This window comes from Pedobacter aquatilis (assembly GCF_032678425.1).
Lineage (GTDB): Bacteria > Bacteroidota > Bacteroidia > Sphingobacteriales > Sphingobacteriaceae > Pedobacter > Pedobacter aquatilis_B.
Map to the genome: position 1 here is coordinate 576491 of NZ_JAVTSG010000002.1, position 57671 is coordinate 634161.

The window sequence follows — 57671 nt, forward strand, 5'->3', positions numbered from 1 at the left end:
GCGATGGGGGCTATGGGTAGTGATGCAGCCATAGAAACCGCCGATGTTGTGATTCAAACGGACAAACCATCAAAAATTGTGACGGCGATTAAAATTGGTAAGGCAACAAAGAGTGTAGTTATTCAGAATATAGTTTTGGCTTTTGCGGTTAAGGCTTTGGTTTTAATTTTGGGTGCAGGTGGCGTTGCTACCATGTGGGAAGCCGTATTTGCTGATGTTGGCGTAGCGTTTCTTGCAATTTTAAATGCGGTTAGAATTCAGAAAATGAAGTTTTAGACTGTAAATGCTGAACTTTTCACTTTAAACTTTACACTCTAAACTCCTATCAGCTTAAAAAGCCTATCTTTGTGCGCTATGGCGAAATCGTTCGAAGAATTTAAGTTAAACAGGCAAATTTTAAATGCAGTTGCCGATGCCGGTTACACCGTTGCTACACCGATACAGGAAAAAGCAATTGCTCCGGTATTATCCGGACAAGACATTTTCGGTATTGCTGAAACGGGAACAGGTAAAACTGCAGCTTTTGTTTTGCCAATTTTAATGCAATTAAAGTATGCTCAGGGCGAAAATCCAAGAGCTTTGATTTTATCGCCAACTCGAGAATTAGCGATGCAGATTGCAGAACAGGTTAAGTTATTTTCTACTTATACTGACTTACGCTCGCTTGTAATTTTTGGCGGTATCGGTCCGAAAACACAAAAAGAGCAGATTGCAAAAGGAATTGATATTTTAATTGCAACGCCAGGCAGGTTTTTAGATTTATATTTAACAGGCGATATTAATACCCAAAGTTTAAAGTTTTTAGTGCTTGATGAAGCCGATAAAATGATGGATATGGGTTTCATCGGTTCTATTCATCGTATTTTGGAAATCGTTCCTCGTAAACGTCAAAATTTACTTTTCTCGGCTACAATGAGCGATCTGGTACAAAAAATAGCAGGCGATTTCTTGAATAACCCACTTGTTATTGAGGCCGCTACACAGGCTACACCAGCCGCAAACGTAACACAGAGCCTATATTATGTGCCAAACTTTAAAACCAAAATTAATTTATTGCAGCATTTGCTGAAGAATGATGAGGCATTTACCCGTTTGATTATCTTCTGCAAAACAAAAACTGTTGCCGATAATATTTTTAGCTTTATTGAGCGTAGATATGGTGCAGAAAATGTGCGGGTTATCCATGCCAATAAAGGTCAAAACACCAGAATTAATTCGATTAATAGCTTTAAGGAAGGGAATATTCGCGTTTTGGTCGCTACCGATGTTGCCAGTCGTGGAATAGATGTAAGCGATGTAAGTCATGTTATTAACTTCGATGTTCCGATTATTATTGAAGATTATGTACATAGAATTGGGCGTACTGGTAGGGCTTTTGCCAAAGGCGATGCCATAACTTTTGCAACTGACGCAGAAAAATATTACATCCGTAAAATTGAGAAATTAATTCGTCAATATATTCCGGTTGCAGAAATCCCGGAAGGCGTTTATATTGATGAAACGCCTTACGAGGAACGCCAACATATTGCCCGCGAAATTGATATGCAAAAACGCAAGGAAGACCCTGATTTTAAAGGTGCCTTCCATGAAAAGAAAAATGCAAAAGTTATAGAACAAAGGGAAAGAGATAAAGCTAAAGCAAAGGCCGGAAAAACTGTTAAAAGTTTCAAAAAAGGTAAACGTTTCGATAAGAAAAAGTAAATAATGAAGCTTAGAATTACACCTTTAAATATCATTAGTGCCATTAGTTTGGGTTTGGTTGTAGCTAATATTTTAGGCACTAAAAACAACGCACCCCGACAAATTGATATGAGTGGTTTTTACCTTTTTATATTGGGATGCCTGATTTTGGTAACTTTTATAACAGATATCATTTTTCGTTTTACGCTAAAGGATTTAAAAAAGATTTGGATTGTGGAGTCGATTTTCGTGGTTTTTACGGTAATCCTTATCTTCATTATTCAAAAGCTAGCGTAATTTACAGGTCAAAAAACATTATCAAGATGTAATCAATTCATTTTTGTAATGAAATTAAATAGCATCTTTGCAACCTAAAAATAATCGATTATATGGGTATTCAATCAATCACTCATCCAATCATTAAGAAATATGAAGACAGCAGAAATAAAATTAACAGTTGAATTAGACGAGGCTAACAATCCGGATAACATTCTTTGGGAAAGCTCAGATTCTCAAAACTCAGATAAAGTGCCTGCAAAAGCAATGTTCCTTTCCGTTTGGGATCATAACTATAAAAACACTTTAAAAATAGACCTTTGGACTAAAGATATGCCTGTTGATGAAATGAAACGTTTCTTCTACGAAACTTTACAAACCATGGGTGATAGCTTTTTAAAAGCAACAAATGAGACCTTAATTGTTGAGGATTTAAGAGATTACTGTGCGCATTTCGCTGAGAAGATGGGTATTGTAGAAGGGCAGTAGGCTAGTCGGAAGTCGGAAGTCGGAAGTCGGAAGTCGGAAGTCGGAAGTCGTTTAAAAATGCCAGTCAAGTTCGTTATTCCTAATCGTATTTCGTAAATCTAAAATCGTAAATCAATATGTTAATTCTAAATAAATTCAGGGCATATTTAGGCATTGTTCTATGCGTTGTAGCAAGTTTCTGCCCAATGTTAAAAGTGCCAATTAAAGGCAACTGGAATCTCTATCAATCAGATGCCCGTTTGTTTATCATAACTTATGCAATACTTGCGATTGCCGTATTAATTTTATTTATCAGAAAAGCTGGAGCGTTTAGATTTATCAGTTTTGTTATGGCAATTTGGTATGTTTTAGCTATTGTGGCGGTTTACTTCACTGCAAATAATTACACCAAATATGGTTTTGCAAATAAATTAATTGGTAAAGTTGTTCATTTCCAATGGGGATGGATAGTTTTTTTAGTAGGCGTAATATTTTTGCTTTTCAGCACTAAACGCGGAGCAAAAATTACAGCGTCTACAACTAGTCTTTAAATTGCGAAGTAAGTTTAGCAACCTCGTAGCCTTTAGCCTTACATCGGGCAACAATTTCATCATGAGTTTTCTTCGGCATACTTTGCGTGCGGCTCATGATGAACAAAAATTTATGGTCTGGGTGACCAACAACTACGTATGAATAATCATCTGCGAGCTCAATAATCCAGTAATCTACCTTAATCGGCCAAACAAATTGCGCCTGCAACTCGCCCTTATTCCCATCTTCTGACGGAAACATTTTCGAGTTTCTGGAATAGACTTTCTCGTCATTTGGCTTTTTGTAAGTAGTAACCACATTATAAAATCCATCTTTATTTAAAGTGTATCTTGTGGTAGTTTCTCTGCTGCCTTTATCAAAAATTGTTGGAATAGAATATAGCGAATACCAAGTGCCTGAATATTTATTCAAGTCGAGTTTATTAACGGGCGTATTTTTATCAGCAGAAAAAAAACTAAATACTACGAATAGTATGGTGCAAAACGTTTTCATAACAATAGAGGTTTATGTTACTTACGAAAACTATTTGAATTAAGTTTTAAAATTTAAGTTCTGCCTGGCCCTGTTGAGCTATTTCCCGCTCATGTTGCAACAGCCATTGCTTACGCCATAAGCCACCAGCGTAACCAACCAATTTACCATTGCTTCCAATAACTCTATGGCAGGGTACTACAATCGCAATATTATTTTTGCCATTTGCTGCGGCTATTGCCCGAATGGCTAAAGGTTTATGTGCCGAAAATTTAGCGTAAGATGTAGTTGCGCCGTAGGGAATCGTCAATAAATTTCGCCAAACTTCCTGTTGAAATTCTGTTCCCTTTTGTTTGATAGGAAAATCAAAATCCCTTAATTCGCCTTTGAAATACGCTTCTAATTGAGAGGCAACACGTTTAGTTAATTCACTTTCAGGCATTTCATCAATTACCTTTTCAGAAAAAGTTACTTCCGTTATGTAATCATCATCAGCTATGATGGTTATTTTGCCAATTGGAGATTCTATAACTGATGCGTGGTTCATAGTTTTTTTTCGACACGGAAGCACCGAGTTCGCGGAGAAACAAGAAAGTTATTATTTTTTTCTAAAAAGATTTTCATTAAAGCAAAATCAAATTTATTTTCCGTGTATTCTGTGTTTCTGTGGCAGCCGAAGTGTCGCTAAAATTCTAAACAATATTACAACAAACCTACAATTTAACATCGCAATATTTGGTAAGAAAAGTATCTTTGCGGTTATGCAATTGGCCAAAGAGGTTAAATACTTAATCCACAAGGAAGTACTGTTAGAGTGGCGTTCCAAATACACCATTAACGGAGTATTGCTATATGTTGTTTCTACAATTTTTACCTGCTATTTATCTTTTGTTAGTCTTGGCGATAAACTAGCCTGGAATGCATTGTTCTGGATAATTATACTTTTCGCATCTATTAACGGTGTTTCTAAAAGTTTTTTACAAGAAACCAGAGGACAGCAATTGTATAGTTATGTTTTAGCAAGTCCGGCTGCGGTATTAATCTCTAAAACCGTTTACAATGTCCTGTTGATGTTAGTTTTAACTACCATTGCATTAGGTTTTTATACTCTGGTTTTCGATTCTTTTACACCTCCAGATTTGCTGCTTTATTATGTTGCTGTGTTAATGGGTAGCATCAGTTTTTCAACCGTTTTTACAATGGTTTCTGCAATTGCAAGTAAGGCAGGAAATGGTGGAATGCTTATGGCAATTTTGAGTTTTCCAATCATCATTCCCGTACTTATACTTTTAATAAAATTGGCTAAAAACGCGGTTGATGGCTTGCCTTGGGAAAATAGTTACGATGAAATTGGGATGTTGTTTTTGGTAAATGTATTAACCGTTGCAACCTCATTATTACTATTTCCTTACCTTTGGAGGGATTAAGGGAATTGTAGAATGAGTGAATTTTGGATGAAAGAATGGGTATACAGCAATCATCAATTCAATTATTTAAAATTCAAAATTAAATAGAATGAGTGTATAATTGATTTGGCAAGTGATAGACATTCACTAATTCAATCATTCAAAACTCAATAATTATATTACATATGAATAAAACTTGGTGGAAAATTTTGGGTTCAGTTTTGGTAATTTATACTGCAATTGCAGGCTTATTATTAGGCGTTCCGCGTTTACCTATTTTAAATGAATCAATCAGAAATCTGTATTTCCACGTACCAATGTGGTTTGCAATGATTGTTTTATTTTCTATTTCTGTTTTTTACAGTGTAAAATCACTAAGCTCAAAAAGCGAAATTGATGATTTAAAAGCTGTAGAAAGTGTAAATGCAGGAATCATTTTCGGACTTTTGGGTTTAGTAACCGGAGCTGTTTGGGCTAAATATACATGGGGGCAGTTCTGGAGTTTTGATCCAAAACAAAACTTTGCTGCGATATCTGTTTTACTTTACTTCGCTTACTTAATTCTTCGCAATGCGATAGATGAAGAACAAAAGAGAGCAAAAATTTCGGCCATTTATAACATCTTCGCCTTCCCAATGATGGTGGTTTTACTTTTCGTTTTACCACGCTTAAAAGATTCATTACATCCAGGAAACGGCGGTAATCCGGGTTTTAACAGTTATGATTTAGATAGCCGTATGCGCATGGTATTTTATCCGGCTTGTTTAGGTTGGATTTTAATCGGTTATTGGGTTTATACCATTCGTTTCAGGTTACGTTCGATAGAGAATAAACAACAGAATTTGGATTAAAGAGTAAAGAACAAGGATTAAGGAACAAAGAGTGGTTTAAATAACCAAAAACTCAACATCCAAACATCGAAAAAACGAATCACCAATCAACTAAAAATTCATCATGAAAAAAATAATATTCTCACTTATACTAATGTTTACAACTATACAATTATTTGCACAAAATAACGATGTAGAAATGGCCGATACGCTGCGCAGCAATGGCAAAATTTACGTTGTTGTAGCCTGCATTGTGATAATTTTAGTCGGTTTATTGGTTTATCTATTTTCTATCGATAAAAGATTAAAAAAAATCGAAAAAGAAAATACGACTAAAAACTAAGTTTAAACGTTTTAAAGTTGTTTTTTGAACCAAAAACGATTGGTGTTGGCTATACACTAAGTATTTTTTCATTTGGATATATGCGGTTTTTTTAGGCAATTTTGCAGCATACTTAATTCATAAAAAATAAATAATGGCTAATCTAGCAGACGAGAACAAGTTCTTTGCAGATGTTTGTAAGAACTTTGACAGTGCGGCTCAATTCACCAATCATCCGGAAGGTTTATTGAACCAGATTAAAGCGTGTAATAGTGTGTATCGTTTCCAATTTCCAATTCGCAGAGGAAACGGTTTTGAAGTAATCGATGCATGGCGTGTGGAGCACTCGCATCACATGAGCCCAACAAAAGGTGGTATTCGCTACAGCGAAATGGTTAACGAAGATGAAGTTATGGCACTTGCGGCCTTAATGACATACAAGTGTGCTATCGTTAATGTACCCTTCGGTGGTGCTAAAGGCGGTATCAAAATCAACACAAAACAATATAGTGTAGCAGAGTTAGAAACGATTACCCGTCGTTACACTACTGAGTTAATTAAAAAGAATTTTATTGGTCCTGGTATCGATGTTCCTGCTCCAGATTATGGATCAGGTGAACGCGAAATGAGCTGGATTGCTGATACATATATGACCATGAATCCTGGTCAGTTAGATGCTTTAGGTTGCGTAACAGGTAAGCCAATTGCTTTACATGGTATCCGCGGACGTAAAGAGGCTACTGGTCGTGGTGTTGCTTATGCAGTGCGTGAGTGTGTAGAAGTTGCAGAAGATATGGCAAAAATTGGCTTAAAAGCTGGTTTAGGCGATAAACGTGTAATCGTTCAGGGTTTAGGTAATGTGGGTTACCACTCGGCTAAATTCTTAGCAGAATTTGGTGCAACAATCGTTGGTTTATGCGAGTATGAAGGTGCTATCTACAATCCAAACGGCTTAAATGTTGATGAAGTTTTTGCTCACCGTAAAAACACAGGTTCAATTTTAGGTTTCCCAGGCGCTACCGATTTCAAAAACTCAATGGAAGGTTTAGAGCAAGATTGCGATATCATTGTTCCGGCAGCTTTAGAAAACCAATTTACAGAAGAAAACATCCGCAACATCAAAGCAAAAATTATTGCTGAAGGTGCAAACGGACCAACTACTCCAGAAGCTGAAGCTATTTTCACCGAAATGGGTGGTATCATTATTCCGGATATGTATTGCAACGCCGGTGGTGTTACGGTATCTTATTTTGAGTGGTTAAAAAACCTTTCTCACGTAGCATTCGGACGTATGGAAAACCGTTACGCGGCTAATTCAAACGCAAATTTAATTGCAACTTTAGAAAACTTGACTGGTAAAACCATTCTTCCTGAACACCGTTTAATGATTGTTAAAGGCGCTTCGGAAATGGAATTGGTAAACTCAGGTTTAGAAGATACCATGATTCATTCGTACCACGAAATTCGTGAAACTTTGAAAGTAAAACCAGGTACACAAACATTGAGAACAGCAGCTTTTGTTAACTCAATTGACAAAATTGCCGTTTCTTACATGAATTTAGGTGTATGGCCATAATAAGCTGAAAGACGAAAGACTAAAGCTAAAAATCCTTGCAAATCTTAAATTTGCAAGGATTTTTTTATTTTGAAAATGTGGGCTCTGTGACTTATCGGTTAGGGTTGGCCCCGCTTTCCGTTGCAATCTTTTTGTTAGATTCTACAATGCTATATTTGTCGTCATTGCGAGGAGGAAGGGCGTAGTAATCTTATTCATTAAGTACTCCAAAAAGTATTTACACTACAATCGGGTTTAAGAATAAAAGGACATTCAAATTAGTCAGTGATATTTTGTCGAATTTGTCGTAAAATATAAGTGTTTCACCTTCCAAATGTTGTTTTAAGACAACCCAATTTTATATTAAGGCTTGCATGTCATCAATCCCTTGGGAAAAAAATAATTACATTTAAGCTCATATATTTAGAGCATGAACAACGAAAACATAAAGATAATAAGCAAAGAAATTCTTTCAGATAATTGGTACACCCTAAACAAAATCACATTCGAATACCTAAAAAAAGATGGTACAGTTGAAACCCAAAACCGAGAAGCTTACGACAGAGGAAATGGTGCTACAATTTTACTTTATAATGTTGCCAGTCAAACTGTAATTTTGACAAGGCAATTCCGATTACCCACCTACATTAATGGTAATGAAACTGGAATGCTCATTGAAACGTGTGCAGGTTTATTGGACAAAGATAATCCGGAAACGGCAATAAAACGCGAAACGGAAGAAGAAACGGGCTATAAAATTAAAGATGTAAAAAAGGTTTTTGAAGCCTATATGTCGCCAGGTTCGGTGACTGAGATTCTTTACTTTTTTGTTGCTGAATATTCAAAAGATATGAAGGTGAGTGAGGGCGGCGGACATCTTGAAGAGCAAGAAAATATTGAGGTTTTAGAAACATCATTTGATGAAGCTTTAGATATGATTGCTACAGGCGAAATTAAAGATGGTAAAACGATAATGCTTTTGCAGTATGCACAAATCAACAGTTTGTTTGATGCTTAGCATCGCCTACTTTTTTTAATTTACTTCCAGCGCAAATCAATTAAGAGTAAAGTGTTAATTTTTTTTGAAATCTAAATTATTTACATACATTTGTACTGTAATAAAAATAATTACAGAATGAATAGCAGATTTCCAATATCCTTACACATACTTACTTTGCTCGAAGATGCGAAAGGGGAAGTTGTGAGTTCGGAATATCTGGCCGGGAGCATTAACATAAATCCTGTTTTAGTAAGAAAGGAAATTGCCAATCTGCGCAAACATGGTTTTGTAGAAAGTAAGGAGGGGAAGGGTGGGGGTTCTTTTCTGGCGAAAAATGCTATCGATATTAACTTAGGAGACGTTTACAGGGCCGTTCGGAATGATAATATTTTAGGACAAAGTAAAAATGAACCTAACCCAAAATGTCCAATTGGAAAGCAAATTAATCAACATCTACGTACGCTTTACAGCGATGCTGAAAATGCTTTGATTGGTAATTTATCAAAACAAACGCTTTCTGATTTTGCATTAAAATTTAAATAATATTTTTTTAATTATAACTGTAACAAAATTTATTACAATAAACATTTAAAATTCACTCATTCAAAACTTAATAATTTAAATTTAAATAACATGAAAGTAGCAGTAATAGGCGCATCAGGCTTTGTAGGTAAAGCTTTGGTTAACGAATTGGTAAATCGTGGCAATGAAGTAATTGCAATCGCCCGCGATACCGAAAAAATTGAAAACAGCGCTGATAAAGTAACCAAAATTTCGGTTGATGTTTTAGATACAGAAAAATTAGCTGAAACATTAAAGGGTGCAGATGCTGTAATCAGTGCATTTAATGCTGGTTGGACAAACCCGAATCTTTATAACGATACCATAACAGGTGCACAGGCAATTCAGAAAGGCGTTAAAGCATCCGGTGTAAAACGTTATATTTTTATTGGTGGTGCAGGTACTTTGCAAATTGATGGAAATCAACTGGTAGATGGCGAGAATTTCCCTAAAGATATTTATCCGGGTGCATCAGCAGTTAGGGATTACTTTAATACTTTAAAAGAAGAAAAAGAATTGGATTGGTTGTTTTTTAGTCCGGCGATTGAAATGCACCCTGGTATTACAATCGGTCGTACGGGCAAATATCGTTTAGGTAAAACTTCTCCTGTTTTTAATGAAGAAGGCCGCTCAGTATTATCTGTCGAAGATTTATCGATTGTTTTGGCAGATGAACTGGAAAATAATGCACATCACCAGGAACAATTTACAGCAGCATACTAGTTGATGTGAGATGTGAAGATGGATGAAGGAAGATGGGCGTGATTTAATATGGAAAATGGAATAAGTAGGATGGAAAATGTAACAGGGATAATGTGATAATAGATGATGTAAATTGAGATACAATATTGATGACATATTATGGGAAACTTAAAATATTAAGAGGTTTTTCAATTTACCATCATCCATTGTCTCTTCTTACATTTTCCTATTATCCATCTTCCCTACATCCATCTTACATTTTCCATTATTTTCTATATTTTATTTATCTTCGTGGCATGTATCGCCTAATTAAACCAATATTCTTCAAGTTTGACCCTGAAAACGTACATTATTTCGTTGTAAAGCGGTTAAAATGGTTTAATGATAAATTTCCACTTGGTAAAACTATTATTCGTAGTAGCTTCGATGTACACATAAAAGGCTTAGAGAAAGAAGTTTTTGGTATTAAATTTAGAAATCCTGTTGGTTTGGCCGCTGGTTTCGATAAGAATGGCGAATATGTCGAATCTTTAAGCAATCTTGGCTTCGGTTTTATAGAAGTTGGTACGGTTACGCCAATGCCACAACCTGGCAATGATAAGCCGAGGATGTTTCGTTTGCCAAACGATGAAGCCTTAATTAACCGAATGGGCTTTAACAACAAAGGTGTTGATGTAATGGCAGAGCGCTTGCGAATGCTAAAAGATAAACACCCTGATATTGTGGTTGGTGGAAACATTGGTAAAAATAAAGCAACGCCGAATGAAGATGCGGTAAGTGATTACATTAAATGCTTTGATAGATTGTTTGATGTGGTTGATTATTTTGTGGTTAATGTTAGTTCCCCTAATACACCAGGCTTGCGTGAATTACAAGAAAAAGAACCACTTAAAAATATCTTAAACACACTTCAGCAACTCAATTTAAAAAACAACATATCTCGGCCAATATTGCTCAAAATTGCACCAGATTTAACTGATGCACAATTAGATGATATTATCGAAATTGTAGCAGAAACTAAAATTGCTGGGATTATTGCAACTAATACAACCATCAGCAGAGAAAATCTGGCTACAGAAAAAAACCTGAGCGGGGAGATGGGCGGTTTGAGCGGCAAGCCTGTAAAGGAACGCTCTACTGAAGTTATCAGATATCTATCAGAAAAATCAAATAAAGCGTTCCCGATTATTGGTGTGGGTGGAATTCATTCTGCTAAAGATGCCCAGGAAAAATTAGATGCTGGTGCAAGTTTGGTTCAGTTATATACTGGTTTTATTTACGAAGGTCCGGGATTGATTAAATCGATTTGTAAATCACTGGTAAAGTAAGTTAAACTTTTAGTAATCCTCGAAAAGCCCTTGCCGCGTAGTAAGAGGATGCGCCGTTGTGGTAAATAAACACAGTTTCATATCTATAATCTGCAAATATTGCACCGCCAAGTTTTCTGATGTCATCTGGTGTTTTGATCCAACTTGATGTTTTTAGGTCAAATTTACCGAGCTTTTGTAAGGCCCTGTAATCTGTCTCATCTAAAATTTCGATGCCCATTTCATTTGCCATATCAATGGCTGTGTTTTCAGGCTTAAATTCCTTTCTGCTATCTAATGCTTCGCGGTCGTAGCAAAGGCTCCTTCTGCCTTTTGGCGTTTCCGTACAGCAATCGCAAAATATGTATTCTTTGGTCTCTTTATTGTAATCGATTACATCAGGTTCGCCACCGGTCCGTTCCATTTCGTTTAGCGACCAAAGTTTGCCAGTGTTTTCCTTAAGTTTAGCTTCAACATCGTTCCATTCTATTCCTTTATGTCTATTAGCATTCTTGTCAAAACGGGTTTTTAATAGAGCTAATAGTCCTTCAGTTTCTTCAGCAGATAGTTGTTTTTTGCTCATAATTTTATTTACAAGGGATTATTTATCTTCTAATGCGGCGGTAATTAATTCTCTCAAAATGTTTTCATCAACATCGGCCAATTTATTAATGTAAAGACAGCCAACGCCACTTTTGTGTTTGCCAAGTTGGTTTAATTTATTTTCATATTCCTTTAAACTCAGAACTAAATTCAAAGAAAAATCTGTCTTTCGAGGTGAGAAACCAATTTTAAACCAATCAACTTCACGATTTGTGCTAGGGCTTTTGTATCGTTTCTTACCGAAACCAATTATTTTAGAACCCCACATTTTAGGTTCTTCGCCACTTGCCTGTTGCATTATATCAATCAGTTTTCGGCTATCTTCACGTTTTTGTTCAGTTGCTAAACCATTAATAAAATCATCAACATTTAAATCGTTTTCTTTCGTTTTTATTTCGGCTACTTTGCTCATATAACAATTGTTCGATGCAATTTAAAAAAAAAATAATATGCTAACAGTTAAGCTAAATTATTTAATCTATTGAGTAGTTTTTTTAGTAAGAAAATATTATTCAGGAATTTTCTCCGTCAAAACTTCATTTCCGTGGCTACCATAATTAAGTACATTTCATTTTATTAATTAAAATTAACCATTTCTCAATACCACAAGTTGCGCACATTTTAATGAACTGTAAAAAATCTGATATGTCCATCCGTAACGGATGCTTCATAAAGGGTAACACCTTAAGATTTAATTTCTTTGATGTAGGAAGGGAAATCTGCACCGGATTTTACTTTGCTGTGTGCGTCTGTATTACACATTTTATTATAAAGTTAACCGGTAATAGTAGAACAGATTTCTTTAAATATTTTGATGCTAATATTTAGTTATTTTAATGAATAATTTACTTCTCCCTGAGCCTAAATCATCACTAGATGCAATTGAAGTTGTAACTTGATAAGTTCTGGCCTGAAAAGTAATTTTATCAAAAAGTGTAACAATGGATGTTGCAGCTTCAGTATTGTTAGCTCCCCCATAATTATATATATCCGTCCATGTATTTTCTGCTAGGCTTTTAACAAATTTTCTTTCAGAACCACCGTTAACACTTTCCGAGCCAAAAAAGGAATAAGCCAGCATAACTTGGGTAGAGCCATACTCTTGTTTCATTTGTACTATTTGATTTGCAGTAATACCATTATACCTTACACATAATCTACTACCATCAAAACATGTTACAGAGCTACTTGGGGTAAATTCGTTAATGTCGTAGCTAGCTGTTACAGATGTTCCAGCTGGGTCTTCATCTCCTGTGCCAACATCAACAGTCATACAACTTGTTCCGGCATAAAACGGAATTAAGGTACTATTAATAGAAATATTTGATGGCGCTGGTGAACTAAGTGTTGGTTTTCCTGTTACAACAAAGTATAAATATCCGTAGCCATAAGCTAATGTTCCAGGTAATAACTTAAATGTCAATCCGTTAGAGGTGGTTGATGTTCCACCTTCGTATTGGCCACCGTTACCATCAGAATATGGAATAGTTAATACACCACTATAAGCAGTATTTGCGGTATAGGTTCCAGGCGTGAGGTATGCTGTATTGCAGTTAATTTTCGTTAATCTTGGATTAATGAGTGTTGTATTATTTAGAGATCTCCATTCAGAGCCATTCCAAAAAACATAACCTTTATATTTTAATGCATCTGCACCTGTATTGTAAATTAAAAGGCCTGTTGCTGGAGATGGTACGGTGGTTTGGTCTGTAAAGCTCTTTAGCCCTATTCTTGGTGCAAGTAAGCCTTTATTACTTGTCGAAAGATCTAATATAGCTGAACTATTTGGCGAAGCAGTTCCAATTCCAACAGTTCCATTATCTTTTGCTACAAATTCTGTTCCAGCTGCTCTTGAAGTTGTACCGTCTGCATTTGTACCCAATTTCACCATTGCATTACTAGCATCATTAACCCAAGCATCGTTAGTTAAATCTGATGAACCAGCACCTGTAAGTATTTTTTGCCAGGCCGAGCCATCAAAATAATAATAGCCGGCAGCGTTGATGTTGGCTGTTTTTGGATCAGCAGGAATTGCTGCTGAAGCACTCGTTGCAAATATAATAGTGCCTGTTTGGTCGGTTCCATACTGGCTACTTGCCGCCTTAATCTGGGCACCAGAAAGCCTTGGTGCAATTAAACCTTCTGGTTTGGTACCATCTATTGTTTTTGCAGTTATATCTAATGTAGCTTTTGGAACCTTATTATTTATTCCAACTTGCGCAAACACAGCTGTTGAAAATAATAGTGCCAAGGAAAGAATTATTTTTTTCATTTGTTATAGTATATTTTGTAGAATTTGTTATCGTAAATAATTGTCAAAGTTGCTTAAATTGCATAATCATATGAGCTTATGGTAAGCGGATAAAAGCAAGTTGTACTATTCACTATAAGTACAGCTTGAGGTGTAAAAAAAAAAGTATAAAACAAATCTGGTAATGAGGAGGTTACAATCCGTATTCTTAATTGGAGTGCGAAAGTAATAAAAAAATTTCCTTATCTAATTGGGGGTGATTTAGAGTTTCTCCAAGATTTTTTAGATAAGCTTCTGATTGTAAGGTGTTTGTGTTTTGCGTGAGTTTGTGATAGCTATTACGCAATTATACGCAGTTAGTAAATAAGAGGCTAATGTCTATATTTCAGATTAACCATCGCTTCTACTCACCATTTCATTAATCCAGATAGGAGCGAAGGGTGATGTACATCCTTTAGATACTGGGTAGTTACGGTAAACCCCCAATGATTCACCTATCATTAGGGCTCTTTCTCTGTGTTGAGGATGATTTATTCCGATTTGGGCAAGTGTAGTATTCATTGTCCATTGTACTTCTGGAGCAGCAGTTAGCATTTCCTTTTCAATTCTAACTAATAAGGCTTCGATGTTAATTCCTTCCCGATTTCTACTTACACGACCGCTGGTTAGACTCCAGCCTGCTCTGGCAAGCATTTTATTGTTTGAATTCATCCATCCTTCACGAAATTGTTCATTGTTTGGATAATCTTTAACGATGTAATTATAAAACCAATCTGCAGCCCAGGTAAAATTTTCTTGAGAAACCATTTGCTCAATTTCATTAGCCGAGAGTTCTTTCGGTTTCAGAATTAAAATAGAAAGCAATCTCGCATCAATATTTTCAGTATTCCAAAGTTCGAGCGCTAAAGAATGGTTGGTTTTTATTTTCTTAGCAACCGCTCTGATGTCGCCCATTTTTACACCGTACAAGTTTTCTCTTGCTCCATTTTTTAGGTGCATTTGTCTAACTTTTTCATCGCCAAGCAATTTAAGTGTTGATATGGTTTCTTGAAGATTCATTTTTTAACGATTTACCTTACTCAAATTTATTCTTTTGGCAACAATAGTCGAAATTTTCAATGCAATTAAAATTATCAAATGGATTTAATTGAGATAACTGTCGTGAAAGTAAGTTATATCAGTCATAGATTTCGAATAGATTAACTTACAGTCTTTGAAAAATATAAAATTAAAGAGAAAATTTTAGGCATAAAAAAAGCATCCTTTGATCAGAAGGATGCTTTAAGCTTTTTAGAAGATTCTAAAAACTATTTTGCTAAAGCAGCTAATACAGCGTTGTTTTTAGCTAATTGGTCGTTTTTAGGTTGTGCAGAGCGACTTCCTAACTCAATGTTAGTAGCTCTTTTTAAGAAATCCACTTCTTGGTGAGCGGTATTTTTATTTCTTCTGTCTTTTCTTTTTAATCTGGTAACTGCCATGGTTTTAACCTTTTATTATTTTTATTTGTACAAATGGAGGTCGAGAGCGGATTCGAACCGCTGTAGAAGGTTTTGCAGACCTCTGCCTAGCCACTCGGCCACTCGACCCTTAAATTCAAGGTTGCAAAAATAGGAATTATTAATTAGTCCGCAAATAAAATCTGCTTTTAATTTCGAACTCTCACTATTTCAGCACAAAAGATTGCAGCACTAACTGCAACATTTAACGATTCGGCTGCTCCAATCCTTGGAATAGTTACTGGTTTGTTTATTTTTTCTATTACTTCTGTAGTGATTCCCTTACCTTCATTACCCAAAATAATTAATCCCTCATTTCCCCAATCAACCTTATAAATTGAGTTGCCATCTAATAAGGCACCAAATACTGGTATATCGGTTTTATCTAAAATTGAAACTAAGTTTTCATAGTAAATATTTACCCTTGCCAAAGAACCCATCGTGGCTTGTACCGTTTTTGGATTATAAACTTCAACACAATCATCAGAGCAAATAATTTTTTTAAAACCAAACCAATCGGCGGTACGGATTATCGTACCCAAATTACCTGGATCTTGAACACCATCCAAAATAATGGTGAATTGATTTTTGAGTGATTTTAAATCTACAGCAGACGTTTTAGGGAAGTGTACTACTGCTAAAAAACCTTGTGGCGTTTGCAATGTACTAATCTTACTTAATTCAGCGTTGTTTACTTCAAATAAGTTTATATTTGCAGGTAATTTGGGCAACAAATGATACTGTTCTGTGTTGTAAAATATGGTATGGATTTGATAGTTTGATTGTATAAATTCTTTTATTGATTTTATACCTTCAACCAAAAAAAGACTATTTTCTTTACGATATTTTTTTTGATGTAATGATTTAATAAAACTAATCTGAGATTTTGAAAGCATACAAATCCTTTAAATATTCTAAACTGAAAAGTCCTGCAATATTACTATTAATTATTGTTTTAATACAGGGTTGTTCATCAACTAAATACATTCCAGATTACCAGGCTATTGTTAAAAAAGTTACCATTGATAGTATTGATGCCAAGTTTGAAGAGCAGGCTTACAATTACGTTCAGAAAGATATTCGTCCATCATCTGCTTTTAGTATTAATGTGCCTCTCTACAATTTATTTAATACAAAAGACGGTAAGTATAAAACTACTGATATAAAGCCTTTTGGTTCACCTCCTGCTATTTTAGATAGCGCTCTGGTTGAAATATCCAGAAACCAAATTGAACGTTTTTTGAAAGGCAAAGGGTATTTTCAGGCAAAGGTTACATCAGATATTAAAGTAAAAGATAAAAAAGCGGATGTAAGGTTTAAAGCGCAACCTGGTCCGGCTTCGTACATCAGAAATCTATCTGATTCTATTTTAACACCCCAAGTAAAAGCAATCTATAAAAAGGAAAAACCAATTTTTACACATTTGCATGAGGGTATGCAATACGATTCAGACTCGCTTAGCTACGAACGCGATCAGATTTATCGTGTGATGAAAGAAAATGGTTACTATGAGTTTTTACGTCCATTTGTAAATTTCGATGTAATTGAAACTGAAGATATAAAAAAGGTTGATTTGAGATTGAATGTTACTGATCCGCCTAATGGGAACCATAAGCAATTTCAAATCGGTAATACACATATGCTTATTGCGCCAAGTCCGGATGGTTTGCCGGATTCTGCAAGGTATAAATTGAGTAAAGACACCATCAATGGTATTGTTTATACTGATTTTTCTGGTCGGTACAGAAGAAATCCAATCGTTCGTTACGATTTTTTAAAGCAAAACGACCTTTATGATATTCGGAACGAACAGCTTACATATGATAGAATGTATGAGCTTAACATCTTCAAAAATGTTAAAATCGATTATTACCGAAGAGATAGTACATCGAACAAAATAAACCCGATTATACTTTTAACGCCGCAAAAGGTAATGAGTAATAGGGTTGAGGGCGAGGTGCCTTTTAATGGTGGTACAGTTGGTTTTAACTTGAGTAATACCTACACAAATAATAATTTATTTAGAGGCGCAGAGCGATTTGAATTACAGCTGAAGGGCGGTTTGCAATCCAGAATTGGAAACGGAACTTCGCCTTTTCGTGATATTTACCAACGTGATTTCTCCATCAGTGCGAGTATTAGTGTGCCAAGACTGATTATTCCATTTTACAATCCTGTTTTGGGTGGAAATGGAATGCCGCACACAACTTTCTCTTCGAGTTATATTTACGCCTTGCAAAAAGATGTTTCCGTTAGAAGAATATTCATCAACTCCATTACTTACGATTGGTTTGAAACAAAATCAAAGCTTCACAGCTTTACGCCATTAAATTTTGAGTACAGATTCGGAAACCTAGATCCAAGTATTCCGGAAGAGATTTTGCTTAATAATATTTACTACGGCATCCTTTTAGGTAGAAAAGATTTAACCTTAGGGATGAAATACACCTATACCTTAAATGCTGATAAACTTAACCAGCTTAGAACTTTTGTTTATTTCCGTGGCGGGGTAGATATTGCCGGAAACCTTTTACAGGGGATAACTAACGCATTTGGTGCGCAAAAAGACCCCGCAAATGGTAATTCTGCCAATTTATTAGGTTTGCCATTTAACCAATATGTACGTCCGGAGGTTGATATTCGTTGGTATAAGCATTTAAGTGGTACAAACCAATTTGTAGCCAGATTAAGTGCCGGTGTTGGTTATGCCTATGGAAATTCTGAACAACGAGGTATTCCATTTGAAAAGTTATTCTTCGCAGGCGGTTCAAACGGAATCAGAGCTTGGCAGGCCAGAACATTAGGCCCGGGTAATTATAACCGTGATGTGATTGGTACGGATTTAGGCAGAAGAACTTTATTCGGTTTAGACCAGCTGGGTGAGTTGAAAATTGAAGCCAATTTAGAATATCGTTATACCTTGTTGAGGAAATTCTTTGGAGGTGTTTTAAAAGGTGCGGCTTTTGTAGATATGGGTAACGTGTGGAATATTAACGGCAAAAGTACCTTAAGTGGTAACATAAGTGAAGAAATTAGACAGCAAACGCTTTTAAGGCTTAGTAAGTTAGCGCAACAAACTGCAATTGGCGCTGGTACAGGTTTTAGGTACGATGTACAGTATTTTGTTTTTAGGTTTGATATTGGGTTAAAGGTTAAGGACCCTCAATTTTCGGGCTCAGAACAATGGGTTATTGGTAAATTTTTATCTGGCGGAAGAGACTTTAGAAATAACTTTAATTTAACCCATGCACCAGATACTTACCGTTTCCTACAATACAATTTTGGTATCGGGATGCCTTTCTAATTAACTGAATAAATTTAAAACGCCTGGTTTTGCATCAGGATTTTTAAACTGAATTTCTTTAAAGGGTTGCCATCTTTTGTCGATGTGTTTGTAAACAGATAAATGATTAATTTCAAATGTTCTCTTAAAGTTTTTATTCTGATATTCGTCCAATATCGCAGTAAATTGATGCGGCTTAACATCCTTAAAAGCTATCGTTAAATGCGGTGTAAACTTGAAGTTGTTCTTTTCATCAAGAAGTTTTAATGGCTTTAATTCGCTCTTAATTTGCGCTTGCAATTTCATTAAGCTTTCATTTTGTTCAACATCAATGTAAATGGTATGCTGTGGAAAAGAATTAAAGTTCTGGATGGTCTGATGAAACGCATTTGAGTATGCAGCACGATCCAACGCACTAAAAAAACGTTTTTCTTTTTCTAAAGAAGAAATTTTTACTGGATTATAAAGTGTAATATGAGCCGGACGTTTTAGCGATTCGAAGACTTTATGTTTGTCAGAAATTGAATTGCGGATAACATCAATGTCTTCTACAATTGAAACTGGCGGAACGATACACACTAAAAATAAATTTTCCATCATCAAAAATACTAAAATAATTAGTAAAATTGGTTTGATTTCGTTTTTGCAAAAAGGAATTTGCTTTAAAATAAATTCTTTAATCCATCAAAAATGCTTTCGAAAAATGTTGCCAGATTTAATCCACTACTGTGATTAAAATACACAAAAACCAAGAAGATGATTACGGCGAAAATGATAAGTTTTCTAAAGGCAAAAGCAATTATCACCAACAATATCGGAATGATAAATAACCATAAACTATTTATTGGATAAGGGCTTAAATCGCTGTCTTTTTTATAAACGTAAACAAGTTTGCTATGTGTACCTGCATCATTCTGATGTTTTAAATACACAAAAGTAGAGCGTTCAATTGGCAATGGTAAAACAGCTATACCATCATTAAATTTTAAGCTTTGCGTAAAACCGCTAACACTAAAAGTATAGGAGCCGTTTATGTTTTCGTTAGGATTATCGAGCGAATCGGCCGCAATAATGGCTAATTTGTTATTTTTTAAGAGGTTCTCCTTAACTAAAAAGTTGTTAATTGCCGAAGTTTGTGCAAAACCAAAAGTGCTGGTTAAGCAAAGAAAAAATAAGATAAATCCTCTTTTCATTCTATAGAACGTTTATTATAAATTAAGTAACCAATATGCAATAATACACCATTTCTTTTAATCGCATCATTATATAAATTATAACTTAAACTTACCGGACCAAGTGGCGATTGATAAACCACCCCGGCAGTTGCTGCATAGCGTAACTTACTAATGGCTTTTGCGTAAGCAATATCCTGTAAATTATTCAATTCGAATTCTTTGTGCGGTAAAAATAAATAGCCTTCTAATCGCACGTCTAAACTTTTTCTGATATTGAAAATGTTTTTAATGCCACCTGCAGCATAAGTAGAAGCCCTAAATTTATCTAAAAAAAGCGATCGACTATCTTGCAAGGGGTAAAATGCAGGCGAAACCAATAGCGTCGAATAATAATTGTTAAACAGCGGCTGATTTGAAATTACACCTTCAACTAAATAGCCTAACGTATATTTGTTTAGGTGAAGGAAATAATTTTCTTGCGATAACTTAATGCTACCCCATTGTCTGATTTGATTGAAAGGTTTTATCGTATTTGGTGGAACTATATTTCTGAAAATATTGCCTGGATTATAGTTTTCTCTCCCTGTAGTGTAATTAAAACTTAAGGTAAAGCTTTGTCCGCGGGTGGCATATTGTTTACGGTTTAGCGAGTTTTTCTCTAGATTTAAAGATGCCTTAAATCCGTTAAAAACAGTTTGATCTAATATATCCCCAACAGAAAAGGAATTATTCGGACTATACTCATCTTGATTGTTGATAAAAGCAGAATGTAATACAATTTTAGTGTTGTAATTCAACGGAAAGCCCATCATTAAATCGATCTTTCTATCGGCTTGCTCAATGTAAATAGGGCGGGGGTTTTCAATAAAAATCTGACTGGTGTTGTAAAAATTCCAGTGATTGTAAGTTAACTCAGCGCCTAAAAAAAGCGGTAGTTTTGTAGGGTAATCTATTCGTCCGCTTACCTGTACTGATTCATAAAACCGGCCAGAATAAAAGCTTGTACCAAAAGTGTAAGCCTTGCGATTGAGATAATTATACTGCGCACCTAAAAAAACATTGCTAATTGGTCGGGTGGATATATTTCCACCTAAATCGAGTTTAAAGCTTTTTTTAGGTTGAGCCACCACTTCAAAAGTGTAACTATCGTTTGCAGGCTCGTAAACAATCTTCGGATAAATGGTTTCGAAAGTTTGGTCGGCTACAAGCTTATAATAGCCACGTTTGATATCTTCAAGGTTGAAGGTTTTTTTATCGCTTTTAAATAAGCGCTCAACATAACGTTTTTGCTGCGCATTTACGCCAGTTACGGTAATGTTATTGAAAACAAAGTCTGGTTTTTTTCTGTTGAATTTCTCTCTTCTGATTGCGAGGTCAGTTTCATTTACCCTACGTTTAATAAGTGCTTTAATTCGCTCCATATCGGCCATAGTCGCATCGTAACCTTTTTGTATTAAATCCTTAACCGGAGAAAAATTTGTTACGCTGTAGTTTGCTAAATCTGGTTGAATGTAAATGCCGTTTTTACCAACCATAGTCGAATCTGATTTCGAGAGGAACATGAAAACCAAAAAGCGGTTCATTAACCTTTCATCGTTGCTTTTAGGATATTCGTTATAGGTTTTTGAAGATACGTTTGCACCGATAATGTAATCTGGAGCAAATTCTTTTTGCATTACATCGGCAGGGAAATTGTTATACAAACCGCCATCAAAAACGTATTTGCCATCCAGTTTTATCGGTCGGTAAATAATCGGAACTGTCATTGTAGCCCGTACAGCTTCTGCTAAACTGCCTTTATCAACAGTAATGCTTTTTTGTGAAAGCACGTCGGCAACCATGCATCTAAAAGGTACAAATAGATTATCGAAATTATCTTTTGATGCTGCTGATGCTTGCGAAAATAACTCCAGGAATGCGAAATTTAATGGAATATCATTAATCAGATTTGAGCGAAAGCTAAAATGGAAGCCAGAATCGACCGCGACTTTTGCCGTGAGCATTGATGCATTTGGTGCATTTTTTTCGAAGAAATAGGTGTAATCGCTGGTATATTTTCCGTTAACCCAGTTTTGAAATTCATCGCTGGTGGCAATTTTTTCTATTTGAGCAGGCGTATACCCGGCAGCATACATCGCCCCAACAATGCCACCCATCGAAGTTCCTGTAATGTAATCGATAGGAATGTGGTTTTCTTCTAAGGCTTTTAAAGTTCCAATATGGGCCAATCCTTTTGCGCCACCGCCGCTAAATACCAAACCAACTTTTTGCGCCTGTAATTTGAAACAGCACAAAACGAGAAGCATCAGCAAGTATTTTTTAAAAGCTACCACTCCCTAAAAATAAGGGTTTTCTTTTAAAATTAGTTGAGGATAAAAATGTTATAAGTTAAAAATGATGCAAAACTTACCCAAAGTATGTAGGGGATGAATAGGAGGCCTGCAACTTTATCGATTTTATAAAAGGTAATTGCGTTTGCAATGATTACAATGAGCAGCATTATAATTTCGGCTAGTGCAAAACCAATCTCATGCAAATAAAAGAAGATAAACGACCAGCTTAAATTTAAAATTAATTGAATTAAATATAGTGCAACCGTACGCGGTAAGTGTTCAATCTTATATCTTTTTGTCCAGACCAAATAGGCTGCAATGCCAATTATGATGTACAAACTTGTCCAAACTGGAGCAAATAACCAGTTTGGCGGATTAAATGAAGGTTTATTTAAGGTTGGATACCAGGTTTGAATAGATTTTGCAGTCGCCCAACCGCCTAATGCACCAACGCCAAGCGTTAAAGCTATGTTGATGATAAAAGCTAAAGGTTTAAATTTCATTTTTAGATTTTCTTATTTGCGGGAAAGTTTAAAGGTTGGAAGATTGTTTATTGTTGGTTAGTTCCGCGAATTAAATTTACAATTACGAGTGAACTAACCAAATAACTAATGACTAACCAACCAATGAACCAGTTAAAAAGTTTTATCTTCCAACTGAAGGTACAACAGGAAGGCCTTCGTTATCCTCGTTTCCTACGCTTTGCACAGCAAAAAGATAATTATCTTTACTATAAGGCAAACGGATTTCTGTAACTGTAGTAAAAAATTTCTTTTGCCAAACCGAACTGCTGGTTTCTCGCATTAAAATGTAATAACCTTTAATGTTACCGTTTACAGGAGCTTTCCAATAAAGAAAAGTAGAATTACTTAGGTTTTTAACATCAACTTTAACTTCAGTTGGCATAGATGGTGCCTTGGCAAGATTTGCAAGAACTGAAATATTAACTGCTGTGTTTTTTCTTAGATATTCAAAATCCATAAATTCAATTAAATCGCCATAAACAACGCCCTTTTCAGTTCTTAAATCCTGATGCTGATGTTCGAAATTTTCGTTCATTTCTGTAAGCCTTACTGCAGCAAATCCGTTCTCTACGAATGGCGTATGGTCTCCACCACGTAAGAACCTATCATTACGATAAATCAATTTAATTTCTAATTGATCTACATAACGCTCACCAACTTCTTTTACATAACGTGCAAGCTGGCGACTTTTACCATCATTTTCTAAACCAAACTGACGGATGTTTTTTGCATTTTTATCCAACTCGTAAGCTGGTAATCCTTCGCTAAAAACACGAAGTTTAGTGTTGTCTATAATTTGAGTTTCGCTGGCATTATTACTACCGATCATATCATTATTAAGCATGGCCTCTAAATTCCAGCCTTCTTTTTTAGCTTTAGCTGCCATAAAACCAGAGCCAAGTAAAGATTGCTCCTCGCCACTTACTGCAACAAAAATTACAGTAGCCGGAAATTTATATTGGCTCATTATCCTGGCGGCTTCAATAACGCCTGCAACGCCGCTACCATCATCGTTTGCGCCTGGAGCATCACTAACCCTATTCATTACATCGGTTACACGACTATCCAAATGACCGCTTACCACAAAAACTCTCTTATCATTGGCATCTGTACCTTTCAAAATAGCAACTGCATTACCTAATAAGATTTGTTTATCCACACGTTTTCCATCAGAATTTATGGTAACGGTATCTAAAAAAGCTGTTAATCTTCCATCTCTTTGCTTTGCAAATTGATTAAACTTAGCAACTACCCAGTTTCTTGCTGCACCAATTCCTTTTGTTTTGCTTTTTGTATCGCTGATGGTGCTTCTCGTACCAAAAGAAACCATTTTCGAAATGTAAGACTTCAATGAATCGGCATTAACTGATTTAACCATTTTATCAATATCAGTATTGCGGTTTACAATGGTTTGGGCGTTAAGCGAAAATGCGAAACTTGCTAAAAATAGAAGTGTAGATATTTTTTTCATCAAAAAGATAATTAATATTTGCTAATGTATTGAATGTTGATGTTTATTTTATATTGTGGCCACAAAAAGCTGTAACAATTTAAAAGATAGAGGAATTTGATGTTTAGTTTTTGAAAATATAAACTTTCGAATTTTGCCTTATAAACAAAATGGTTTTATTTTTTTCTTTTCTAAAAGCTTAAAAATGATGCAATAAGCAGCCTGAAATTAAAAACCATTAGAAAATTTTCTATATTTATTTTTTGTAATCAATTTTACAATCCCTAACACGCTTATCATCCCTCAAAATAATAGTAATGGACAGGTTTCCTACTAACTTAACATCAGCTAAATGCGAACTTTTAGATAGAATACTACAAGAGTTTCAGCATGAAGACTATGTTAAAACTGATAGGATACTTCACATATTCAGGGGTAATGCAATCCTCGCGTCTGAATACCTTCAGTTATTAAATCAGTTGAACCTAATTATGTTGATTGGTGAGGTTCACGGGCATCCATTGCCGGCATTAATTGGAAAACAATCGGGTTTAGAAATTTTTTTAAGTGAGGGTGGTTTTATGACCCGTCTCGAACTTAGAAAAACTCAGGAAGAAACCGGAAAAAGTTTAATCGAACTTCAGAAAGAAATTTTCGATTTGCGGAACCAGCTTGCTTCCTGCAGAGAGTTAATTGCAAAGCAGGAAATGGCAATGTTAGATATGGATGCCGAGCTTAAACGCCTTGAAGCCGGAATGGAAAACGAAGATTATTAAGCTGTAGCGTTTTTTATATTTTTTTCGTTTCTGAAGTAAAAATCTAAAGCTATGTTTAAAACTCAACTCAAAACCATTGGATTACTGTTCTCACTGATAATCTTAATTACTTCATGCAAAAAAGAAAAATCTGAAGCTGAAAAAGATGTACTCACAGGCGCTTGGCAAGAGGCTGGAATGAGCGGCGGAATGGGTAGAAGGGTAATTTTTAAGGCTGGTGGCGATTTTTCCATGGAAATTTGGACCAACTCATATAAATCTGGCGAGGTTAATGGTGTTTATAAAATAGACGGGGATAACCTGACAATTAATATTAGCGAAGATGTAGATATTAATTCAGCAGGGATTGCTACAAAAAGGAAAGTTAGCAGGGTATTATTTGAAAAGGCAAAATTTTCTATCCTGAATGATAGACTTACTCTAAAATTTATTTCTTATCCTGCTGATGCACCAGTTGATGCTGAAATAACGTATGGAAGAATCAGAGCAATAGACTAAAATAAAAAAATGGCCCTGATTTTGTCAGGGCCATTTTTTTATTAATTGTCAATCTTAATTTCTGTTCTTCTATTTAAAATTCTACCTTCTTCACTATTATTTGTGCTCACAGGTTCTTTCTCTCCATGACCAACAATTCTAAAGTTAGATGCGTTTAAACCCGCATTTACCAGATAAGATTTTACTGAATTTGCTCTGTCAATTGATAGAGACATATTATGTTCCGGCGTTCCTTCTGCCGATGAATGGCCATTTAATACAAATTTCTTATTAGGCTCTTTTTTCATTTCAGCAACAGCCTTATCTAAAATTGAAAAAGATGCTGTTTTCAAAACCGCCGAATTAAATTCGAATTGAATATTATCTAAGTTGAAATTAGGTTTTTCAGCTGGTGCGGGTGCTTCTTCTTTTACTGGCTCGGGTGCAGGTTTTTTCTCTTCTACTGGAGGCGTTGGTTTCGAAACCGGTGCCGGTTCTGCCTTTGCGAGTGGTTTTTTAGCCTTGCAAGAATACATGGTGAGTGCTAATAATCCGATAATCGTTGATAAAAAGAGGTTCTTGATGTTCATGTTTAATACTGTTTAATGTTTGTTTTGAAACGAGTAAATTTAAAAGCTATAACGGTTTTTCTGTCGCTAACTTATAATTTTATTTTTTAATCTGCTCAATTAATTAGAATTGTCAGCACGAATCAATCAAAACATTAATTCCTTTTTTCGTTCTTAATTCTCCCTTTAAAGTCATTTGATGGCAAATCTAAATTATACTTTTGCCAAAGAATTAGAATTTATTTAGACTGTATTTAAATAGTTTCGTGTAGTTAAATATTTGTAAATTAATAAGTTGAATTTTTTATAATGATTATTATACAACTGTAATTACTAAATTACACTGATTTTAATCTTTATTTAGAATGATTCTTGTTAACTTAGCCGAAATTCTAATATCTGAATGATAATTTGAATTATAACAATAATATATAGCTCTAAAATGAAAAAAATCATCTTTGCTATTTTAGCAGTAGCATCTTTGAGCGCACAAGCTCAAAAAAACGCTTTTTTCGATCAGGCATTCTGGAAAGGAAATACCGATTTAGCAACAATTAAAGCAGAAATTGAAAAGGGAAGTAGCCCATCGCAATTAAATCCATCATCATTTGATGCAACAGTTTTTGCTATAAATAGCGGCGCACCAACTGAATCTATTTTATATCTTTTGGCCCAACCAGGAAATGATGTAAATAAATTAACGCACGACAGCCGTACTTATTTAATTTGGGCTGCATCAAAAGGAAATATTCCGGTAATGGAATATTTATTAAAAAACGGTGCTAAAACGGATATTCAGGATAGCCATGGTTATAGCGCATTAACTTTTGCGGCAGTTGGTGGTCAAAAAGACCCAAAAGTTTACGATTTACTATTAAAAAATGGTTTTGATTTAAAAAGGGATGTAAACCACGATGGTGCAAACGCTTTGCTAATCGCCATTCCTAATGATAAAGATTTAACATTAACTGATTATTTCATCTCAAAAGGGTTGGATTTAAACAGCAAAGATGCTGCTGGGAATACAGCCTTCAACTATGTTGCAAGAGGCGGAAACATCGATTTGATGAAGAAATTAATTCAAAAAGGGGTTAAGTTTACTGATAATGCAATGATTATGGCAAGTCAAGGTGGACGAGGAACTTCTAATGGTTTAGAAGTATTTCAATACTTGGAAAGCTTAAAAATTAAGCCTACAGCGGTAGGAAGCAATGGCGAAACGGCTTTACACAATGTTGTACGCAGACCAAAGCAAGAAGAAATTATCAATTATTTTATCTCAAAAGGAGTTGATGTTAACAAAACCGACAAAGACGGTAACACTGCATTTATGAATGCTTCGGGCTTTAACAGAGATTTAGCAACTATCGAATTATTAGCAAAAAACGTTAAAAACATTAATCAGGTAAATGCTAAAGGTGTTTCTGCTCTAGATTTAGCTGTACGTGGTAATTCTGCTGAAGTAGTAAAGTTCTTAATTGAAAAAGGCGCAGATTTAAATGTTGTAGATAAAAACGGCGATAACCTGGCTGCTTATCTTTTCCAGGCATATAACCCACGCGGTATGGAAGATTTTGAAGCTAAATACAAATTGCTTGCAGATAAAGGTTTCGATGTTAAAAAAGTGCAGGATAACGGAAATTCATTATATCATATTGCCGTTGCTAAAAATGATTTAGGATTATTGAAACGCATTGAGCCATTAAAAATTGATGTAAATCTTAAAAATAAAGAGGGTTATACTGCATTACACAAAGCTGCTATGACTGCTAAAGAAACCGAATTAATGAAATATTTAGTTTCTATCGGTGCTAAAAAAGATGTAACTACAGATTTTAAAGAAACACCTTACGATTTAGCTACTGAAAACGAATTTCTTACCAAGAACAAAATATCGATTGACTTTTTAAAATAAAATAATGAATAATATTTATAAAGTATGCCTAGGATTGGGTATTGTATTTTCTACTTCTTTCGCCTCGATGGCGCAAAAAACTACTAAATACAAGTGTATGCTGCAAATGACTAATTATGTTGGAGAAGGTGCTTACATCGTTGTTTCTTTAGTTGATGCTAAAGGCGCTTATGAAAAGACACTTTACGTTATGGGTTCTGATAAAAAATGGTATCCTGATGTTAAAGAATGGCATAAATTCTACAAAAGCAAACCAACAAACCTTAGTGCAATCACAGGCGCATCGGTAACTGGTGGCGATAGAAGTGTAACAACTTTCGAAATAGAAGATTCAAAAATTAACAAAGGATATACGTTGCGTTTCGAATCGGCTGTTGAGGATAAAAAATACATCGTTAAAGATTTAGAAGTGCCTTTAACAACTGAAGGTATTGCGGCTAAAACTGAAGGTACTGGTTACATTAGATACGTTCGTTTAAGTGCGAACTAATAATTTTTTTAAATGACAATTTCAATTTGGAGATACAGCCACTTAGCACTGGCTGTATCTTCTTTTCTTTTTTTAACCCTTGCATCCGTAACGGGTATTATCCTTTCTTTTAAGCCGGTAACCGAAAAAATTCAACCTTACAAGGCTAAAGATTTTAATCAGCTTAGCATTGCTGATTTAGTCCCAAACCTTACAAAAAACTATACCGATATTATTGAGGTTACGGTTGATAACAATCAATTTGTTGTTATTGACGCAACTGATGCAAACGATAATGCGGGTAAGTTTTATATTGACCCAAAAACCGGAAAAACTTTAGGTAAGGTTGCAAAAGAAAATGAATTTTTCCAATGGGTAACTTCATTACATCGTTCTTTGTTTTTGCACGAACTTGGCCGATTTTTTATAGGTTTAACCGCGTTTCTATTATTTCTGATTGCAACTTCAGGTACCGTTTTAATTATTCAAAGACAGCGAAGTTTAAAGAAATTCTTCGCTAAAATTGTAAAAGATAACTTCGCCCAATATTACCACGTGGTTTTAGGCAGGCTTTTATTAATTCCTATAATTATTATTTCCATCACGGGAACAGTAATGTCTTTACAAACCTTTGAGGTAATCAAAGAACAGAAAATTTCTCATAAAGTTGATTTTGATGCTATAAAAACTGATCCTGAAAAGAAAATGGCAGATTTCGATGTTTTCAAAAACACAAAACTATCTGCATTAAAATCTATCGAATTTCCGTTTTCTGAGGATGTAGAGGACTATTTCACCATCAAACTTGAGGATAAGGAAATAACTGTTAATCAAATAACTGGTGATGTTTTAACTGAACAACCATTTTCGAATGCAAAGTTGTTAACTACCTTAAGCATGGATTTGCATACCGGTCGCACCAATGCGATTTGGGCAATCATTTTAGCAATTGCATCTGCAAATATTTTGTTTTTTATTTACTCAGGTTTTGTAATCTGGTGGAAGAGAAGGTCGAGTCAGGTTAAAAATAAATATAAAGCTGAGCAAGCAGAATATATTATTTTAGTCGGCTCTGAAAATGGAACTACTTTTCGCTTTGCAAAAGCAATTCATCAGCAGTTGTTAAAAAACGGACAAACATCATTCATCGGGCAGTTAAATAATTATAAAATTTTCCCCAAAGCGAAGCAGCTTATCGTTTTAACCGCCACTTATGGCATAGGTGAGGCACCAACCAATTCATCTAAATTTTTATCATTATTAGAAAAAATTAAGCAGCCAAATCAAATCGATTTTTCGGTGGTTGCATTTGGTTCACATTCATATCCCGATTTTTGTAAATTTGGTTACGAAGTAAATAACGCATTATCTTATCAAAGCTGGGCAAAACCATTGCTCGAAATCCATACGGTTAACGATAGGTCGCCTGAAGATTTTACAAAATGGGCAACTTTGTGGGCACAAAGTTCGGATGTAGAATTAACATTGCTTTCGAAACTTTTGGAAACCAAACCTGTAAAGTTAAATCAGTTTTCTGTGGTTGATAAGAAAGTTTCAATTCACGAAGAAACCTCGTTTATCATCAGGCTAAGTCCTAAAAAACGTAAGAGATTTACTTCTGGCGATTTACTGGCAATTTATCCGGCAAACGATCATCGCGAGAGACAATATTCAATTGGTAAAGTTGGTAAAGATGTTCAATTGAGCGTTAAATTGCACGATGGTGGTTTAGGTTCGGGCTTTTTACATCGTTTGGAAGTTGGACAAACCGTAAATGCTGCACTTTTAAAAAATGAGCATTTTCATTTTCCATCAAAAGCAAAAACGGTAATTATGGTTTCAAATGGAACCGGAATTGCACCGTTTTTAGGCATGATTGACCAATTTAGCAAAGGCAGAAATATCCATTTATATTGCGGTTTTAGAAATAAGGTTTCTTTTGAACTCTACGAAAGTGCAATTAATACAGAAGCTGATAAGTTAACTAAATTAAACGTGGCTTTATCACGCGAGGGCGAAAAGCAATATGTTAAAGATTTGCTTGCCCTAGATGCCGAATTGGTTTACAATGCTTTAAAAGATGGTGGCACAATCATGCTTTGCGGTTCGTTAAGTATGCAGAATGATGTAATTGAATGGCTTGAGATTTTATGCCAGAAAAATGCAAGCAAAAGTGTTAGTTTTTACCAATCTCGCGGTCAGATATTAATGGATTGCTATTAAAAGATTGCTAGATTTCTTTTGGAAAGCAATGGCAGAAGATTTTTTTAATCGTTAGTCCCGCTATTCGTTTCTGCCGAAGAAAAATCGGCATCCACTGCTATCGGGTTTAGGTTTGAAAGGCAGTTAAAAACCTGGAGCTTTTGGCTAAACTTGCGAAGTCTCTTTTCACTTGCTACATTTAGACTTCGTAAGTTTGCTAAGCAAAAAACTCAGTGTTTATCTGAGTATATCTGTGGTTAAAGATTACTGCTAAAAAAACTATAACATCTTTTTCCAGCGTTCAATAGTTTTCTTATCCAAATTATCAGATAGAAAAATTTCACCGCTATCGCTAAACATAATGCAGCTAAACGTTGGGAATTTTTTAATAAAATTCAATCCTGCATCTTTGCCCAAAACCATTATCGATGTGCTCAAACCGTTTGCCAATTCTGCATCAGGTCCTAAAACGGTAACGCCACTTAAGCCGCTTGCGGGGTAACCGGTTGCCGGATTAATAATATGCGAATATCTTTTTCCTTCGAAAATTACAAACTTTTCATAACTTCCAGAGCTTACAACGGCGCTATTGTAGAGCGGCACTGCAGCAAAAAGACTGTCTTTATTGTATGGATTGGTGATGCCAACAAGCCATTTCTTCCCGTTTGGCCGTTTGCCCCAAGTACTCATATCGCCTGTAGCGTTTACAATACCCGCTTTAATACCTTTAGCAAGCATCATATCGCGGCAATTATCTGCGGCATAACCCTCACCCAGAGCGCCGAAGCCAATTTTCATGCCTTTTTTACTCAAAAAGATAGTCGAATTTATACTATCAAGGATTATATTTTTATAGCCAACCTTTTCAACCGATTTTTTAATCAAATCTGCTGTGGGCATTTCGGTCATCGAACCATCGAATTTCCAGATTCTGTCCATCGCTGCAAAGCTGATATCGAAAGCGCCATTAGTAAGTTGCGAGAGCTTAATTGCTCTTTTGGTTAGTTCGAAAACTTCCTTGTCAACTTTTACAGGTTTTTCTCCGGCATTTCGATTTACCTCCGAAACCTGAGAAGTTGGCTTCCAATCAGAAATCAGAAACTCAATTCTGCTGATTTCATTAATTACGGTATCTATATTTTGCTCAGCAAGGGCGGCAGTTTTAGCTACAATCGTAATCTCAAAACGACCGCCCATAAGCATAGTAGTTCGTTTTTTCAGAACTTGGGCATTGCAATAAACCCCTATAAATAATAATGAAATTAAAAGGCGAAATTTCAAAACTTTAAGACTAGCTAATTTTTAAGTTGATGTTGTTCTTTTCTGCGGCTTCAATAGGTGTGTAATCAGATAAAATAAGTGCTTTACCTTTTTTAACGCATACATCATGCTCAAAATGTACAGATGGTTTTCCGTCGACGGTTCTAACTGTCCAGCCATCTTTTTCGATAAAGACATCTTTTTTACCCAGATTTATCATAGGTTCTATCGCCATTGTTAGGTTTTCTTTTAACATTAAACCACTGCCACGTTTGCCATAATTTGGTACTTGTGGAGCTTCGTGCATGCTTTTGCCTAGACCATGTCCAACGAAATCTCTAACTACACCATAACCTTGCTTTTCATTATGATTTTGAATTGCAAAACCGATATCGCCTAAACGTTTACCAACAACAGCCTGCTCAATTCCAATAAAAAGAGATTCTTTGGTAGTTCTAACCAATTTTAAAATTTCCTCGCTGGCATCGCCGATAACAAAAGTATAAGCATGGTCACCGTGGTATTCATTTTTAATTACGCCAACATCAACAGAAATAATATCACCGTCTTTAAGTATTTCCTTGCCCGGAAATCCATGTACAACAACATCGTTAACCGAGGTAATAATGTGGTGAGGGAAGCCACCATAATTAAAGAATGACGGTACGGCACCATTATCTAAAATATATTCGTTCGCCAGTTTATCAATTTCAATTGTTGCTAAACCAGGGCGTAAAATTTTTGCAATTTCGGCTAAGGTATCACTTACCAGAAGCGCACTGATTTTCATCAGTTCTACTTGTTCATCAGTTTTGTAAAAAATCATTGCTGCAAAAATAACAATTTGTTTTTTAAAAGCTGATTGGTTATGATGATGGTTGCAGTTAGATTACTGTATTTTTATAATGATGATTAAAGAATTGTAATTCATAGAAAAACATTAATTTTCGTTTATGGATGATAAAGGGCATTTTCCTACGCTTGATTTGAGTGAGTTTTGGCAAAAGCAAGATTCAGGAAGCGATTTATTGTACCACGAAATTGTTGGCGAACGTTTTATTGAAAAGCCCCACAAGCATGATTTTTTCTTATTTATGCTTTTCGAGAATGGTAATGGAACGCATACTATTGATTTTACAGAACACCAAGTTGCTCCGTTTCAACTGCATATGCTTTTTCCTGAGCAAATTCATAAATGGGATTTGAAACCGAATACACGGGCTCAGCAGATTATGATGAGTAAGGGCATATTTGAAACATTGGCAAGCTCCTTAAGATTTTCAATCATACTATATCAAAACCATCCGGTAATTAATTTAAGCGAAACTACCTTTAAAAAGATGCTGTATGAATTTAAACAAGTAGAAGCAATACTGGCTGAGGGCAATATAATTTGGGAAATAATTGAAGCCAGGATAAAACTTATTGCTTTAATGATTAGTCAGCAAGCTGAAACATTATTCGATGATACAACTATTTTTAAAACTAACCCGATTTTAGTGAAGTATCTATCTTTAATTGAAGCGCATTTTAAAACAGAAAAATTAGTTTCATTTTATGCAGAACAGTTAAATATTTCCGCAAATTATTTAAACATCCTCTGCAAAAGAAACCTAAATGCTTCAGCTACATCGCTTATACATGAAAGATTGATTCTGGAGATGAAAAGAATGCTACTTACAACAGAAAAGCCAATAAAGTCTATTGCTTTTGAACTAAGCTTTTTTGATGTGCCATATTTTTCTAAATTCTTTAAAAAGTATACCGGTGTTACACCTAATAAGTTTAGGGGAAAGTTATAAAATTGGACTGGTTTAATGCTGAATTTTTTGGATAGAATTGCTATTAATAAGGTTTTTGTTATAAATCGTACAATTTTTAAGATGAATTCTACTGTAGGTTTAACCGTTAGAAATATACTTTTGTATTGTTCAATTTAAGTTATGATATCACAAAATATTTCAAGAAAACACTTTATTCGCAACTCATCTCTTTTACTGGCAGGTTCTTATCTGTTATCAACAGAAAATGTTAAAGCACATGAAAACGATAGTTTTGTACCCATGGACAAAAATCTGATTTTTAAGAATGTACTACTTGAAACCGGTTTTGAATATGATGGAGATGAGGTAATCAAAACAAAAACCTCGCTTTTTACGGTTGAGTTAGATGGTGGTAAAATTAAAAATGTATCTCCAAATAATCCTAAAGCTAATGCGATAGATGCTAAAGGTTTTTTGATGCTGCCATCTTTCAGAGATATGCACATCCACTTGGATAAAACTTACTATGGATTGCCGTGGCAAGCGCATTTAAAGAAAAATAAAAGTGTTAAGGATATGATTGCTTTTGAGCAACAGGTAATTCCCGAACTTTTAAAAACATCAACAAAAAGAACTGAAAAACTGATTGAGTTGCTACAATCTTACGGAACTGGTTTTGCCAGGTCTCACGTAAATATTGAACCCACATCAGAACTTAATTCATTAAAGAATCTTCAGAAAGCGCTAGAGCATAAAAAATCATCATTTGGAGCAGAAATCGTTGCATTTCCTCAACATGGCATTTACTACACAAAATCTGACGAGTTATTAAAAGAAGCCGCAAAAATGGATATTGATTTTATCGGTGGACTTGACCCTACATCTATCGACGGAGGAATTGAAAAGCACATGGATTATATCATTCAGCTTGCCTTGGATAACGGAAAAGGTATTGATATTCACCTTCACGAGTCGGGCGAATCGGGCGTGAAAACAATTGAATATTTGATTGATAAAGTGAATGAAAACCCGGTTTTAAAAGGCAAAACCTATGTAAGTCATGCTTTTGCACTTCGCTATCTTGATAAAAATAAAACCGAGCAAATGGCAGAAAAACTTGGCGCAGCAAAAATCGGTATTGCTTCAACAATCCCACTTTCGGGTACGCCAATGCCAATTCCAACACTGTATAAATATGGGGTAGAAGTTGTTGCGGGTAATGATTGCATTGTTGACCATTGGAGTACTTTTGGCACTGGAAGTATTTTACAAAAGGCAAATTTAGCTGCTCAAATTTACGGCTACAGAACAGAATTTGATTTATCGAGAATTTTGAAATTGGCTACCGGGAATATTCTTCCTTTAGATGATAATGGAAAGCAAGTTTGTCCAGAGCAAGGTGATAAGGCAGATTTTGTATTAATTGATTCGAGTTGCTCGGCTGAAGCTGTTTCACGGATTTCGCCTGTTAAATCGCTCGTATCGAAAGGCAATTTGGTTTTCTAGCAAGAACAATGAATCCAAAACTATAAAAAACCACCATCTAAATTTAGATTGGTGGTTTTTTTTTTGAGTGCTAAATAAAAAGTAAATCGTTAATATTAAGAAAACATTACGTTCTTAGTTTTGGGAAATTTATCAAATCATCCATGAAAATAAATCTTTCGAGCCTTGCGCTTTTACTATTTATATCAGTTTCAGCCTTTGCCCAAAATGCTAAAACCCAAGGGCACAGTCATAATGACTACCATCAAAATGTACCACTTTTAACAGCTTATTATGCTGGGATGAATTCTATCGAAGCAGATGTTTTTTTGAAGGAAGGTGAGTTGTATGTTGCTCACGAAGCCAAAGAAATCAAAACAGGCAGAACATTAAAGGATTTATACTTATCGCCTTTAGCTGTTTTTTATAAAGAAAATAAAAACCATGCTTTTAAAGACAGCCTTAAAAGACTGCAACTGGTTGTCGACATTAAGGAAGATCATGTTAACGTTCTTAAAAAACTTATTTCTGAATTAAAGGCATTTGATGATGTTTTTAATTCGAGTTCAAATCCAAATGCAATTAAAATTGTAATCAGCGGAAATATGCCACAGCTGGTAGATTTTAAAAATTGGCCTGATTATATTTTTTTTGATGGCAGACCTGAAACTCAATATTCTGAAAGCGAACTTAAAAGAGTTGCAATGATTAGTCAGGATATAAAAAAGTATTCTGTTTGGAATGGTAAAGGTGTACCAACACCGACTGATTATGCTAAACTAAAAAAGGCGATTGATGATGCGCATAAATTGGGTAAACCATTTAGATTTTGGGCAACGGTTGATAGTCAGAATACTTGGATAGTTTTAGAGCGTTTGGGTGCCGACTGGATAAATACGGATAACCCAACGGCGTTGTCCGATTTTTATCTTCATCAGGATAAACTAACTTATACAAATCCAAATCCTCATCCGGTTTACACGCCCGAATATAAAGTTGATGGACAACCGAAAAAGGTTAAAAATGTAATTCTGCTTATTGGTGATGGAATGGGACTTGCTCAAATTCATGCGGGTTTAATTGCCAATCATGGCGATTTGAACATTAGCCGCATTCGCAATATAGGTTTTTCGCAAACTTCGGCTGCGAACTCGGGTAATACAGATTCTGCTGCTGGTGCAACCGCAATGGCAACTGGAGAGAAAACAAATAATCGATACATCGGTGTTGGCACCGATGGTAAAAAGCGAACAAATCTGGTAGACACTTTGGCCGTTTTCGGTATCAAAAGCGGTTTAATAAGCGTTGGCGATATTACCGATGCGACGCCTGCTTCATTTTATGCACACCAAATTGAACGTAGCATGAATAACGAAATTGCTGCCGATTTAGTAACCTCAAAAGCCGAAATCCTTATTGGTTCAAACCGAAATGTATTTATAGGGAATAAAGATGGGCAACTGATGCAAAAGCTAAAGGTAAATGGTTTTAATTTAAGCGAAAATTTAGCTGACTTTTCTAAGCAAAATGAAGGTAAACAACTTGTTTTATTATCTAACGAAGATGTTAAACCAGTGATAAAAGGCAGAGATGATGTTTTAAAGCAATCGCTTTTGAAAACTGCCAAATTGTTATCTCATAATAAAAAAGGTTTTTTTATTATGGCCGAAGGTGCGCAAATCGATCATGGTGGACATTCAAATGATTTGCCCATAGTAGTTACCGAAATGCATGATTTTGATAAAACCATTGAAGCTGCTTTACGCTTTGCTGATAAAGATGGGGAAACATTGGTAATTATTACTGCAGACCATGAAACTGGCGGACTTACGCTATTAGATGCAGATGCAGCAACAGGGAAAATTACCGGCCATTTTAGTACCGATGATCATACAAATATTATGGTTCCGGTTTTCGCTTATGGTCCACAATCTGATAAGTTTAGAGGCATTTATCCAAATAATGAAATTTTTATTAAAATACTAAGCGCACTGGCTGCATCAAAATCTAAATAGAATATGGAAAGAAGATCTGTTTTAAAAAGTTTGGGCGGTTTAATGTTGCTGCCTACAGTTAATCTTGGTTTCATTGCTGATGATAAACCTGTTTTACGCATAGCACATATAACCGATGTACATTTAAAAAATGATTTAGGTGCACCGACAAAATTTGTAAAATGCCTTCATCATGTTCAAGAACAATCTCCGAAGGTAGATTTTATTTTAAATGGGGGAGATGTGGTGTTCGATATGAATAAAGAAAAGTTATCAGATATCGATGCGCAGTGGAAATTACAACACAACATCATGAAAAATGAGTGTTCATTACCAATCCATTATGCTTTAGGAAACCATGATATTTGGTGGAATGAAGATAGTAAAGGCGATGCATTTTATGGTAAAAAGTATGCCATGAATCAGCTGGAGCTTAGTAAGCCTTACTACAGCTTCAATAAAAACGGGTGGAAGTTTATTGTTTTGGATAGCACGCATTTGGATATTGATAATACCTGGTATATCGGTAAACTTGGTGATGTTCAATTTGCCTGGCTGGAGCAAGAGCTGAAGTCGACCAATCCAAACACACCGATTTTGGTAATGTCGCACATTCCGATTCTTACGGCTTTATTAATGATTGAAGATAACATTGTAAATAAATGGACCATGCTTGGTGGAGATATGCACACCGATACTGCAAAAATCATCAATCTATTTTATAAATATCCAAACGTAAAATTGGCGTTGAGTGGTCATTTGCATATGCGGGATAAAGTAGTTTACAACAATGTGACTTACCTGTGCAATGGCGCAGTTTCTGGCGCTTGGTGGAATGGAAATAGGAGGGAAACCGCACCAGGATACGGCTTAATAGATTTATATGCTGATGGCCGTTTTGAAGAACGGTACGTTAATTATTAGTAGAAATTATTATCGAGTTTTTCTCTTGCAGTTTTTTTTAAAAGGAAAAAACAGATATTTTAGCTTAAACAAAAGCCCTATGTTAAAAGCTACTACGCAAAGAAAATTTACAGGTATCTGCATCCTATTACTATGTTTTTTAAATGTGGTTGATGCACAAGATATTTCCATTAAAGTAAACAAGCGATTCTTAAACCTGCCTATTTCGCACATGCAAGACAGAAAGAAAATGACCTTTGAGATTGATGGTAAACCCGAAAGAAATTTTGCTATCCGCCTGGCAAATTCAACGCCTGATTATTGGGTGTTTTGCGATGTGGCTGTATTGAAAGGTAAAACCATCAAAATAAAATATGAGGGCGATGCGAGTGGCTTAAAAAATATCTACCAAGCTAATGAAATTGAAGGGCTAGATTCAATTTATAAAGAAGAGAACCGACCCCAGTTCCATTTTACCACCAAACGTGGTTGGATAAATGACCCAAATGGGATGATTTTCTATGAAGGAGAGTACCACCTCTTTTATCAACATAACCCTTACGAAAGAGAATGGGAAAACATGTCGTGGGGCCACGCAGTTAGTAAAGATATGATGCATTGGGAAGAATTGCCAACCGCATTATTACCTGACGAACATGGAACTATGTTTTCTGGTTCGACAGTTATTGATTACGATAATACGGCAGGTTTTAATAAGGGCAAAACTCCTGCAATGGTTGCTGCATACACAGCATTTACACCCGATAAGCAGACGCAATGTATTGCCTACAGTTTGGATAAAGGCAGAACCTGGACGAAATACACTAAAAATCCAGTTATCGATTCTAAAGCAAAATGGAACAGCGTTGATACCCGCGACCCAAGGTTATTTTGGTATAAACCCGGAAAACACTGGGTTATGGTTTTAAACGAACGTGATGGCCATTCTATTTACAACTCAGCAAATTTAAAAGACTGGACTTTTGAAAGTCACACAACTGGTTTTTGGGAATGCCCCGATTTATTTGAATTGCCAATAGATGGCGATAAGAATAAAACAAAATGGGTGATGTATGGCGCATCAAATACTTATATGATTGGAACTTTTGATGGTAAAAAGTTTACACCAGAAAGTGGGAAACATTATTATGTTACCGGAAGTATTTATGCCGCCCAAACCTTTAGCAATATTCCAGAAACTGATGGAAGAAGAATCCAGATTGGATGGGGGAGAATAAGTCATAAAGGGATGCCATTTAATGGATTGATGCTAATGCCAACTGAACTGACTTTAAAAACTACAAAGGATGGTTTAAGGCTTTTTAGTAATCCAGTGAAAGAAACCGAACAATTATTTGAAATTAAGGATAGCTATACAAACATCAATGCCAAGGAGGCTACCGAAAAGCTAAAAGCCCTTAACAACACAAATACCTTAAGAATTAAAACGAAGATTAAACTTTCGCATGCAATAAGTGCAGGAATCAGTTTAAACGGACAAAGGATTTTAGATTATGATATGAATTATAACCTGGTAAATGGTGTTTTTTATTCTCCGCAGGATATGACCAGCATGGAAATATCAGCAGATATCTTTATTGATAAAACATCGGTAGAGGTATTTATTGACGGCGGTGCTTATTCTTACTCTATGGAAAGAAAATTAGACTCGAAAAATAAAGATGGCTTCAACTTCTTTGGAAACAATATTGAAGTGAAAGATTTGCAAGTTTACTCGGCAAAATCAATTTGGAAGTAGTTAAAGAACATTAATTTATTCTAACAAAAAACCCGACCATAGGCCGGGTTTTTTGTTTCCTAGCTTAAGCGCAAGGTTATTTCATTGATTTTTTTATCATTTCGATTTTATCCAAATGCGCTTTAACAACCGGAGCTGTTTTCGCTGCAAATGCTTTCAGATCTGCATCTTCACCGTCCTTAGCTTCTTTTTCCATCAAATCAAGGGTAGATTTATGTCCGTCAACCATCGCATTTACATAAGCCTTGTCAAACTCAGCGCCAGTTTTTTTGCTTAAATCATCCATTTTTGTCTGGTGGTCCGCATCAACTGTTGTTGGCAGTGTAATGTTTTTCATTGCAGCGATAGACATTAATTCGGTGTTTCCCTTGCCGTGGTCAGCCACCATCATGGTTGCAAACTCTTTAACTTGTGCATTGGAGCTTTTTTCGAGCGCCATTTTACCTAAATCTACTTCAGCCATACCACCAACGGCAGCTGTTGTAGCAAATTTAGAGTCGCCTTCAGGCACAGCAATACCACCCGTTTCAGCAACATTGGTTGTAGTGTCTTTCGCCATATTTAAACTATCGGCTGTATCTTTAGAATCTTTGTTTCCACTACAAGCCTGCATGCTCAATGCAATGACAGGAATTGCCATTGCGTACATTAATTTTTTCATAGTATATTTTTTTGTTGTTAACCATACAACCATTTTTTTAATCAATGGTTTTAAAAAATATTTGGCTTTGGCTATTTAAGGTATTGACATTTGTAAATCGAAATGTAAAATAAAATTATAATTTAAAGAAAGTAGAATTACAGTTTAGTACTATTATAGTACTCTATCTATACTTGATCCCTACTTCATCTATGCTTCATCAATTAACTATCCTAACTGATGATTGGAATTAAAATCTAACTGGAATATTTTGCTCGAGTTAGGAGGTTTGTTATGTTGGTTCAGGGATTTTTAAGATGAAGGGGAATTCAAAAAGCCGCAAATCTGGAAGGTATTGTTCTGTATTAAAGCATATTTCAAGTATATAATATTCCTAAATGCTATAAGTTAGGTTTGATATAGTCGGATTTGTACAAAAAATGAACGTTTATATACAAATGCCGTTAATTATTTTGAGATATGTTTGATTCACCAATTATAATATGTAATTCAGGCTGAAAAATTAGCAGGTTGAAAGGGAAGTTAATGTTTGTAACAGGGATGTTGTGATATTTATAAAAAATTCAAATATCATAATGTGCTCGAAACTTCTTGACCACCTTCAATTTCTGTTTAGCCGTTACAGTTAATGGACCAAATATTTTAATTTGATAATAAAAGGCATGTGCAATTTCGGTTATTATTCTACTCCATCAAATTACCTATCTATGGATTTTTATGGACTTATTGGCTGTATCCTTAAAAAATCTAATTCAGTATAAATGCTGGTGAACCCAAATATCTATTTTCCCTTAACAGAATGTCTAGTTCCAAAAAATCACAATTATTGAAATCAATTTATTTACAATAAAAAATATATGGAAAACCCGCGTTCGGTAACTTCTGGCTGTAGGTAAAACGTTTTACTAATATTAAATTTTAATCGCTAACATAATTGAATATCGAATACAACATTACAACAACTAAACTTAATTAATATGAAACTGAGGAAAATCCATCCCAACTTTACAGACAGTGAAAAAAGATTCCCTGTCGCGACTAAAGGCTTTCTCCGATTTGCAATACTCGGTGCTGCGCTATTGAGCCTGCAGAGTACCGCAAAGGCAACTGGCGTTGAAAGCATTAATCTTTCTTTATCACCCTTCAAAATTGAAAATAATCCTTATACCGCAAGTAGGAAAGTTTTCAAGCCTATTACAGGTGTTGTTACCGATGAAAGCGGGGCGCCACTTCCAGGTGCAACCGTTGTTGTAAAAGGTACAAACGTTAAAACGGTTACCGATGCCGATGGTAAGTTTTCATTAAATGTTCCTGATAATGCAAGTGTACTTGTAATTTCATACATCGGGATGGTACCTCAAGAAGTAAATATTAGTAATTTAACTAATGTTACAATAAAGCTTAAAGATAATGGTAGCGCAAATCTATCGGAAGTTGTAGTAACTGCATTAGGTGTTAAACGTGAGAAAAAAGCTTTAACCTTTGCTGCCCAACAACTAAGTGCAGTAGAGTTAACAAAAGCTGGTGCGCCAAACTTTATGGAGGCTTTGAGTGGTAAAGCTGCCGGTATCGATATTGGGATTAGTAACTCTGGTGTAGGTGGTTCAACGAAAACTGTGTTAAGGGGTTCTAAATCTATTGCAGGTAGCAGTGAAGCATTATTCGTGATTGACGGTGTGCCTGTAGTTAACAATAAAGGCGGACAACCAGGCTCGTACGGTGGAACTGATGGTGGTGATGGATTATCTGCATTAAATCAGGATGATTTTGAATCAGTAACCGTTTTAAGAGGTGCGAATGGTGCTATTTTATATGGTAGCCAAGGTGCCAATGGTGTTATCTTAATTAACACCAAAAAAGGTCAGGCTGGTAAAATTAACATCGCCTTAAACTCAACTACAAACTTTAGCACGGTAGCTACATTGCCAGAATTTCAATACAATTATGGTGCAGTAGCCGGGAACGACAGAAGCTGGTCGAAAGTTAGAGGTAACTATCAAAGCGGTTACATCGAAGATTTCTTCCAAACTGGGGTAAATACAATTAATACCATATCTGTTTCAGGAGGTAATGAAAAAACAACAAATTATTTTTCATATGGAAATAATTATGCTAGCGGTGTTGTACCAACCAGTTCTTATAATAAACATAATGTTACTTTAAGTCAGGAAACAAAGTTATTTGATGATAAGCTTATTTTAAGCGGAAATGTTAGGTTTTCACACGAAACTTCTAAAAATCGTCCGGGCGCAGGTTACTATAATAACCCAATTACAGGCTTATATTTGTTTGCTCGCGAGCGTGATTTTGAAAATTATAAAACGAATTATCAAATTTTTGATGCGACCAGAAATTTATTCAGACAAAACTGGTTTTCTACAGAAGAAAAACAAAACAACCCATACTGGGAATTGTACAACGACCCAAAACTTACAACAAGCAACAGGGTAATTGCTACAGCCAAAGCATCGTATTCATTTTTACCTCACTTTAGATTTGACGTAAGGGGAAATATTGATTATAACGACCGCGTATTAGATTACCGTTACGCTGCCGGAGGTAACTCAGTAAGTGTAAGTACAAACGGAACCTGGAATTACACAAAATATAACGATAAAGCGTTATATGGTGATGCGATTTTAAATTATGATAATACTTTTGGGAAATTCAGTTTAAACAGTGTTTTAGGAGCAACTATTCAGGATTATACCTTTAACGACGGATTAACATTTAACAACGGTACTGTACCGCTTCAATATCCAAACTTTTTCAGTTTTGCAAATCTTCCATATAATGTTAGTGTAAACCAAACTTTTAGCCGCGTACAAAAACAAGGTTTGTTTGCAAATGCTTCATTAGGCTTTAAAGAAATGCTTTATTTAGATTTAGCTGGTCGTAATGATTATGCATCTACATTAGCAACCACAGGAAACGATTCTTATTTCTATTACTCAGCAGGTTTATCGGCTATTATCAGTCAAATGGTTAAAATGCCAGAAGCCATTAGCTTTTTAAAATTAAGGGCATCAACATCAAGAGTTGGTAACGAAGTACCTTACAATATTGTTAGTCCAGGTAATACAATTGGTGGTGCTGGTGGTCCGGATGGTATTGGTGGTATTAACAGAAATACACAAACGCCATTTGCAACCTTAGTACCAGAAAAGATAATCAGTAATGAGATTGGTTTGGAATCACGCTTTTTTAATGACAGATTAAATCTAGATTTCACTTACTACAAAAATTCAAGCACAAATCAATTCTTATCTCTTACAGCACCATCGGGTTCTGGCTATACTTTCTATTATGTTAATGCTGGTAAAGTTGCCAACCAAGGTTTTGAGTTAACGCTTGGTGGCGACCCAATAAAAAATGATAACTTTAAATGGAACACTACTTTAAACTTATCACAAAACAGAAATAAAATTGTAGAACTTATTGCAGAGAATCCTGAATACCAAGTGGGTAGTAATGATGAAGGATTTAACTCGATTATTAAATCTGGCGGTTCATTCAATGATTTATACATCTACAAACTTGCCCGTAATTCGGCTGGTCAAATCATTTTAGATGCTGATGGTAAGCCAACAAGAACTGCTAATCAAGAATATGTAGGTAATTTGAACCCGAATTTTATTACTGGTTGGAACAACACTTTTACTTATAAAGATTTTAGCTTAAGTGCTTTAGTAACTGCTAAATTTGGTGGTGTGGCTTTCTCTAAAACAGAAGCTTTTTTAGATGCTTATGGCGTTAGTAAAAGAACAGGTGAGATTCGTGATGCTGGAGCAACTATGCCAATTAATGCTATTCAAGGTACTACTGCGGTTACATCAATCGACCCAGAAGTTTACTACAGCGTAATTGGTGATAGAAATGGAATTATGGAGCCTTACGTTTTCTCTAGAACTAATGTTCGTTTGGCTCAGGTTTCATTGGCTTACAACATTCCAATCAAGGGTTCAACATTTAAATCGGCATCGGTTTCATTAGTTGGCCGTAACTTGTTCTTCTTCTACAAAAAAGCACCGTTCGATCCGGAGCAAGCAATGAGTACCAGCAACAGCAATCAGGCAAATGATGTTTTTGCAGTACCTGCAACCCGTTCTTACGGTTTTAACTTAAAGTTGAACTTTTAATATTTTAAATGATGAAAAAAATATATTTAGTGGTGCTTGCCATGGTTTTGTTTAACTCCTGCACCAAAAATTTCGAAGAAATAAATACCAATCCTAATCAGATAACTGATCAATTATTAGAGCAAGATTTCAACTTGGTTGGTTCTTCTTTCTCGGTAATGTTGTTTAACCTTATGGGGCATCAAATTGAGGAAGATTTGTGTTATGATAACTGGATGGGCTATATGGGCGCACCTACACCATATGTTGGTGGTATTAATAATACCACATATTACTTACGTTGGATTGATGCGTATTGGAACCGTGTTTACGGAAGCGTAATGTCGCCATCGAAACAGGTAATCGAGTTGGCTCAACAAAAAAACCTACCACTTTTTGGCGATTGGGCAAAATTTGTTAGAATCCTTGCCATTTCTAAATTAACGGCTATACACGGTCCGGTAATCTATTCAAACTACGGAACTGCAGGTTTAGGTACAATTAAATACGATAAAGAATCTGATTTGTACACCAGCATGTTTACGCAATTAGATCAAATTGAAGCCAACTTTAAAGCAAGTCCAAACTATACCGGTTTTACAAAATTCGATCCTAGTTATAAAGGGAACATGGCTGCATGGTTAAAACTTATCAACTCTGTTCGTTTACGTTTAGCGATGCGTTTGGTTAAAGTAAGCCCAACAATTGCTAAAGCACAAGGTGAAAAAGCTTTGGCAGACCCAGCTGGCTTAATATCTGCCAATTCTGAAAACTTCTTAATTCCTTTAAATGGAAACGTAATGCCAGTTTCGATGATTAGTTTTGATTGGGGCGATACACGTATGGGTGCAACCATGGAGTCGTTTATGGTTGGTTTAAAAGATGGTCGTATGGCGAAATATTTCAGTGAAGTGACTGATGCATCTTTAGTTACTGACCACCCAACTTACAAATATAAAGGTATCCGTAGCGGTGCATTTATCAATTCTAAAGATGATAGAATTTCTTATTCAACTGTAAGTACCGATTTTAAATCAGTGCAAAACAGAAGAGGTTTTACAGCTGCTGAGATTGCATTCTTAAAAGCTGAGGCAGCATTACGTGGTTGGGCTAACGCAGGCGACGCTAAAACTAACTACGAGAATGGTGTACGTTTATCGTTCTCAGATTGGGGCGCTGCTGGTGTAGATGCTTATTTAGCAGATGCAACAAGCAAGCCTATTAATTACATCGACCCTAAAGATGCGAGAAATAATTTTACTGCGCTTTCTACCATTACAGTTGCCTGGAATGCAGGTGATTCAAATGAATTAAAGTTGGAGAAAATTATCACTCAAAAGTATTTAGCAACTTTCACCAACACATTGGAAGCTTGGGTAGATTTTAGAAGAACAGGTTATCCTAAAATTCCGCATGTTGCTAAAAACGATAGCAGTCCGGATTGGGGTATCATTACTTCAGACCAATGGATTAAGCGATTAGTGTTTGTTCCAGCTGAAAGAACGGGTAATGCGCCGGCAGTAGCAGAAGCTTCAACCTTTTTAACTTCTGGTAAAGATGATATCGCGTCAAGATTATGGTGGGATACCACTACAACAAGTAATTTCTAAACGATTTAGCATAACAAAAATGGCCACTATTTAGTGGCCATTTTTATTTAAAGTAGATTTTATTAATCAGTGTCTTTTTACATCATCAATCTTTAGAAAAACCCGAAATGTATATTTGCTTCTTGTAAACTCCGGGCGAAAGCCCGGTTATCTTTTTAAAGGTTTTTGAAAAGTGCGATACGCTATCAAATTTAAGCAAGAGCGAAATCTGAGTGTAGTTTAAAGCAGTTGTAGCCATTAAGTATTGTGCTCTTTCAATACGTTTCTGGTTGATAAAACTAAGTGGGCGTATTCCGGTTTGCTTTCTAAATTGACGAGAAAAATAATCAACATTTAAACCAATTCGCTCGGCCAACTGTGCAACTGAAAGATTAGTATCCAAATGCTTAAGGATGTGGATTACCGTATCGCCCATTTCCCTGGAGTATTGCGTTGGTTGATTACTACGAAGATGAGATTCCATCAAAAACCTGGAGCTTAATTGCTCAAGAATCCCCTGGGTTTCATGAAAAATTGCCGGGCTTTGTCGAACATTCATTTGCTGACAATCATTATAAAACACCTCGTTTTCGTACTTTCTGGGGTCGTACGATTTATTTATACCCCGGTTAGGGTTAATATCCAAAAGCCTCCGAAAAAGTAAGAAATCTAAATTAGTTGCCGGTACTTTTAATATTGATTTTATATTCTGCAAGATTGAATTTCCACTTTCAGAATCGTCAAAAAACTGAACGTAATATTGGGTTAATGAGAGCTCGCAAGACATGTTGCACATCGTATAGCTAGGTATGATATACAAGTAGCCTTCTTCTAATTTAATGCTGCCGGAAGCATCATAAAGCTTTCCTTCTCCAGAACTTATATAATAGATTCTAATATATGGGCTGATGATATCTTGATAACTCCATTTAGAGTTTAAGGCCACAACATCTATATTAAGCAACATATAACGTTGCTGTACCAAGCGGTTACGCATTCAAAAATTTTATTTAATAGGGATTTATTAGCAAAAAGCTAATCATTAAGTAAATGTAATTATTTATGATATTTTTTAATATCTAATTAAGGATTTTATCGCCATCTACCTCTTTTATTAGAAGAGATTATTTTGGAACAAAAGCACACCTACAAATATTTATTTTGCAATAGCTAGAATATTTGCATAATATAGTAAATCATCTCTGCATCAGATAGATTAATCGAGATTTATAAAATAATGTAACGGCAAATGGTAAAAAACTTTATTCTCAGCGTAGCTATAATGGCTTCCATTTCAACTGCTGCCTCGGCCCAAAAGGTTACAAACAATCTTTTAAGCGAAAACGAAAAAAATGAAGGATTTAAACTCCTTTTTGATGGTAAGAGCACGAAAGGTTGGCACCTTTATAATCAGGGAAAAATATCATCAGCCTGGCTGGCTATAAATGGTGAGCTTAGGTGTGTGCCAGGAACAGCCGCGGCACATGGAGATTTAGTTACTGATGAAAAGTTTCAAAATTATGAACTTCGCTTTGACTGGAAAATTTCTAAAGAAGGAAATAGCGGCGTGTTCATTAATGTGTTAGAGCGAAAAGATATACCAACTGCCTGGGCTTCGGGCCCTGAATATCAGTTATTGGATAGTAAGCATTATGATTATGCTAAAGAACTGAAACGTTCTGGGTGTTTATATGGTTTTTCTAAACAACTTAATGCCCCGCCAATAGTAGCTGCGGGTGGATGGAACCATTCAATAATCCGTCAGCAAAATGGAAAAGTACAGTTCTTCTTAAATGGTGTACTAACTGCAGAACAGGATTTTACCACAGAGCAATGGAAAAAAGCTATTGCAGCAACCAGTTTCAGTAATTTTCCTGAATTTGGAAAGCAAACCAGCGGGCAAATTTCATTACAGGATTGGAACAAAGGCGTTGCGTTCAAAAATATTAAAATCAAAAACCTTTAATGACTAAAAAGGAGACAACATTTTGTTATCTCCTTTTTGTGCTCCCGACGAGATTCGAACTCATATCGATGGTACCGGAAACCATAATTCTATCCATTGAACTACGGGAGCAATTGGCTGCAAATATAGAAAATCAAATGTTAGTTTCTTTTAATTATGAGGCTAAAATGGAGATAATTTAGCTTGGCCGAATCATTAGTTCTTGTATTTGCGTCTAAGAAACATCTTAAACCTGTAAGATTAGAATGGAATCGATACTTAAGCAGTAACCGATTGGTAGAATTCGCTCCAACATTCGTAACCAACGTATTGAGCAAGGCTATCCAAAACAAAAAAAGAAAAAAGTAAATCTGAACCTCCAAATTCAAAATATCGCTTTACTGTGTTTTGAGAAATATAATTTTTAGTTTTTAGAAAGATATTTTCTGATATAAGTCTGTAAGGCTCGGTTTTTAAATCAACTAAGCCAATTTCTTGTAGAATTAACGCTTTAAGTTTTTCATGCAAATCATCATTTTTACTCATAGCAGCAAACATTTTAGAGGCATTTGGTTAATAATTCACTTAAGATAAACTAATTACAATTAAAATGGTTTTAATACAAAGAAAATAATAATTCAAATACTGTAAAAAATTTGATAATTGTCAACAAAATATTTGCTATTATTATTGATTGAAATTGAAACATTCTAACTTGGTATTATTCTTTTCATAAAATGAAATCTGCTGTTGTGCCTGGCAAAATATTAATTGTAGACGATGATCTAAATTTTTTAAACCTTTTAAAAGAGGATTTGGAAGAAAAGGGTTTTATAGTCAGTGCCTTACCTCAAGCTAATTTAATATCAGAATATGTAGAAAATTTTAATCCCAACCTTATATTACTTGATATTAAACTCGAAAACATTGATGGACGTTTAATATGTAACGATTTGAAATCTAGCTTGGTAACTGGTCATATCCCGATTATTATGATAACCGGACTCAGTTATAATGAGATTAGCGAAATAGACTGCGATGCAGATGCAATCATTGGTAAACCTTTTAGTATTGACAATTTAGTACGCACAATTGAAGACCTTTTGCAGAATGGCTAAATCGCTTGTTTTCTCTGCCCAAAAATCATAAAAACAATATTAAAATAACGGCTTCTTAATAGCAAAATTGGCTTTTTCGAAAATAAAACCGCACCTTTGCGAACCGTTAATAGAGGTTTTTATCATGTAATAAAATAATATTTTGCTTATGGAAGAATTGGTTGTAGAGGAGATTCAGGAACTACTTGAAAAAGAAAACGATAAAGCGTTAAAGCGATATCTTGATGAACTGAATATCTCGGATGTTGAAGAATTGATTGACGAACTTCCGCAACATGCAGCCAAATTCATTGAGACAATTTCCTTAAACAGAGCAGTTAACGTTTTCAGAATTCTTGATTTTCGTACTCAGGAAAGAATCATTAAAAAACTCTCGGGCAACAAATTAAATCAAATTATAAAAGATTTGCCGCCTGATGATCGTACGGCACTTTTTAGTGAGCTTAAAGGCGATGTAGTAAAAAAGATGATTACGCTTCTTCCTCCAGAAGAACGTAAAGAATCACTTGCACTTTTAGGTTATAATGAATATAGTATTGGTCGTTTAATGACGCCTGATTATATTGCCGTTAAACCAGAATGGTCCATTACCAGGGTTTTGGCGCACATTAGGCGTTATGGCAAAAACTCCGAAACCATCGATGTGGTTTATGTGATTGATAAGGAAGGTGTTTTATTAGATGATATCAGAATTAGAGAAGTTTTATTGGCCGACCCCGAAGCTATTATTGGCGAACTGACTGATAAACGTTTCATTGCCTTAAAAGCTAACGATCCGCAAGAAGATGCCATTAGCATTTTCAGGATGAATAACCGTGTGGCTTTACCTGTTGTTGATGAAAATAATATCCTGTTAGGAATTGTTACGGTTGATGATATTTTATGGATTGCCAATGAAGAGTATACCGAAGATATTCACAAAATTGGGGGTTCGCAGGCCTTAGACGAACCTTATTTAGACGTTCCAGTATTTGAACTTTATAAAAAACGTGTGGTTTGGCTTATCGTTTTATTTTTTGGCGAACTACTTACTATCGCCGCAATGTCTAATTTCGAAAGCCAGATAGCCAAGGTTGTAATATTAGCCACGTTTATTCCACTAATTATTTCAAGTGGAGGTAACAGTGGTTCGCAGGCGGCAACCTTAATCATACAGGCAATGGCTTTAGGAGAAGTTACCGTTAGAGATTGGTGGAACGTAATGCGAAGAGAGATTTTTTCGGGAATGTTACTCGGCACAACATTATGTTTATTGAGTTTTGCCGTTATCGCCAGCTGGAATCTTTTTATGCCCGGTTTTACCGACCACTACATAAGAATTGGTTTAGTTGTTGGTTGTTCGCTAATTGGAGTGGTTCTATGGGGAACGTTAATGGGCTCGATGTTACCACTTTTGCTTAAAAAGGTGGGCGCCGATCCGGCCGTTTCTTCAACACCTTTTGTTGCAACATTGGTTGATGTTACCGGACTAATTATTTACTTCTCTTTTGCAATATTATTTTTAAGTGGAATTTTACTTTAAACGTAGTTGATGATGAACAAAATTACAACACTATTTACTGATATAGGCGGCGTTTTATTAACCAACGGTTGGGATAGGCATGCAAGGGGAGAAGCTGCAGTACTTTTTAATCTCGATTCGGTTGATTTGGAGGAACGCCATCATTTAACTTTCGATACCTACGAAGTTGGTAAACTTACGCTTGACGAATATCTGGAAAGGATTGTTTTTTTTGAAGAACGCTCTTTTACCTATGATGATTTCAAGGAGTTTATGTTTAAGAAATCATTGCCATATCCTGAAATGATTCAGTTAATCTGCGATTTAAAAAAGAAGTACAACCTTAAAGTTGCGGTTATTAGCAATGAAGGCAGAGAATTAAATCAATATAGAATCAATACTTTTAAGCTGAACGAATTTGTCGATTTCTTCGTTTCATCAAGCTTTGTACATTTCCGTAAACCCGATGCTGATATTTTTAAGGTGGCTATAGATATTTCTCAAAGCGATGTAGAAACCAGTCTGTATATTGATGATAGAATGCTTTTTGTGCAAGTTGCAGAAGGATTAGGTTTGAAGGGAATTCATCATACTGATTACGAAGTTACCAAGGCGCAGTTAGCTGCTTACGGACTGGAAAATTAGTTGAGTTCTAACTTAAGACCATTTCCAATTCAATTCGCTAACAAATTCGATATCTAATTTTTTAGCGAAGATTGTTAAAAAAGTTCTGACGCTTTCAGAATCAATTCTGTCTTTTGGAACAATTAAATATTGATTAGACTTAGTCCGTATATAAAAGTATTCGCTAATCTCTGTAATTTGATTCACTTCTGTAGTATTGATTTTAGTGTAGCCTGTCTTGTCAGAGGTTTCAATAAAATTGTTGCTGAATTCAACCAGATTTGATTCATTAAATGAGTTTTGCATGCTACTCTTGACATAGTTTTTAAAATATCTTTTATAAAACCAAGCTTGATATTTTGAGTATAATAAAAAAGATAATATTCCTAAAAAAAGTATAAAATAAGCCGAAAAATTATTCTCGCGGATAAGTGTTAAGGAACCAATAATTAATAAACCAAGGGTTACTAACAAATAGCTATTTCTGCGATTTTTCTTCGCTATTTTACTTTTTGAAGAAATAAATAGTTGTGAATTTAAGAAGTCTTCTTCTCTTAAAATATATTTTAAAATCATCTTAAATATATGAGTTGCGCAATTTAAAGAAAAAAGCCACTCTTGCGAATGGCTTTTTATATTTTTTAAAGTTCTTTTAATAGATAGAGAGGTTACACATTAAACCTGAAGTGCATGATGTCTCCATCTTCAACAACGTAAGTTTTACCCTCAACGCCAAGTTTACCAGCATCTTTACAAGCGTTTTCTGAGCCTAAGGTTACGAAATCATTGTATTTAATTACCTCGGCACGGATAAAGCCCTTTTCAAAATCGGTGTGAATTACACCAGCTGCTTGCGGTGCTGTAAAACCTTTTGTTATTGTCCAGGCTCTAACCTCTTGTACACCAGCCGTAAAGTAAGTGTAAAGGTTTAATAATTTATAAGCTGCACGAATTAATTTATTAACACCAGATTCATCCAAACCTAAGTCAGCTAAAAATTCCTGACGTTCTTCGTAGCTTTCTAATTCAGCAATTTCTGATTCAATTTTTGCAGAAATCACTAAAACTTCCGCTTTTTCATCAGCAACATTAGCTTTAACTAAATCAACATATTTGTTTCCGGTTACAACCGATGCTTCATCAACATTGCAAACGTACATTACCGGTTTTTGGGTAAGTAATCCTAAATCTTCAATAAAATCGAAATCTTCTTGAGCCAAAGGTGCAGTACGAATAGATTTTCCACTTTCTAAATGAGCTTTAACAACAGTTAAAATTTCATAAGTACGTTTTGCATCTTTATCGCCGCCAGTTTTAGCCATTTTTTCAACTTTTTGAATACGTTTATCAACTGTATCCAAATCTTTAAGTTGTAATTCTGTATCAATAATTTCTCTGTCGCGAATTGGGTCTACAGAGCCATCAACGTGAATAACATTTCCATCATCAAAACAACGTAAAACGTGGATAATAGCGTTTGTAGCACGAATATTTCCTAAAAACTGGTTGCCTAAACCTTCGCCTTTTGATGCGCCTTTAACCAAACCTGCAATATCTACAATTTCAATTGTGTTTGGCTGAACCTTGTTAGGTTTTACCAATTCAGCAAGCTTTGTTAATCTTTCATCTGGTACTGTTATTACACCAACGTTTGGCTCGATAGTACAAAAAGGAAAGTTTGCCGCTTGTGCCTTTGCATTTGATAAACAGTTAAAAAGAGTCGATTTACCCACATTTGGTAAGCCAACTATACCACATTGTAATGCCATTTAAATATATCTTGATTTTACGATTTACGATTTACGATTTACGATTTACGATTTACGATTTCACCTTTCACCTTTCACCTTTCACCTTTCACCTTTCACCTTTCACCTTTCACCTTTTCAGGCGGCAAAGATAAGCTTTTAAAACCTTTAATTAAAGGCAGTAATTTGTGGCTAAATAAATTTTATCTAAGTTTAACGAAAATTAAAAATGATGACAGAACAATTTGAACAAGATAAGCCTGAGGAAGTGAAATTAGTTGTAACAGAAGATATGCGTAGTTACATTTATGATATTACGAAATGGGCCAGATTTATATCAATTGTTGGTTTTGTGATTTCTATTTTTGTGATAATGGCTGCATTCAGCATTCCGGCATTAATGAATAGTAATCCTGGAGTAGCTGCTCAAATGAGCCAATTAGGTTCAAATGGGGCAACAGTTATTACAGTTGTTTATTTTGTGCTTGGCTTATTGTTATTTTATCCGAGTATTTTACTCAACAAAATTGCGAAAAAAGCAAAACAAGGTGTATTATATGGCGACCAGGAAAGTCTTAACGAATCTTTTGCAAGTTTAAAATCACTTTTTAAATTCTGGGGAATAGTTACAATTATAATTATTGCTTTCCTTTTCTTTTCGAGAATATTGGTTGGCGCTGCAATGGCAGCAGTTTAAAATAATTCAATTCATATAAAAAAAAGCCTCGAATTATTCGGGGCTTTCTTATTTATGGTAATTAAAACGAAAAATCGTCGGTTGTTTTTGCGCTATGCTCACCGTTTTCTGAGTATTCATAACGTTTTTCTACAACATCTTGATGAGTTTTGATATAATCTACAGTTTCATTTAAACCTTCTGCAAATTTTTCGAAATCTTCTTTATATAAAAAGATTTTATGTTTTACAAATACGCCGTCTTCTAGTCTTTTCTTGCTTTCCGTTACTGTTAAGTAATAATCACCTGAACGAGTGGCCTTCACATCGAAAAAATAAGTTCTCTTACCTGCTCTTACTTTCTTTGAAAAAACTTCTTCTCTCTCTTTATTGTCGAATTCTCCCATGGTTGGTATTGATGTTGGTTTTTGGTTTCGGTAAATATAAAGCAAATATTTAAAGTTCAAAATAGAATTTAACACAATTTAAGCAGTACGGCTTTCTTCTTCCAATAGCTGGTTGTTGTAAAGCGCTGTATAACTGCCATTCAGGCTAATCAGTTCATTGTGTGTGCCTTGTTCAATTATCTTTCCATCATCTAAAACCAAAATTTTATCGGCGTTTTTAATTGTTGAAATTCTGTGTGCAATTAAAATACTCGTTTTATTGTGCATTATTTTACCAAGGTTTTGAAGTATTTCTTCTTCAGTTTTGGTATCAACCGCCGAAAGGCAATCATCGAATATTAAAATGCGAGGCGCCATAATTAAAGCCCTGGCAATCGAAACTCTTTGTTTTTGTCCACCTGATAAAGTTATGCCACGTTCGCCGAGCATGGTTTCAAACTTCTCTTCAAAATCGATAATGTTATTATAAACGGATGCATTTTTAGCCGCATCATACACTTCATCATCTGTAACGGTATCTAAACCAAAAGCAATGTTGTTTTTTATTGTATCCGAAAAGAGGAAAACCTCTTGTGGTACAAAACCAATTTGACTTCTGTAATCTTTAAGGTTTAAAGCTTTCAAATTTTGTCCATCAATATTTATTGCTCCCTGCTCAACATCATACATTCGCATAATTAAATTTGCCAACGTAGATTTACCTGAACCAGTTTTACCGATTATAGCAACAAATTCTCCACTTTTAATCTCAAAACTTACGTCTTTTAAAGCCACTATTCCGGTATCCGGATAAGTAAAACTTACGTTTTCGAAGGATATATTTCCGCTGATTTCTTTGTTTTTACTATTAGTTGATTGAATATCCGATGGAATATCTAAAAATTCATTTATCCTTTTTTGCGATGCTGCAGCCCTTTGTATCAACGATGTAACCCAGCCCAACATCGTTACAGGGAAAGTTAATTGGTTAATGTAAATGATAAATTCTGCAATATTACCAGCCGTAATGCTGCCATTCATAACTTGTACACCGCCAACGTAAATGGTTAAAATTGTACTTAGGCCGATAAGCAATAACATGGTTGGGTAAAAAAGTGCCGAAACTTTAACCAAACCCATCGAATCTTTCTTGTAATCGTTACTTTGTATTTCGAACATATCACGCGTATAATCTTCGCGTACGTAAGATTTTATAATTCTTATGCCAGATAATCTTTCTTGCACAAAGGTTGATAAATTGGAAAGTCTTTCCTGTATTTTACCACTCTTTTTAAAAATTAAGGTGTTTACATAGTATATAATTACAACCAAAAATGGGAGTGGTAGCAAACAATAAATGGCCAATTTAGAATTTACATCAAACATCGACCAAATGATAAGTACCGATAAAACAAATGTATTTATCGTGTACATAATCGCCGGACCAACGTACATCCTCACGCGGTTTACATCTTCGGTGGCACGGTTCATTAAATCGCCAGTATTATTACGTCTGTAAAAACCTAAACTTAGTTTTTGATAATGCTGGTAAATGTCATTCTTCATGTCAAATTCTATATGTCGCGACATCAGAATAATGGTTTGCCTCATGAAGAATAAAAATAAACCTCTTAAAATGTAAAGCGCAATTACCAGAAAACCAAAATATAAAAGGCTATTACTAAAAATATCGTAAACAATCTGTTGGCGATTGAAACCTTCAAAAAGGCTGTATATCTGAATGTTTTCGGTAATTAAATCGAATGCATAGCCGATAACCTGTGCTGGCACAACGCCGAAAATATTAGAAATTACCACGAAAATACTTCCCGGAATAATCCACCATTTATATTTTAAGAAGTATTTGTTTAAGCGGCTCAGGTGTTTCATACCATACAAACTTAGGTAAAATTGGCGTTTCGCACTACATATTTGTGGTTATGTATTTAAGCTTTAAAAACTAATGACATTTTTAATAAATTTTTGAAAAGCAGGTTTCGGTTTTACATCGGTTAAGGTTGGTCCCGCCATTCGCTTTACTTGCCTCATAAAAATTCGGCTACGTGTTCGCTGCTGTCGGGTTTAATTTACTTAAAACAGAAGCATGAAACTCAATTTTTTTAAAACCACCCAAATCCTCCTTGAAAATAGGGAGGGAAGCTAGCCTGTGCAAATTCAATTTTATGCAGAAATAAACGTTGGGTATAGCAGCAAATGGCAGGATTGAAGTTACCGAAGTACCATTGCAATTGATTTTCAAAAAAAATATATTCATTACCCAAGTTATTAGTTGTTAGGCAGTGCTTTTAAACTATAACAGAATAAATTTTGTTATAGTTTAGTTAAATACGTGTAATAATGGTTTTTTATTTTAATTTTGCATCAGGTTAAGCCTAACGTTCATTATGCCAGTAAATTCCTCGTCAGATTCATCCATTTTAGAGCAATTAAGTGCTTACGGGCACAAAAAATTGGTTTTTTGTAATGATCCCGATACTGGTCTTAAGGCAATTATAGCCATTCACGATACAACTTTAGGTCCGGCTTTGGGTGGCACACGTATGTGGAGCTATACAACGGAAGCCGAAGCATTGGAAGATGCACTTCGTTTATCGAGAGGAATGACGTACAAATCGGCCATCACGGGTTTAAATTTGGGTGGTGGAAAAGGCGTAATCATCGGCGATTCAAGAAAAGACAAATCAGAAACTTTAATGCGTAGCTATGGCAGGTTTATAAAAAACCTGAATGGGGAATTTATTACCGCTGAAGAAATGGGTACCAACACGCGGGATATGGAATATATCCGCATGGAAACCAATTATGTAACTGGTGTGCCTGAATCTTTAGGTGGTGCGGGTAATCCGGCTCCATTTACCGCACAAGGCGTATATTTAGGTATTAAAGCAAGTGTTAAAGAAGTTTTTGGAACAGATATGCTTGCTGGTAGAACTGTTGTTGTACAAGGAATTGGTAACGTTGGCGAACATTTGGTTGCTTTATTGAGGAAAGAAAATGCTGAAGTTTTAATCAGCGATATTAACCAGGAACAACTTACCTACGTAGCCAGAAAATATAAAGCAAGACCAATTGAAGCCGATAAAATTTTCGGTATTGATGCGGATGTTTATGCTCCATGTGCGATGGGGGCAACAGTAAATAATAAAACCATTGAGCGCATGAAATTTGCAATTATTGCAGGTTCGGCAAATAATCAGTTAAAGGACGAGGTTTTAGATAGCGAGTTGCTTTTGAAAAAAGGAATTCTTTTTGCTCCTGATTATTTAATTAATGCCGGTGGTTTAATCGCTTGTTACTCTGAATTAACTGGTTTTGGTAAAAAACGTACCGTACAGTTAACCGAAAATATTTACGAAGCAACCAGAAACGTTATTAAACTTAGTAAGGCTGAACAAATACCAACAAACATTGCCGCAAATCAAATCGCTGAGAAAAGAATTGCAGATATTAAAAAAATCAAATCAACAT

General features: G+C 35.3%; 56 protein-coding genes and 2 tRNA genes (2 of these 58 running past the window's edge). 32 read left to right on the top strand and 26 right to left on the bottom strand.

Annotated elements, in window-relative coordinates; all coding sequences use genetic code 11:
* From R2Q16_RS08575 to R2Q16_RS08595, 5 genes are all read left to right on the top strand, one after another.
* Positions 1-276 carry the end of a heavy metal translocating P-type ATPase gene (locus tag R2Q16_RS08575; protein WP_316736460.1) on the top strand. The gene continues 1704 nt to the left of window position 1, outside the view, so only the last 276 of its 1980 coding nucleotides appear in the window; the start codon falls outside the window, past its left edge; its stop codon occupies positions 274-276.
* A 78-nt stretch (positions 277-354) separates the two neighbouring features.
* Positions 355-1701 carry a DEAD/DEAH box helicase gene (locus tag R2Q16_RS08580; RefSeq protein WP_316736462.1) on the top strand — a complete coding sequence of 449 codons (1347 nt, stop codon included), beginning with the start codon at positions 355-357 and terminating at the stop codon, positions 1699-1701.
* A gap of 3 nt (positions 1702-1704) precedes the next feature.
* Positions 1705-1977, top strand: coding sequence for a hypothetical protein (locus tag R2Q16_RS08585; protein ID WP_316736463.1), 273 nt, complete (start codon positions 1705-1707; stop codon positions 1975-1977).
* A gap of 132 nt (positions 1978-2109) precedes the next feature.
* Positions 2110-2445 (top strand): gliding motility protein GldC, encoded by a 336-nt coding sequence (gene gldC, locus R2Q16_RS08590; protein WP_316736464.1) that lies wholly within the window; start codon positions 2110-2112, stop codon positions 2443-2445.
* Between the two features lie 116 nt (positions 2446-2561).
* The gene (locus R2Q16_RS08595; RefSeq protein ID WP_316736465.1) at positions 2562-2975 is read left to right on the top strand and encodes a hypothetical protein; all 414 of its coding nucleotides are present in this window, start codon (positions 2562-2564) and stop codon (positions 2973-2975) included.
* Here the strand turns inward: R2Q16_RS08595 and R2Q16_RS08600 are convergent.
* Both R2Q16_RS08600 and R2Q16_RS08605 read right to left on the bottom strand, forming a co-directional pair.
* Positions 2965-3468, bottom strand: coding sequence for a lipocalin family protein (locus tag R2Q16_RS08600; RefSeq protein ID WP_316736466.1), 504 nt, complete (start codon positions 3466-3468; stop codon positions 2965-2967). The two genes, R2Q16_RS08595 and R2Q16_RS08600, sit on opposite strands and share 11 nt — an antisense overlap.
* A 46-nt stretch (positions 3469-3514) precedes the next feature.
* A complete protein-coding gene (locus tag R2Q16_RS08605; RefSeq protein WP_316736467.1) occupies positions 3515-3994 on the bottom strand; it encodes a methylated-DNA--[protein]-cysteine S-methyltransferase in 480 nt (159 codons plus the stop codon).
* A 214-nt stretch (positions 3995-4208) separates the two neighbouring features.
* Between R2Q16_RS08605 and R2Q16_RS08610 the strand changes: the two genes are divergently transcribed.
* The 8 genes from R2Q16_RS08610 (at position 4209) to R2Q16_RS08645 (ending at position 11151) form a co-directional block, all read left to right on the top strand.
* The gene (locus tag R2Q16_RS08610; RefSeq protein ID WP_316736468.1) at positions 4209-4874 is read left to right on the top strand and encodes a heme exporter protein CcmB; all 666 of its coding nucleotides are present in this window, start codon (positions 4209-4211) and stop codon (positions 4872-4874) included.
* A gap of 164 nt (positions 4875-5038) precedes the next feature.
* Positions 5039-5704: a cytochrome c biogenesis protein CcsA gene (gene ccsA / locus R2Q16_RS08615; RefSeq protein WP_316736469.1), complete on the top strand. Its 666-nt coding sequence runs from the start codon at positions 5039-5041 to the stop codon at positions 5702-5704.
* 103 nt (positions 5705-5807) lie between these two features.
* The gene (locus tag R2Q16_RS08620) at positions 5808-6026 is read left to right on the top strand and encodes a CcmD family protein (protein ID WP_316736470.1); all 219 of its coding nucleotides are present in this window, start codon (positions 5808-5810) and stop codon (positions 6024-6026) included.
* Positions 6027-6159: 133 nt separating this feature from the next.
* Positions 6160-7581, top strand: coding sequence for a Glu/Leu/Phe/Val dehydrogenase (locus tag R2Q16_RS08625; protein WP_316736471.1), 1422 nt, complete (start codon positions 6160-6162; stop codon positions 7579-7581).
* Between the two features lie 409 nt (positions 7582-7990).
* Positions 7991-8578 carry a GDP-mannose pyrophosphatase NudK gene (gene nudK, locus R2Q16_RS08630; RefSeq protein WP_316736472.1) on the top strand — a complete coding sequence of 196 codons (588 nt, stop codon included), beginning with the start codon at positions 7991-7993 and terminating at the stop codon, positions 8576-8578.
* Positions 8579-8695: 117 nt separating this feature from the next.
* A complete protein-coding gene (locus R2Q16_RS08635; protein WP_316736473.1) occupies positions 8696-9103 on the top strand; it encodes an Rrf2 family transcriptional regulator in 408 nt (135 codons plus the stop codon).
* 27 nt (positions 9104-9130) lie between these two features.
* A complete protein-coding gene (locus tag R2Q16_RS08640; protein ID WP_316736775.1) occupies positions 9131-9844 on the top strand; it encodes an NAD(P)-dependent oxidoreductase in 714 nt (237 codons plus the stop codon).
* A gap of 275 nt (positions 9845-10119) precedes the next feature.
* Positions 10120-11151 carry a quinone-dependent dihydroorotate dehydrogenase gene (locus R2Q16_RS08645; RefSeq protein WP_316736474.1) on the top strand — a complete coding sequence of 344 codons (1032 nt, stop codon included), beginning with the start codon at positions 10120-10122 and terminating at the stop codon, positions 11149-11151.
* A gap of 1 nt (position 11152) precedes the next feature.
* Here R2Q16_RS08645 and R2Q16_RS08650 read toward each other — a convergent pair whose 3' ends face one another.
* The 8 genes from R2Q16_RS08650 to R2Q16_RS08685 form a co-directional block, all read right to left on the bottom strand.
* A complete protein-coding gene (locus tag R2Q16_RS08650; protein WP_316736475.1) occupies positions 11153-11713 on the bottom strand; it encodes a DUF4256 domain-containing protein in 561 nt (186 codons plus the stop codon).
* Between the two features lie 18 nt (positions 11714-11731).
* Positions 11732-12145: a DUF1801 domain-containing protein gene (locus R2Q16_RS08655; RefSeq protein WP_316736476.1), complete on the bottom strand. Its 414-nt coding sequence runs from the start codon at positions 12143-12145 to the stop codon at positions 11732-11734.
* A 145-nt stretch (positions 12146-12290) separates the two neighbouring features.
* Positions 12291-12404, bottom strand: a complete 114-nt coding sequence (locus R2Q16_RS08660) for a DUF1398 family protein (protein ID WP_316736477.1) — start codon at positions 12402-12404, stop codon at positions 12291-12293.
* 146 nt (positions 12405-12550) lie between these two features.
* Positions 12551-14005: a hypothetical protein gene (locus R2Q16_RS08665; protein ID WP_316736478.1), complete on the bottom strand. Its 1455-nt coding sequence runs from the start codon at positions 14003-14005 to the stop codon at positions 12551-12553.
* A gap of 369 nt (positions 14006-14374) precedes the next feature.
* Positions 14375-15043 carry a DNA alkylation repair protein gene (locus R2Q16_RS08670; protein WP_316736479.1) on the bottom strand — a complete coding sequence of 223 codons (669 nt, stop codon included), beginning with the start codon at positions 15041-15043 and terminating at the stop codon, positions 14375-14377.
* 248 nt (positions 15044-15291) lie between these two features.
* Positions 15292-15462 (bottom strand): spore protein, encoded by a 171-nt coding sequence (locus R2Q16_RS08675; protein ID WP_231465309.1) that lies wholly within the window; start codon positions 15460-15462, stop codon positions 15292-15294.
* A 34-nt stretch (positions 15463-15496) separates the two neighbouring features.
* Positions 15497-15570, bottom strand: a tRNA-Cys gene (locus R2Q16_RS08680).
* Positions 15571-15629: 59 nt separating this feature from the next.
* A complete protein-coding gene (locus R2Q16_RS08685) occupies positions 15630-16376 on the bottom strand; it encodes an RNA methyltransferase (RefSeq protein ID WP_316736480.1) in 747 nt (248 codons plus the stop codon).
* On the opposite strand from R2Q16_RS08685, the gene R2Q16_RS08690 reads away from it, so the two are divergent.
* Positions 16367-18784, top strand: coding sequence for a BamA/TamA family outer membrane protein (locus tag R2Q16_RS08690; RefSeq protein ID WP_316736481.1), 2418 nt, complete (start codon positions 16367-16369; stop codon positions 18782-18784). The genes R2Q16_RS08685 and R2Q16_RS08690 overlap by 10 nt on opposite strands.
* Here R2Q16_RS08690 and R2Q16_RS08695 read toward each other — a convergent pair whose 3' ends face one another.
* The 5 genes from R2Q16_RS08695 to R2Q16_RS08715 form a co-directional block, all read right to left on the bottom strand.
* A complete protein-coding gene (locus R2Q16_RS08695; protein ID WP_316736482.1) occupies positions 18785-19363 on the bottom strand; it encodes a 2'-5' RNA ligase family protein in 579 nt (192 codons plus the stop codon).
* Positions 19364-19425: 62 nt separating this feature from the next.
* Positions 19426-19956, bottom strand: coding sequence for a hypothetical protein (locus tag R2Q16_RS08700; protein ID WP_316736483.1), 531 nt, complete (start codon positions 19954-19956; stop codon positions 19426-19428).
* Positions 19953-22244 carry a patatin-like phospholipase family protein gene (locus R2Q16_RS08705; protein WP_316736484.1) on the bottom strand — a complete coding sequence of 764 codons (2292 nt, stop codon included), beginning with the start codon at positions 22242-22244 and terminating at the stop codon, positions 19953-19955. The genes R2Q16_RS08700 and R2Q16_RS08705 overlap by 4 nt, the downstream gene beginning before the upstream one ends.
* 56 nt (positions 22245-22300) lie before the next feature.
* Positions 22301-22774 carry a TspO/MBR family protein gene (locus R2Q16_RS08710; protein WP_316736485.1) on the bottom strand — a complete coding sequence of 158 codons (474 nt, stop codon included), beginning with the start codon at positions 22772-22774 and terminating at the stop codon, positions 22301-22303.
* Between the two features lie 142 nt (positions 22775-22916).
* The gene (locus tag R2Q16_RS08715; RefSeq protein WP_316736486.1) at positions 22917-24266 is read right to left on the bottom strand and encodes a M28 family metallopeptidase; all 1350 of its coding nucleotides are present in this window, start codon (positions 24264-24266) and stop codon (positions 22917-22919) included.
* 296 nt (positions 24267-24562) lie between these two features.
* Between R2Q16_RS08715 and R2Q16_RS08720 the strand changes: the two genes are divergently transcribed.
* Together R2Q16_RS08720 and R2Q16_RS08725 are read left to right on the top strand one after the other, a co-directional pair.
* The gene (locus tag R2Q16_RS08720; protein WP_316736487.1) at positions 24563-25021 is read left to right on the top strand and encodes a hypothetical protein; all 459 of its coding nucleotides are present in this window, start codon (positions 24563-24565) and stop codon (positions 25019-25021) included.
* Between the two features lie 51 nt (positions 25022-25072).
* Positions 25073-25519, top strand: a complete 447-nt coding sequence (locus R2Q16_RS08725; RefSeq protein WP_316736488.1) for a hypothetical protein — start codon at positions 25073-25075, stop codon at positions 25517-25519.
* A gap of 41 nt (positions 25520-25560) precedes the next feature.
* On the opposite strand, the gene R2Q16_RS08730 is transcribed toward R2Q16_RS08725, so the two are convergent.
* Positions 25561-26088, bottom strand: coding sequence for an OmpA family protein (locus tag R2Q16_RS08730; protein WP_316736489.1), 528 nt, complete (start codon positions 26086-26088; stop codon positions 25561-25563).
* A gap of 421 nt (positions 26089-26509) precedes the next feature.
* On the opposite strand from R2Q16_RS08730, the gene R2Q16_RS08735 reads away from it, so the two are divergent.
* Genes R2Q16_RS08735 through R2Q16_RS08745 form a run of 3 tightly spaced genes read left to right on the top strand, consistent with a single transcriptional unit; the run spans position 26510 to position 30674 of the window.
* Entirely contained in the window at positions 26510-27982 is a 1473-nt protein-coding gene (locus tag R2Q16_RS08735; RefSeq protein WP_316736490.1) for an ankyrin repeat domain-containing protein, read from the top strand.
* Between the two features lie 4 nt (positions 27983-27986).
* Positions 27987-28472 carry a DUF2271 domain-containing protein gene (locus tag R2Q16_RS08740; protein ID WP_316736492.1) on the top strand — a complete coding sequence of 162 codons (486 nt, stop codon included), beginning with the start codon at positions 27987-27989 and terminating at the stop codon, positions 28470-28472.
* Positions 28473-28484: 12 nt separating this feature from the next.
* Entirely contained in the window at positions 28485-30674 is a 2190-nt protein-coding gene (locus R2Q16_RS08745; protein ID WP_316736493.1) for a PepSY domain-containing protein, read from the top strand.
* Positions 30675-30932: 258 nt separating this feature from the next.
* Here R2Q16_RS08745 and R2Q16_RS08750 read toward each other — a convergent pair whose 3' ends face one another.
* Both R2Q16_RS08750 and map read right to left on the bottom strand, forming a co-directional pair.
* On the bottom strand, positions 30933-31856 hold the full coding sequence (locus R2Q16_RS08750; RefSeq protein WP_316736494.1) for an FAD:protein FMN transferase: 924 nt from the start codon (positions 31854-31856) through the stop codon (positions 30933-30935).
* An 88-nt stretch (positions 31857-31944) separates the two neighbouring features.
* Positions 31945-32739: a type I methionyl aminopeptidase gene (gene map / locus R2Q16_RS08755; RefSeq protein WP_316736495.1), complete on the bottom strand. Its 795-nt coding sequence runs from the start codon at positions 32737-32739 to the stop codon at positions 31945-31947.
* A gap of 127 nt (positions 32740-32866) precedes the next feature.
* Between map and R2Q16_RS08760 the strand changes: the two genes are divergently transcribed.
* The 5 genes from R2Q16_RS08760 (at position 32867) to R2Q16_RS08780 (ending at position 39817) form a co-directional block, all read left to right on the top strand.
* A complete protein-coding gene (locus tag R2Q16_RS08760) occupies positions 32867-33715 on the top strand; it encodes a helix-turn-helix transcriptional regulator (protein WP_316736496.1) in 849 nt (282 codons plus the stop codon).
* A gap of 141 nt (positions 33716-33856) precedes the next feature.
* Positions 33857-35182, top strand: coding sequence for an amidohydrolase (locus R2Q16_RS08765; RefSeq protein WP_316736497.1), 1326 nt, complete (start codon positions 33857-33859; stop codon positions 35180-35182).
* Between the two features lie 143 nt (positions 35183-35325).
* Positions 35326-37176, top strand: a complete 1851-nt coding sequence (locus tag R2Q16_RS08770; protein ID WP_316736498.1) for an alkaline phosphatase — start codon at positions 35326-35328, stop codon at positions 37174-37176.
* 3 nt (positions 37177-37179) lie between these two features.
* Entirely contained in the window at positions 37180-38079 is a 900-nt protein-coding gene (locus R2Q16_RS08775) for a metallophosphoesterase family protein (RefSeq protein ID WP_316736499.1), read from the top strand.
* 79 nt (positions 38080-38158) lie between these two features.
* The gene (locus R2Q16_RS08780; protein ID WP_316736500.1) at positions 38159-39817 is read left to right on the top strand and encodes a glycoside hydrolase family 32 protein; all 1659 of its coding nucleotides are present in this window, start codon (positions 38159-38161) and stop codon (positions 39815-39817) included.
* Between the two features lie 76 nt (positions 39818-39893).
* Here the strand turns inward: R2Q16_RS08780 and R2Q16_RS08785 are convergent, their stop codons facing one another.
* Entirely contained in the window at positions 39894-40478 is a 585-nt protein-coding gene (locus tag R2Q16_RS08785) for a DUF4142 domain-containing protein (RefSeq protein ID WP_316736502.1), read from the bottom strand.
* 977 nt (positions 40479-41455) lie between these two features.
* Here R2Q16_RS08785 and R2Q16_RS08790 point away from each other — a divergent pair.
* Together R2Q16_RS08790 and R2Q16_RS08795 are read left to right on the top strand one after the other, a co-directional pair.
* Positions 41456-44617, top strand: a complete 3162-nt coding sequence (locus R2Q16_RS08790) for a SusC/RagA family TonB-linked outer membrane protein (RefSeq protein ID WP_316736503.1) — start codon at positions 41456-41458, stop codon at positions 44615-44617.
* A gap of 8 nt (positions 44618-44625) precedes the next feature.
* Complete coding sequence (locus R2Q16_RS08795) at positions 44626-46206, top strand: SusD/RagB family nutrient-binding outer membrane lipoprotein (protein ID WP_316736504.1); 1581 nt, start codon at positions 44626-44628, stop codon at positions 46204-46206.
* Between the two features lie 85 nt (positions 46207-46291).
* Here R2Q16_RS08795 and R2Q16_RS08800 read toward each other — a convergent pair whose 3' ends face one another.
* On the bottom strand, positions 46292-47182 hold the full coding sequence (locus R2Q16_RS08800; RefSeq protein ID WP_316736505.1) for an AraC family transcriptional regulator: 891 nt from the start codon (positions 47180-47182) through the stop codon (positions 46292-46294).
* Positions 47183-47434: 252 nt separating this feature from the next.
* Here R2Q16_RS08800 and R2Q16_RS08805 point away from each other — a divergent pair, with 252 nt between their 5' ends.
* Positions 47435-48151 carry a DUF1080 domain-containing protein gene (locus R2Q16_RS08805; RefSeq protein ID WP_316736507.1) on the top strand — a complete coding sequence of 239 codons (717 nt, stop codon included), beginning with the start codon at positions 47435-47437 and terminating at the stop codon, positions 48149-48151.
* A 39-nt stretch (positions 48152-48190) separates the two neighbouring features.
* Here the strand turns inward: R2Q16_RS08805 and R2Q16_RS08810 are convergent.
* Together R2Q16_RS08810 and R2Q16_RS08815 are read right to left on the bottom strand one after the other, a co-directional pair.
* Positions 48191-48262 (bottom strand) — tRNA-Arg (locus R2Q16_RS08810).
* Between the two features lie 147 nt (positions 48263-48409).
* Positions 48410-48676 carry a hypothetical protein gene (locus tag R2Q16_RS08815; RefSeq protein WP_316736508.1) on the bottom strand — a complete coding sequence of 89 codons (267 nt, stop codon included), beginning with the start codon at positions 48674-48676 and terminating at the stop codon, positions 48410-48412.
* Between the two features lie 191 nt (positions 48677-48867).
* Here R2Q16_RS08815 and R2Q16_RS08820 point away from each other — a divergent pair, with 191 nt between their 5' ends.
* The 3 genes from R2Q16_RS08820 (at position 48868) to R2Q16_RS08830 (ending at position 51394) form a co-directional block, all read left to right on the top strand.
* On the top strand, positions 48868-49248 hold the full coding sequence (locus R2Q16_RS08820) for a two-component system response regulator (RefSeq protein WP_316736509.1): 381 nt from the start codon (positions 48868-48870) through the stop codon (positions 49246-49248).
* Between the two features lie 148 nt (positions 49249-49396).
* Positions 49397-50770, top strand: coding sequence for a magnesium transporter (gene mgtE / locus R2Q16_RS08825; RefSeq protein ID WP_316736510.1), 1374 nt, complete (start codon positions 49397-49399; stop codon positions 50768-50770).
* Positions 50771-50779: 9 nt separating this feature from the next.
* On the top strand, positions 50780-51394 hold the full coding sequence (locus R2Q16_RS08830; protein WP_316736511.1) for an HAD hydrolase-like protein: 615 nt from the start codon (positions 50780-50782) through the stop codon (positions 51392-51394).
* Positions 51395-51406: 12 nt separating this feature from the next.
* On the opposite strand, the gene R2Q16_RS08835 is transcribed toward R2Q16_RS08830, so the two are convergent.
* Together R2Q16_RS08835 and ychF are read right to left on the bottom strand one after the other, a co-directional pair.
* Complete coding sequence (locus R2Q16_RS08835) at positions 51407-51949, bottom strand: YcxB family protein (protein ID WP_316736513.1); 543 nt, start codon at positions 51947-51949, stop codon at positions 51407-51409.
* Positions 51950-52041: 92 nt separating this feature from the next.
* A complete protein-coding gene (gene ychF / locus R2Q16_RS08840) occupies positions 52042-53142 on the bottom strand; it encodes a redox-regulated ATPase YchF (RefSeq protein ID WP_316736514.1) in 1101 nt (366 codons plus the stop codon).
* 208 nt (positions 53143-53350) lie between these two features.
* On the opposite strand from ychF, the gene R2Q16_RS08845 reads away from it, so the two are divergent.
* The gene (locus R2Q16_RS08845) at positions 53351-53818 is read left to right on the top strand and encodes a DUF5362 family protein (RefSeq protein ID WP_316736515.1); all 468 of its coding nucleotides are present in this window, start codon (positions 53351-53353) and stop codon (positions 53816-53818) included.
* 61 nt (positions 53819-53879) lie between these two features.
* Here R2Q16_RS08845 and R2Q16_RS08850 read toward each other — a convergent pair whose 3' ends face one another.
* Positions 53880-54203 carry a DUF3276 family protein gene (locus R2Q16_RS08850; RefSeq protein ID WP_290243437.1) on the bottom strand — a complete coding sequence of 108 codons (324 nt, stop codon included), beginning with the start codon at positions 54201-54203 and terminating at the stop codon, positions 53880-53882.
* A 78-nt stretch (positions 54204-54281) separates the two neighbouring features.
* Positions 54282-56072, bottom strand: a complete 1791-nt coding sequence (locus tag R2Q16_RS08855; protein WP_316736516.1) for an ABC transporter ATP-binding protein — start codon at positions 56070-56072, stop codon at positions 54282-54284.
* 515 nt (positions 56073-56587) lie between these two features.
* On the opposite strand from R2Q16_RS08855, the gene R2Q16_RS08860 reads away from it, so the two are divergent.
* Positions 56588-57671 carry the 5' portion of a Glu/Leu/Phe/Val family dehydrogenase gene (locus R2Q16_RS08860; protein WP_316736517.1) on the top strand. It continues 5 nt past the right edge of the window, so only the first 1084 of its 1089 coding nucleotides appear in the window; its start codon is at positions 56588-56590; its stop codon lies off the right edge, out of view.

Coding starts and splice junctions, on each gene's coding strand:
- R2Q16_RS08580 (WP_316736462.1), top strand. CDS start 355: ATGGCGAAATCGTTCGAAGAATTTAAGTTAAACAGGCAAATTTTAAAT.
- R2Q16_RS08585 (WP_316736463.1), top strand. CDS start 1,705: ATGAAGCTTAGAATTACACCTTTAAATATCATTAGTGCCATTAGTTTG.
- gldC (WP_316736464.1), top strand. CDS start 2,110: ATGAAGACAGCAGAAATAAAATTAACAGTTGAATTAGACGAGGCTAAC.
- R2Q16_RS08595 (WP_316736465.1), top strand. CDS start 2,562: ATGTTAATTCTAAATAAATTCAGGGCATATTTAGGCATTGTTCTATGC.
- R2Q16_RS08600 (WP_316736466.1), bottom strand. CDS start 3,468: ATGAAAACGTTTTGCACCATACTATTCGTAGTATTTAGTTTTTTTTCT.
- R2Q16_RS08605 (WP_316736467.1), bottom strand. CDS start 3,994: ATGAACCACGCATCAGTTATAGAATCTCCAATTGGCAAAATAACCATC.
- R2Q16_RS08610 (WP_316736468.1), top strand. CDS start 4,209: ATGCAATTGGCCAAAGAGGTTAAATACTTAATCCACAAGGAAGTACTG.
- ccsA (WP_316736469.1), top strand. CDS start 5,039: ATGAATAAAACTTGGTGGAAAATTTTGGGTTCAGTTTTGGTAATTTAT.
- R2Q16_RS08620 (WP_316736470.1), top strand. CDS start 5,808: ATGAAAAAAATAATATTCTCACTTATACTAATGTTTACAACTATACAA.
- R2Q16_RS08625 (WP_316736471.1), top strand. CDS start 6,160: ATGGCTAATCTAGCAGACGAGAACAAGTTCTTTGCAGATGTTTGTAAG.
- nudK (WP_316736472.1), top strand. CDS start 7,991: ATGAACAACGAAAACATAAAGATAATAAGCAAAGAAATTCTTTCAGAT.
- R2Q16_RS08635 (WP_316736473.1), top strand. CDS start 8,696: ATGAATAGCAGATTTCCAATATCCTTACACATACTTACTTTGCTCGAA.
- R2Q16_RS08645 (WP_316736474.1), top strand. CDS start 10,120: ATGTATCGCCTAATTAAACCAATATTCTTCAAGTTTGACCCTGAAAAC.
- R2Q16_RS08650 (WP_316736475.1), bottom strand. CDS start 11,713: ATGAGCAAAAAACAACTATCTGCTGAAGAAACTGAAGGACTATTAGCT.
- R2Q16_RS08655 (WP_316736476.1), bottom strand. CDS start 12,145: ATGAGCAAAGTAGCCGAAATAAAAACGAAAGAAAACGATTTAAATGTT.
- R2Q16_RS08660 (WP_316736477.1), bottom strand. CDS start 12,404: ATGAAGCATCCGTTACGGATGGACATATCAGATTTTTTACAGTTCATT.
- R2Q16_RS08665 (WP_316736478.1), bottom strand. CDS start 14,005: ATGAAAAAAATAATTCTTTCCTTGGCACTATTATTTTCAACAGCTGTG.
- R2Q16_RS08670 (WP_316736479.1), bottom strand. CDS start 15,043: ATGAATCTTCAAGAAACCATATCAACACTTAAATTGCTTGGCGATGAA.
- R2Q16_RS08675 (WP_231465309.1), bottom strand. CDS start 15,462: ATGGCAGTTACCAGATTAAAAAGAAAAGACAGAAGAAATAAAAATACC.
- R2Q16_RS08685 (WP_316736480.1), bottom strand. CDS start 16,376: ATGCTTTCAAAATCTCAGATTAGTTTTATTAAATCATTACATCAAAAA.
- R2Q16_RS08695 (WP_316736482.1), bottom strand. CDS start 19,363: ATGATGGAAAATTTATTTTTAGTGTGTATCGTTCCGCCAGTTTCAATT.
- R2Q16_RS08700 (WP_316736483.1), bottom strand. CDS start 19,956: ATGAAAAGAGGATTTATCTTATTTTTTCTTTGCTTAACCAGCACTTTT.
- R2Q16_RS08705 (WP_316736484.1), bottom strand. CDS start 22,244: ATGCTTCTCGTTTTGTGCTGTTTCAAATTACAGGCGCAAAAAGTTGGT.
- R2Q16_RS08710 (WP_316736485.1), bottom strand. CDS start 22,774: ATGAAATTTAAACCTTTAGCTTTTATCATCAACATAGCTTTAACGCTT.
- R2Q16_RS08715 (WP_316736486.1), bottom strand. CDS start 24,266: ATGAAAAAAATATCTACACTTCTATTTTTAGCAAGTTTCGCATTTTCG.
- R2Q16_RS08720 (WP_316736487.1), top strand. CDS start 24,563: ATGGACAGGTTTCCTACTAACTTAACATCAGCTAAATGCGAACTTTTA.
- R2Q16_RS08725 (WP_316736488.1), top strand. CDS start 25,073: ATGTTTAAAACTCAACTCAAAACCATTGGATTACTGTTCTCACTGATA.
- R2Q16_RS08730 (WP_316736489.1), bottom strand. CDS start 26,088: ATGAACATCAAGAACCTCTTTTTATCAACGATTATCGGATTATTAGCA.
- R2Q16_RS08735 (WP_316736490.1), top strand. CDS start 26,510: ATGAAAAAAATCATCTTTGCTATTTTAGCAGTAGCATCTTTGAGCGCA.
- R2Q16_RS08740 (WP_316736492.1), top strand. CDS start 27,987: ATGAATAATATTTATAAAGTATGCCTAGGATTGGGTATTGTATTTTCT.
- R2Q16_RS08745 (WP_316736493.1), top strand. CDS start 28,485: ATGACAATTTCAATTTGGAGATACAGCCACTTAGCACTGGCTGTATCT.
- R2Q16_RS08750 (WP_316736494.1), bottom strand. CDS start 31,856: ATGCTTATGGGCGGTCGTTTTGAGATTACGATTGTAGCTAAAACTGCC.
- map (WP_316736495.1), bottom strand. CDS start 32,739: ATGATTTTTTACAAAACTGATGAACAAGTAGAACTGATGAAAATCAGT.
- R2Q16_RS08760 (WP_316736496.1), top strand. CDS start 32,867: ATGGATGATAAAGGGCATTTTCCTACGCTTGATTTGAGTGAGTTTTGG.
- R2Q16_RS08765 (WP_316736497.1), top strand. CDS start 33,857: ATGATATCACAAAATATTTCAAGAAAACACTTTATTCGCAACTCATCT.
- R2Q16_RS08770 (WP_316736498.1), top strand. CDS start 35,326: ATGAAAATAAATCTTTCGAGCCTTGCGCTTTTACTATTTATATCAGTT.
- R2Q16_RS08775 (WP_316736499.1), top strand. CDS start 37,180: ATGGAAAGAAGATCTGTTTTAAAAAGTTTGGGCGGTTTAATGTTGCTG.
- R2Q16_RS08780 (WP_316736500.1), top strand. CDS start 38,159: ATGTTAAAAGCTACTACGCAAAGAAAATTTACAGGTATCTGCATCCTA.
- R2Q16_RS08785 (WP_316736502.1), bottom strand. CDS start 40,478: ATGAAAAAATTAATGTACGCAATGGCAATTCCTGTCATTGCATTGAGC.
- R2Q16_RS08790 (WP_316736503.1), top strand. CDS start 41,456: ATGAAACTGAGGAAAATCCATCCCAACTTTACAGACAGTGAAAAAAGA.
- R2Q16_RS08795 (WP_316736504.1), top strand. CDS start 44,626: ATGATGAAAAAAATATATTTAGTGGTGCTTGCCATGGTTTTGTTTAAC.
- R2Q16_RS08800 (WP_316736505.1), bottom strand. CDS start 47,182: ATGCGTAACCGCTTGGTACAGCAACGTTATATGTTGCTTAATATAGAT.
- R2Q16_RS08805 (WP_316736507.1), top strand. CDS start 47,435: ATGGTAAAAAACTTTATTCTCAGCGTAGCTATAATGGCTTCCATTTCA.
- R2Q16_RS08815 (WP_316736508.1), bottom strand. CDS start 48,676: ATGAGTAAAAATGATGATTTGCATGAAAAACTTAAAGCGTTAATTCTA.
- R2Q16_RS08820 (WP_316736509.1), top strand. CDS start 48,868: ATGAAATCTGCTGTTGTGCCTGGCAAAATATTAATTGTAGACGATGAT.
- mgtE (WP_316736510.1), top strand. CDS start 49,397: ATGGAAGAATTGGTTGTAGAGGAGATTCAGGAACTACTTGAAAAAGAA.
- R2Q16_RS08830 (WP_316736511.1), top strand. CDS start 50,780: ATGATGAACAAAATTACAACACTATTTACTGATATAGGCGGCGTTTTA.
- R2Q16_RS08835 (WP_316736513.1), bottom strand. CDS start 51,949: ATGATTTTAAAATATATTTTAAGAGAAGAAGACTTCTTAAATTCACAA.
- ychF (WP_316736514.1), bottom strand. CDS start 53,142: ATGGCATTACAATGTGGTATAGTTGGCTTACCAAATGTGGGTAAATCG.
- R2Q16_RS08845 (WP_316736515.1), top strand. CDS start 53,351: ATGATGACAGAACAATTTGAACAAGATAAGCCTGAGGAAGTGAAATTA.
- R2Q16_RS08850 (WP_290243437.1), bottom strand. CDS start 54,203: ATGGGAGAATTCGACAATAAAGAGAGAGAAGAAGTTTTTTCAAAGAAA.
- R2Q16_RS08855 (WP_316736516.1), bottom strand. CDS start 56,072: ATGAAACACCTGAGCCGCTTAAACAAATACTTCTTAAAATATAAATGG.